Annotated in this window: 54 protein-coding genes (1 of these 54 only partly in view); 32 read left to right on the forward strand and 22 right to left on the reverse strand. The window is 62.9% G+C overall.

The genetic code is table 11. From position 1 onward, the window contains the following. From FS665_RS08495 to FS665_RS08520, 6 genes are all read left to right on the forward strand, one after another. A protein-coding gene (locus tag FS665_RS08495; protein WP_145186202.1) for a phosphoethanolamine transferase crosses the window boundary here: on the forward strand, window positions 1–1,371 show its 3' portion. Its footprint begins 267 nt before the window's first position; only the last 1,371 of its 1,638 coding nucleotides appear in the window; its start codon lies beyond the left edge, outside the window; it ends in the stop codon at window positions 1,369–1,371. Window positions 1,372–1,460: 89 nt separating this feature from the next. Next, the gene (rnd, locus tag FS665_RS08500) at window positions 1,461–2,594 is read left to right on the forward strand and encodes a ribonuclease D (protein ID WP_145186205.1); all 1,134 of its coding nucleotides are present in this window, start codon (window positions 1,461–1,463) and stop codon (window positions 2,592–2,594) included. Beyond that, the gene (locus tag FS665_RS08505; protein WP_145186208.1) at window positions 2,591–2,884 is read left to right on the forward strand and encodes a YcgL domain-containing protein; all 294 of its coding nucleotides are present in this window, start codon (window positions 2,591–2,593) and stop codon (window positions 2,882–2,884) included. Before rnd ends, FS665_RS08505 begins: the two co-directional genes overlap by 4 nt. A 2-nt stretch (window positions 2,885–2,886) precedes the next feature. After that, on the forward strand, window positions 2,887–3,819 hold the full coding sequence (locus tag FS665_RS08510) for a D-2-hydroxyacid dehydrogenase (protein WP_145186211.1): 933 nt from the start codon (window positions 2,887–2,889) through the stop codon (window positions 3,817–3,819). A gap of 106 nt (window positions 3,820–3,925) precedes the next feature. Next, window positions 3,926–4,375: a YcgN family cysteine cluster protein gene (locus FS665_RS08515; RefSeq protein ID WP_145186214.1), complete on the forward strand. Its 450-nt coding sequence runs from the start codon at window positions 3,926–3,928 to the stop codon at window positions 4,373–4,375. A gap of 40 nt (window positions 4,376–4,415) precedes the next feature. Beyond that, window positions 4,416–5,624 (forward strand): hypothetical protein, encoded by a 1,209-nt coding sequence (locus FS665_RS08520; protein ID WP_145186217.1) that lies wholly within the window; start codon window positions 4,416–4,418, stop codon window positions 5,622–5,624. Between the two features lie 20 nt (window positions 5,625–5,644). On the opposite strand, the gene FS665_RS08525 is transcribed toward FS665_RS08520, so the two are convergent. From FS665_RS08525 to FS665_RS08535, 3 genes are all read right to left on the reverse strand, one after another. After that, entirely contained in the window at window positions 5,645–5,986 is a 342-nt protein-coding gene (locus FS665_RS08525; RefSeq protein ID WP_145186220.1) for a YgaP-like transmembrane domain, read from the reverse strand. A gap of 93 nt (window positions 5,987–6,079) precedes the next feature. Continuing rightward, entirely contained in the window at window positions 6,080–6,550 is a 471-nt protein-coding gene (locus tag FS665_RS08530) for an RNA methyltransferase (protein WP_145186223.1), read from the reverse strand. A 71-nt stretch (window positions 6,551–6,621) separates the two neighbouring features. Continuing rightward, the gene (locus FS665_RS08535) at window positions 6,622–6,993 is read right to left on the reverse strand and encodes a YajD family HNH nuclease (RefSeq protein ID WP_145186226.1); all 372 of its coding nucleotides are present in this window, start codon (window positions 6,991–6,993) and stop codon (window positions 6,622–6,624) included. Window positions 6,994–7,125: 132 nt separating this feature from the next. Between FS665_RS08535 and FS665_RS08540 the strand changes: the two genes are divergently transcribed. Beyond that, complete coding sequence (locus tag FS665_RS08540; RefSeq protein WP_145186229.1) at window positions 7,126–7,404, forward strand: hypothetical protein; 279 nt, start codon at window positions 7,126–7,128, stop codon at window positions 7,402–7,404. Here FS665_RS08540 and FS665_RS08545 read toward each other — a convergent pair. Continuing rightward, the gene (locus tag FS665_RS08545) at window positions 7,401–9,440 is read right to left on the reverse strand and encodes a S9 family peptidase (RefSeq protein WP_145186232.1); all 2,040 of its coding nucleotides are present in this window, start codon (window positions 9,438–9,440) and stop codon (window positions 7,401–7,403) included. The genes FS665_RS08540 and FS665_RS08545 overlap by 4 nt on opposite strands. Before the next feature lie 90 nt (window positions 9,441–9,530). Here FS665_RS08545 and FS665_RS08550 point away from each other — a divergent pair, with 90 nt between their 5' ends. From FS665_RS08550 to FS665_RS08575, 6 genes are all read left to right on the forward strand, one after another. Further along, the gene (locus FS665_RS08550) at window positions 9,531–10,016 is read left to right on the forward strand and encodes an MFS transporter (RefSeq protein WP_145186235.1); all 486 of its coding nucleotides are present in this window, start codon (window positions 9,531–9,533) and stop codon (window positions 10,014–10,016) included. A gap of 13 nt (window positions 10,017–10,029) precedes the next feature. Then, entirely contained in the window at window positions 10,030–10,803 is a 774-nt protein-coding gene (locus FS665_RS08555) for a class II glutamine amidotransferase (RefSeq protein WP_145186238.1), read from the forward strand. A 9-nt stretch (window positions 10,804–10,812) separates the two neighbouring features. Continuing rightward, on the forward strand, window positions 10,813–11,334 hold the full coding sequence (locus FS665_RS08560) for a DUF2937 family protein (RefSeq protein WP_145186241.1): 522 nt from the start codon (window positions 10,813–10,815) through the stop codon (window positions 11,332–11,334). A gap of 68 nt (window positions 11,335–11,402) precedes the next feature. Next, on the forward strand, window positions 11,403–12,125 hold the full coding sequence (locus FS665_RS08565; RefSeq protein WP_371921245.1) for a 5-oxoprolinase subunit PxpA: 723 nt from the start codon (window positions 11,403–11,405) through the stop codon (window positions 12,123–12,125). Next, the gene (pxpB, locus tag FS665_RS08570; RefSeq protein WP_145186247.1) at window positions 12,125–12,811 is read left to right on the forward strand and encodes a 5-oxoprolinase subunit PxpB; all 687 of its coding nucleotides are present in this window, start codon (window positions 12,125–12,127) and stop codon (window positions 12,809–12,811) included. Before FS665_RS08565 ends, pxpB begins: the two co-directional genes overlap by 1 nt. Then, a complete protein-coding gene (locus FS665_RS08575; protein WP_145186250.1) occupies window positions 12,808–13,725 on the forward strand; it encodes a biotin-dependent carboxyltransferase family protein in 918 nt (305 codons plus the stop codon). The genes pxpB and FS665_RS08575 overlap by 4 nt, the downstream gene beginning before the upstream one ends. A 49-nt stretch (window positions 13,726–13,774) precedes the next feature. Here FS665_RS08575 and FS665_RS08580 read toward each other — a convergent pair whose 3' ends face one another. The 3 genes from FS665_RS08580 to FS665_RS08590 all read right to left on the reverse strand — a co-directional run bounded on the left by FS665_RS08580 (window position 13,775) and on the right by FS665_RS08590 (window position 17,058). Then, window positions 13,775–14,953 carry a VWA domain-containing protein gene (locus FS665_RS08580; RefSeq protein WP_145186253.1) on the reverse strand — a complete coding sequence of 393 codons (1,179 nt, stop codon included), beginning with the start codon at window positions 14,951–14,953 and terminating at the stop codon, window positions 13,775–13,777. Between the two features lie 13 nt (window positions 14,954–14,966). After that, window positions 14,967–15,812: a MoxR family ATPase gene (locus tag FS665_RS08585; RefSeq protein ID WP_145186256.1), complete on the reverse strand. Its 846-nt coding sequence runs from the start codon at window positions 15,810–15,812 to the stop codon at window positions 14,967–14,969. Between the two features lie 172 nt (window positions 15,813–15,984). Beyond that, window positions 15,985–17,058 (reverse strand): DUF748 domain-containing protein, encoded by a 1,074-nt coding sequence (locus tag FS665_RS08590; protein ID WP_145186258.1) that lies wholly within the window; start codon window positions 17,056–17,058, stop codon window positions 15,985–15,987. A 131-nt stretch (window positions 17,059–17,189) separates the two neighbouring features. Between FS665_RS08590 and cysK the strand changes: the two genes are divergently transcribed. Beyond that, window positions 17,190–18,164 (forward strand): cysteine synthase A, encoded by a 975-nt coding sequence (gene cysK, locus FS665_RS08595; RefSeq protein WP_145186260.1) that lies wholly within the window; start codon window positions 17,190–17,192, stop codon window positions 18,162–18,164. A gap of 171 nt (window positions 18,165–18,335) precedes the next feature. Then, window positions 18,336–19,271 carry an aspartyl/asparaginyl beta-hydroxylase domain-containing protein gene (locus FS665_RS08600; protein WP_145186263.1) on the forward strand — a complete coding sequence of 312 codons (936 nt, stop codon included), beginning with the start codon at window positions 18,336–18,338 and terminating at the stop codon, window positions 19,269–19,271. Between the two features lie 18 nt (window positions 19,272–19,289). Here FS665_RS08600 and FS665_RS08605 read toward each other — a convergent pair whose 3' ends face one another. After that, window positions 19,290–19,751, reverse strand: coding sequence for a DUF4265 domain-containing protein (locus FS665_RS08605; protein WP_145186266.1), 462 nt, complete (start codon window positions 19,749–19,751; stop codon window positions 19,290–19,292). 11 nt (window positions 19,752–19,762) lie between these two features. Then, the gene (locus tag FS665_RS08610; protein WP_145186268.1) at window positions 19,763–20,638 is read right to left on the reverse strand and encodes a DMT family transporter; all 876 of its coding nucleotides are present in this window, start codon (window positions 20,636–20,638) and stop codon (window positions 19,763–19,765) included. A 111-nt stretch (window positions 20,639–20,749) separates the two neighbouring features. On the opposite strand from FS665_RS08610, the gene aceK reads away from it, so the two are divergent. Then, the gene (gene aceK / locus FS665_RS08615) at window positions 20,750–22,465 is read left to right on the forward strand and encodes a bifunctional isocitrate dehydrogenase kinase/phosphatase (protein ID WP_145186271.1); all 1,716 of its coding nucleotides are present in this window, start codon (window positions 20,750–20,752) and stop codon (window positions 22,463–22,465) included. Between the two features lie 25 nt (window positions 22,466–22,490). Here aceK and FS665_RS08620 read toward each other — a convergent pair whose 3' ends face one another. Next, entirely contained in the window at window positions 22,491–23,351 is an 861-nt protein-coding gene (locus tag FS665_RS08620; protein WP_145186274.1) for a DUF6279 family lipoprotein, read from the reverse strand. Between the two features lie 131 nt (window positions 23,352–23,482). On the opposite strand from FS665_RS08620, the gene FS665_RS08625 reads away from it, so the two are divergent. Beyond that, complete coding sequence (locus FS665_RS08625) at window positions 23,483–24,319, forward strand: S1 RNA-binding domain-containing protein (protein WP_145186277.1); 837 nt, start codon at window positions 23,483–23,485, stop codon at window positions 24,317–24,319. Here FS665_RS08625 and FS665_RS08630 read toward each other — a convergent pair whose 3' ends face one another. Then, window positions 24,320–24,700: a hypothetical protein gene (locus tag FS665_RS08630; protein WP_145186280.1), complete on the reverse strand. Its 381-nt coding sequence runs from the start codon at window positions 24,698–24,700 to the stop codon at window positions 24,320–24,322. Window positions 24,701–24,928: 228 nt separating this feature from the next. Between FS665_RS08630 and FS665_RS08635 the strand changes: the two genes are divergently transcribed. The 3 genes from FS665_RS08635 (at window position 24,929) to def (ending at window position 26,733) form a co-directional block, all read left to right on the forward strand. Then, window positions 24,929–25,108 carry a CsbD family protein gene (locus tag FS665_RS08635; protein ID WP_145186283.1) on the forward strand — a complete coding sequence of 60 codons (180 nt, stop codon included), beginning with the start codon at window positions 24,929–24,931 and terminating at the stop codon, window positions 25,106–25,108. Between the two features lie 138 nt (window positions 25,109–25,246). Then, window positions 25,247–26,200, forward strand: coding sequence for a YihY/virulence factor BrkB family protein (locus FS665_RS08640; RefSeq protein WP_145186286.1), 954 nt, complete (start codon window positions 25,247–25,249; stop codon window positions 26,198–26,200). Further along, on the forward strand, window positions 26,197–26,733 hold the full coding sequence (def, locus tag FS665_RS08645; RefSeq protein WP_145186288.1) for a peptide deformylase: 537 nt from the start codon (window positions 26,197–26,199) through the stop codon (window positions 26,731–26,733). Before FS665_RS08640 ends, def begins: the two co-directional genes overlap by 4 nt. Here the strand turns inward: def and FS665_RS08650 are convergent. Next, a complete protein-coding gene (locus FS665_RS08650; RefSeq protein ID WP_145186291.1) occupies window positions 26,688–27,137 on the reverse strand; it encodes a GNAT family N-acetyltransferase in 450 nt (149 codons plus the stop codon). The genes def and FS665_RS08650 overlap by 46 nt on opposite strands. Before the next feature lie 275 nt (window positions 27,138–27,412). Here FS665_RS08650 and FS665_RS08655 point away from each other — a divergent pair, with 275 nt between their 5' ends. Together FS665_RS08655 and FS665_RS08660 are read left to right on the forward strand one after the other, a co-directional pair. Next, window positions 27,413–27,670 carry a DUF2790 domain-containing protein gene (locus FS665_RS08655; protein WP_145186294.1) on the forward strand — a complete coding sequence of 86 codons (258 nt, stop codon included), beginning with the start codon at window positions 27,413–27,415 and terminating at the stop codon, window positions 27,668–27,670. Window positions 27,671–27,780: 110 nt separating this feature from the next. Further along, window positions 27,781–28,737, forward strand: a complete 957-nt coding sequence (locus FS665_RS08660; RefSeq protein WP_145186297.1) for a threonine dehydratase — start codon at window positions 27,781–27,783, stop codon at window positions 28,735–28,737. Between the two features lie 13 nt (window positions 28,738–28,750). Here FS665_RS08660 and FS665_RS08665 read toward each other — a convergent pair whose 3' ends face one another. After that, entirely contained in the window at window positions 28,751–29,221 is a 471-nt protein-coding gene (locus FS665_RS08665) for a MaoC family dehydratase (protein ID WP_145186300.1), read from the reverse strand. Window positions 29,222–29,526: 305 nt separating this feature from the next. Here FS665_RS08665 and fadD2 point away from each other — a divergent pair, with 305 nt between their 5' ends. Beyond that, entirely contained in the window at window positions 29,527–31,215 is a 1,689-nt protein-coding gene (gene fadD2 / locus FS665_RS08670; RefSeq protein WP_145186303.1) for a long-chain-fatty-acid--CoA ligase FadD2, read from the forward strand. A 300-nt stretch (window positions 31,216–31,515) separates the two neighbouring features. After that, window positions 31,516–33,213 (forward strand): long-chain-fatty-acid--CoA ligase FadD1, encoded by a 1,698-nt coding sequence (gene fadD1 / locus FS665_RS08675; RefSeq protein WP_145186306.1) that lies wholly within the window; start codon window positions 31,516–31,518, stop codon window positions 33,211–33,213. Window positions 33,214–33,279: 66 nt separating this feature from the next. Here fadD1 and FS665_RS08680 read toward each other — a convergent pair whose 3' ends face one another. Both FS665_RS08680 and FS665_RS08685 read right to left on the reverse strand, forming a co-directional pair. Next, a complete protein-coding gene (locus FS665_RS08680) occupies window positions 33,280–34,587 on the reverse strand; it encodes an FAD-binding oxidoreductase (protein ID WP_145186309.1) in 1,308 nt (435 codons plus the stop codon). Between the two features lie 29 nt (window positions 34,588–34,616). Next, a complete protein-coding gene (locus FS665_RS08685; RefSeq protein ID WP_145186312.1) occupies window positions 34,617–35,981 on the reverse strand; it encodes a glutamine synthetase family protein in 1,365 nt (454 codons plus the stop codon). 456 nt (window positions 35,982–36,437) lie between these two features. Between FS665_RS08685 and hrpA the strand changes: the two genes are divergently transcribed. Continuing rightward, window positions 36,438–40,343: an ATP-dependent RNA helicase HrpA gene (hrpA, locus tag FS665_RS08690; protein WP_145186315.1), complete on the forward strand. Its 3,906-nt coding sequence runs from the start codon at window positions 36,438–36,440 to the stop codon at window positions 40,341–40,343. A gap of 175 nt (window positions 40,344–40,518) precedes the next feature. Continuing rightward, complete coding sequence (locus tag FS665_RS08695) at window positions 40,519–41,640, forward strand: beta-ketoacyl-ACP synthase III (RefSeq protein WP_145186318.1); 1,122 nt, start codon at window positions 40,519–40,521, stop codon at window positions 41,638–41,640. Between the two features lie 103 nt (window positions 41,641–41,743). Here the strand turns inward: FS665_RS08695 and FS665_RS08700 are convergent, their stop codons facing one another. Further along, entirely contained in the window at window positions 41,744–42,988 is a 1,245-nt protein-coding gene (locus tag FS665_RS08700; protein WP_145186321.1) for a putative porin, read from the reverse strand. Window positions 42,989–43,248: 260 nt separating this feature from the next. Here FS665_RS08700 and FS665_RS08705 point away from each other — a divergent pair, with 260 nt between their 5' ends. Next, on the forward strand, window positions 43,249–44,376 hold the full coding sequence (locus tag FS665_RS08705; RefSeq protein ID WP_145186435.1) for a GNAT family N-acetyltransferase: 1,128 nt from the start codon (window positions 43,249–43,251) through the stop codon (window positions 44,374–44,376). Window positions 44,377–44,427: 51 nt separating this feature from the next. On the opposite strand, the gene FS665_RS08710 is transcribed toward FS665_RS08705, so the two are convergent. The 4 genes from FS665_RS08710 to FS665_RS08725 form a co-directional block, all read right to left on the reverse strand. Then, a complete protein-coding gene (locus FS665_RS08710) occupies window positions 44,428–46,260 on the reverse strand; it encodes an ABC transporter ATP-binding protein (RefSeq protein WP_145186324.1) in 1,833 nt (610 codons plus the stop codon). Between the two features lie 62 nt (window positions 46,261–46,322). Further along, window positions 46,323–46,880, reverse strand: coding sequence for a peptidylprolyl isomerase (locus tag FS665_RS08715; RefSeq protein ID WP_145186327.1), 558 nt, complete (start codon window positions 46,878–46,880; stop codon window positions 46,323–46,325). Beyond that, a complete protein-coding gene (locus FS665_RS08720) occupies window positions 46,874–47,686 on the reverse strand; it encodes an alpha/beta fold hydrolase (protein WP_145186330.1) in 813 nt (270 codons plus the stop codon). The genes FS665_RS08715 and FS665_RS08720 overlap by 7 nt, the downstream gene beginning before the upstream one ends. 13 nt (window positions 47,687–47,699) lie before the next feature. Next, a complete protein-coding gene (locus FS665_RS08725; RefSeq protein ID WP_145186333.1) occupies window positions 47,700–48,623 on the reverse strand; it encodes a LysR family transcriptional regulator in 924 nt (307 codons plus the stop codon). Window positions 48,624–48,671: 48 nt separating this feature from the next. Here FS665_RS08725 and FS665_RS08730 point away from each other — a divergent pair, with 48 nt between their 5' ends. The 3 genes from FS665_RS08730 (at window position 48,672) to FS665_RS08740 (ending at window position 51,961) form a co-directional block, all read left to right on the forward strand. After that, a complete protein-coding gene (locus FS665_RS08730; protein WP_145186336.1) occupies window positions 48,672–48,986 on the forward strand; it encodes a 3-phosphoglycerate kinase in 315 nt (104 codons plus the stop codon). 1,162 nt (window positions 48,987–50,148) lie between these two features. Continuing rightward, window positions 50,149–51,024 (forward strand): carboxylate/amino acid/amine transporter, encoded by an 876-nt coding sequence (locus tag FS665_RS08735; protein WP_145186339.1) that lies wholly within the window; start codon window positions 50,149–50,151, stop codon window positions 51,022–51,024. 1 nt (window position 51,025) lies between these two features. Further along, window positions 51,026–51,961: an AEC family transporter gene (locus tag FS665_RS08740; protein WP_145186342.1), complete on the forward strand. Its 936-nt coding sequence runs from the start codon at window positions 51,026–51,028 to the stop codon at window positions 51,959–51,961. 29 nt (window positions 51,962–51,990) lie between these two features. On the opposite strand, the gene FS665_RS08745 is transcribed toward FS665_RS08740, so the two are convergent. Beyond that, window positions 51,991–53,289, reverse strand: a complete 1,299-nt coding sequence (locus FS665_RS08745; RefSeq protein WP_145186345.1) for a mechanosensitive ion channel family protein — start codon at window positions 53,287–53,289, stop codon at window positions 51,991–51,993. Window positions 53,290–53,394: 105 nt separating this feature from the next. Between FS665_RS08745 and FS665_RS08750 the strand changes: the two genes are divergently transcribed. Then, a complete protein-coding gene (locus FS665_RS08750) occupies window positions 53,395–54,756 on the forward strand; it encodes a DEAD/DEAH box helicase (RefSeq protein WP_145186348.1) in 1,362 nt (453 codons plus the stop codon). A 60-nt stretch (window positions 54,757–54,816) separates the two neighbouring features. Here the strand turns inward: FS665_RS08750 and FS665_RS08755 are convergent, their stop codons facing one another. Beyond that, window positions 54,817–55,089: a hypothetical protein gene (locus FS665_RS08755; RefSeq protein WP_145186351.1), complete on the reverse strand. Its 273-nt coding sequence runs from the start codon at window positions 55,087–55,089 to the stop codon at window positions 54,817–54,819. Window positions 55,090–55,271: 182 nt separating this feature from the next. Here FS665_RS08755 and FS665_RS08760 point away from each other — a divergent pair, with 182 nt between their 5' ends. Continuing rightward, window positions 55,272–55,682, forward strand: a complete 411-nt coding sequence (locus FS665_RS08760; protein WP_145186354.1) for a transcriptional regulator — start codon at window positions 55,272–55,274, stop codon at window positions 55,680–55,682. Window positions 55,683–55,690: the final 8 nt, after the last annotated feature.

The raw sequence follows: 55,690 nt of genomic DNA on the forward strand, positions 1-55,690 counted from the left end.
CAATACGGCGTACTTATCGATGCCGGCATGTTTAGAAACATCGCTGAAACCAATCTGGCGGAAGTACGCGATTTACTCTCATTGAAGTTTGCCGGCTATCTCTTGCTGCTCGGCGTACTGCCTTCGGTGCTGTTATGGCGGGCGCCTATCGCCTACCGATCCTGGCACCGCGAGATCCTCGGCAAGCTGGTGGTCGGCGGCGCCTGTGTGGTTGCCGTGGGTTCGGTGGCCCTGGTCAATTATCAAGGGTTGTCGTCGCTGTTTCGCAATCACCACGAACTGCGCTTGATGCTCACGCCGAGCAATATCGTCGGTGCCTCGTTCAGTTATGTCAGTGAGCGGGTCGGCACGGCAGCGCGGCCGTTCCAGTCCTATGGCGAGGATGCCAAGCGCGATGTGGCCTGGCAGAAACATCAGCGCAAGTCCTTGACCGTACTGGTGGTGGGTGAAAGTGCCCGCGCCGATCATTTCGGCGTGCTGGGTTATACCCGCGATACCACGCCGAATCTGGCCAAGGAACAAGGCCTGTTGAGCTTTACCGATGTGCATTCGTGCGGTACCGAAACCGCAGTATCGGTGCCTTGCATGTTTTCCGGCATGCCGCGCAAGGATTACGACCCTCGAGTGGCCAAGAACCGCGAGGGGCTGCTGGATATCTTGCAGCGCGCAGGGCTTGCCGTGCAGTGGCGTGACAACCAATCAGGCTGCAAAGGCACCTGCGACCGCGTGCAGTTCATCGATGTCGGCAAGCTCAAGGACGCGCAATGGTGCGCCAGCGGCGAATGCCATGATGAGATTCTGCTGCAGGGCCTGGATGCATTGATCGACCACCTCGACCAGGACACCGTGCTGGTGCTGCACCAGATGGGCAGCCACGGCCCTGAGTACTACAAGCGCTACCCGGCCGGCAGCGAGCGCTTCACCCCGGTGTGCCGCAGCAATGCGCTGAACCAGTGCAGCGAGGAGCAGATCATCAATGGCTACGACAACACCCTGGCCTACACCGACCAGGTGCTGGCAGGGCTGATCGACACCTTGCGCAGCAAACAGGCCGAGGTCGATACCGCGCTGATCTACCTGTCCGACCACGGCGAATCGCTGGGCGAGTACAACCTGTTCCTGCACGGCACGCCGTACGCCATCGCCCCTGAGCAGCAAAAGCATGTGCCCTTGCTGCTGTGGTTCTCCGACAGCTACAAGGCCGACTTCGCCGTGGACACCGATTGCCTTGGCAAGCTGCGCGATGCGCCGCTGTCTCAGGACAACCTGTTTCACTCCATGCTCGGCCTGCTGCAAGTGCACAGCGCGGTCTACCAGCCGTCGCTGGACCTGTTCGCCAGCTGCCGGCCGTGGTTGGCTGCCCAGCGCTGAGGCGGTTGATTTCCTACAGACAGGGTGCGGGTTTCACCCGCAAGGCCCGCGCCGTATATACTGCGCGCCAACGTTAGCGGGAGAGCCTTGTGGCCATCGACATTCACTGGATCCTAGACGACCAGACCCTGGCCGAGCATTGCCGCAGCTGGCGAGAATTGCCGTTCGTGGCACTCGACACGGAATTCATGCGGGTCGATACCTTCTACCCCAAGGCCGGCCTGATCCAGGTCGGGGACGGGCAGCGGGCTTTCCTGATCGATCCGTTGCGGGTCGGCAACTGGCAGCCATTGGCTGACTTGCTCGAGGACAAGCGCGTGGTCAAGGTGCTGCATGCCTGCAGCGAAGACCTGGAGGTGCTGCTGCGCCTGACCGGCAAGCTGCCGCAGCCGTTGTTCGACACCCAGTTGGCCGCCGGCTATCTGAACCTGGGCTTCTCCATGGGCTATTCGCGTCTGGTCCAGGAGGTGCTCGGGATCGAGCTGCCCAAAGGTGAAACGCGCTCCGACTGGCTGCAACGACCGTTGTCCGACACCCAGGTCAGCTATGCCGCCGAAGATGCCGTGCACCTGGCAGAGCTGTTCGCCGCTCTGCGCCCGCGGCTATCCGAGGACAAATACGCTTGGGTGCTCGACGATGGCGCCGAGCTGGTGGCCGCGCTGCGCCGCGAAGTGGAGCCGCAGGCACTGTACCGCGACGTCAAGCTCGCCTGGAAGCTCGGCCGCCAGCAACTGGCCGTGTTGCGCGAGCTGTGTGCCTGGCGCGAACGCGAAGCACGCAGCCGCGACGTGCCGCGCAACCGTATCCTCAAGGAACACTCGCTGTGGCCCATGGCCAAGAGCCAACCCGACAACCTCACGGCGCTGGCCAAGATCGATGAAATGCACCCGCGTACCATTCGCCAGGACGGTGCCACGCTGCTCGAATTGATCAAGCGCGCCGCCAGCCTGCCGCCCGAGCAATGGCCAGAGCCGTTGCCCGAACCGCTGCCGATCGAGGCCGCAGGCGTGCTCAAGCGGCTGCGCGCGATCGGCCAGGCCGAAGGCGAGCGCCTGGGGATCGCCCCCGAACTGATGCTGCGCAAGAAAGCCCTGGAAGCACTGCTCAAGAGCGGCTATCCCAATGGCCCCTATAAACTGCCCGATTCGCTGCGCGGCTGGCGCCGTGAGCGCATGGGCCAGGCCCTGCTGGACGATCTGGCAGGCGCCGGAGACAAGCAATGAAACGTATCTGCTCGATCTACAAGAGCCCGCGCAAGAACGAAATGTACCTCTACGTGCTCAAGTCCGAAGGACTGGAGCGGGTGCCCGAAGCGCTGCTGCCGTTTTTCGGCACGCCGATCCACGCCTTCGACCTGGTGCTGACACCCGAGCGCAAGCTGGCCCGCGAGGATATCGTCAAGGTCCTGGACAACCTCGACAAGCAAGGTTACCACCTGCAGATGCCGCCGCCGGATGACGACTACATCGAGCATCTGCCTGAAGAACTGCTCCGCCGCAACGACCCGGCCTGAGCGTGCGCGTCCTGATCGCCGAGCACGACCACGCTCGCTATTGCCAACTCCTGCACGAAGCCCTGCCCGAGCTGTCTGTGCTCACCAGCGACGACTCTGCCGTGCTGGCCCGCCAGGCGCCGCAATGCGATATCTGGCTTGGGCAGCCAGACCTGCTGGCCAGTCTGCTGCGCCAGGGTCACACGCCGCAGTGGATGCAGTCGACCTGGGCCGGCATCACGCCATTGCTGGCAGCGGGCTTGCCACGCGACTACCGCTTGACCCGCGCCGTGGGCATCTTTGGTCAGGTCATGGCCGAGTACATGCTGACCTACATGCTCGGCCATGAGCGCGAGGTACTGCCGCGCCTGGTCAGCCAGGTCGAACGACGCTGGGACGAGCGCCCCGCGCGCAGCCTGCAAGGGCGCAAGGTACTGATCGTCGGCACCGGCGACATCGGCCAGCGGGTGGCCGAGCTGCTCGTGCCGTTCGGCGTGACGCTGTACGGCATCGCCAGCAGCGCCCGTACCCAGGCACCGTTCGTTGAAGTGGCGGGCCTGGCCGAGCTGTCGCGTCTGGTGGCTGAGGTGGATTATGTGCTCAACCTGCTGCCGGACACCCCAGCGACCCATGATCTCTACGACGCTGCGCTGTTTCAGCGCTTTCAGCCGACGGCGCTGTTCATCAACGCCGGTCGCGGCGCTGCGGTGGTCGATGCCGACCTGGTCGAGGCGCTCAAGCTCGGTCATCTGGCCGGGGCGGTGATCGATGTCTGCCGCCAGGAGCCACTGCCACCGCGCCATCCGTTCTGGACCGCCTGGGGCCTGCTGCTGACCGGGCACAGTTCGGCGCCGACCTCGCCGCTGGCGATGGTGCAGTTGTTCGCCGAGAACGTGCGGGCCTACGCGAGCGGGCAAGGCTTGCGCGGCGAAGTGGATTTCCAGCGCGGCTATTGACGGCACCGGCCTGGCCCTGACAAGCGGTCTGGCATTGCCGCAGGCCAGGCTCTAGACTGGCGCCGCCGCGCGCCGTGGCATGAAATTGATAGCAGGAACCTGTGTAATGACCGCTGACAGTGCGCCGTTCTGGCGGCGCAAGACCCTCGAACAACTCAGCCCGCACGAGTGGGAGTCGCTGTGCGACGGCTGCGGCCTGTGCTGCCTGCAGAAACTCGAGGATGAGGACGACAACAGCGTCTATTACACGCGCATCGCCTGCAAACTGCTCGACCTGAACACCTGCCAGTGCAGCGACTATCCCAACCGTTTTGCCCAGGTGCCCGACTGCATTCAGCTCACCCCGGGCAAAGCCGATCAGTTCAAGTGGCTGCCCAGCACCTGCGGCTACCGCCTGGTCAGCGAGGGCAAGGACTTGCCACAGTGGCATCCGCTGGTCTGTGGCGACCGCAAGCAGGTGCATGAACAGCGCATCTCGCAGTCGGGGCGGATGCTCAGCGAGCTCGACGTCGACGAAGACGACTGGGAAGACCACCTGATTTTTCGCGCCAGCTGACCACAGGCTCAGGCGCCTCTGAGGAACAAGGAGTTTCTGTATGCGTTGCCCATTGTGGATGCTCCTCGCTGTTGCCGTGTGCCCGCCGGTGTGGGCGAAGAAGGTCGACCTCGATTACCAGGTCCGCCTGTTGCCCGCCATGGGCCAGGCTGAGGTGCGCTTGACCCTGGCCGAGGGCAGTGCCGTGCGCAGCCTGGACTTCGACCTGGGCAGCGCCGGCCTCTACAGCGGCTTTCACGCCGACGGCCAGTGGCAGCAGCAGGGCGCGCGCGGGGTATGGCGCCCCGCCGCCGGCACGACCCACCTCAGTTACCGGGTCAAGCTGGACCAGCAATTGCGCAGTGGCGCCTACACCTCGCGTATCACGCCCCAGTGGGCCTTGTTTCTGGGTGATCAACTGGTGCCCCCGGCCCGCCTCGACCAGCAGGATGGCACCGAGCTGGTCGCGCGCATGAGCGTCGATCTGCCCGAAGGCTGGAAGAGCGTCGAGACGCGCTGGCCGCGCATCGGTAAAGACACGTTTCGCATCGACAATGTATCGCGCCTGTTCGACCGCCCCACCGGTTGGATACTGGCAGGTGAACTGGGCAGCCGCCGCGCGCGCCTGGGTGAAACCGACGTCACTGTGGCAGCGCCGGTGGGGCAGGGCATGCGGCGCATGGACAACCTGACCTTGTTGACCTTCGTCTGGCCGCATCTGCAGGCGGTATTCCCGAGAAACCCAAGCAAACTGCTGCTGGTCGGCGCCCGTGACGGCATGGCCCGTGGGGTAACGGCTGGCGACGGTTCGATCTACCTGCACAGCAGCCGGCCGCTGGTCAGCGAGAGCGGGAGCAGCCCATTGCTGCGCGAACTGGTGCAACTGTTCGCACAGATTCGCGTGCGTGATGACAGCGACTGGCTGGCGCAGGGCCTTACCGAATATTACGCGACCGAGCTGTTGCGCCGCGCTGGCGGCATCAGCGACGACCGCTACGAGGTATGGCAGGCACGGCTGCAGAAGCAAGGCAGCAAGGTGACGCAATTGCGCGCCGAGCATGCCACTGGGGCGCAGACGGCCCGGGCAGTGTTGCTGCTGCAGGCACTGGACAAGGAAATTCGCATTCACACCCAGTCCAAGCGTTCGCTGGACGATGTCACGCGCGCGCTGATGCGCCTGCCGAGCGTGAACACCGAAGAATTCGTGCAGATCAGTGAAAGCGTACTGGAGCGCAGGTCCGAGGTGCTACAGAGCAAAGTCCTGCGCTGACCAGTACGACGCCTGGTGTCTCAGAGGCCCGTCACCGGATCCTTACCAGTCACGGTCACCCCTTCGGTGGCCGCTTGCGCGCTGGATTTGAGCGCCTTCAGGTCGGCGGCGCTGCGTTGAATATCAGTACGCAGGCGTTGGTATTCCTGACGATGGCGCTCCAGCCAGGCCTTGGTCGCGCAGTGGCCCTTGACCCCGCGCACCACGGCCAGGCCACCGACCGCCATTTGCACCAGCCCGATCAGGCCGCCGCGGTGCAGGCCTTTGGTGAACATCAGCGCACCGCCGGCCAACGAGCCGGCACGTTCCAGACCCTGGACATTGTGTTCCTGCGCCGCAGTGGCGCGATGGTTATCGAGCATGGCAAGCCCTCCTTATGGAATGTAAGCAGCTGACCTGCTTGCCGCGATCAGCGTTCACTCCAGTGCACTGGAAGGTCTTGTCGGGTAGCGCGACTACTTGAATTTTGGCCCTGAGCGGGTATTGAGGCCCTTGGCCATACGGTCGTACAGCACCACATTCACCGTGGCGGCAAGGTTCATGCACCCTTCGGTGGGGATATAGATGGTTTCTTCGCACCATCCACGGACCTCTTCGCTCAGCGAGCCGTCTTCAGGGCCAAAGATGTAGATCGCCCGATCCGGGTGGGTGTAGTCAGGCAGCGGCCTTGCGCCGTCCACCAGTTCCACCGCCACTGGCGTGCAGCCCAGTGGGATGATGCGCTGCAGGTCGTCGATGCCGATCAGCGGGATATCGTAGTGCACGCGCTTGGTGTCGGTGACGAAGTCGCGCGCCCGTTCATAGCGCTTGCCGGTATAGAACACCGAGCTGACGCCATAGCAACCCGCGGCGCGCATCACCGAACCGACATTTTCGGCCGACTTGGGGTTGAACAGGCCGATGCAGCTGTATCGTTTGTTTGCCACGTACCGGGGCCCTTGGCGAAAAAACCGCGATTATACGGGCTTGCCGGCAATGGTGGGTGAGCAATCGCGGCTCAGTCTTTCTTCAGCAGCCCAGCGAGCCCGGCAAACGGGTTGTGGGTGGCCTTGGCGATGCTTGGGGTGCTGGTCGAGCCTTCACTGAAATACTGCTGGTCGGTGTAGCGCGAGTGCTCGTTGTCGTGGCAGTACAGGCACAGCAGCTCCCAATTGGAGCCGTCCTGCGGGTTGTTGTCGTGATTGTGGTCACGGTGGTGCACGGTCAGCTCGCTCAGGCGCTTGCCGGCGAATTCGCGGGCGCAGCGGCCGCAGACGTGCGGGTACATCTTCAGGGCCTTGTCGCGGTAGCCCATCTCTTTGTCGCGCTTGGCGTCGGCGAGGATGCGGTCGAGGCGGGCAGTGGCCGCGGCGGAGGAAGACGAACTCATGGTGTTTCCTTTGTTCTGATCAGGCAGGTGACGGTTATGCCATCGAGTCTAGCGCGCTTGCAGGGGCAGCGGACAGGCGCAAAGACGAATATCGGCGTAGCCTGTACAGAGGTTTTCGACCGGAGGTTGCCGATGTATCACGCGCTCCTCACCGCCGTGCTGTTCGCCGCTGCGCCTGGGGCGCTGGCGGCCGACGCGCCGCCCAGGCTCACTACCCCGGTGCCCGGCGCACCTGGCACTGCCACGCCCACGCCGTATCCGCAGATTACCCCGAGCGCGCCACCCAAGGCCTACGACCGCCATCCGGGCGCGCCGCTGTTGCCGCCGATGCCGCGCCCCGGTCCACCCAGGGACCAGCCGCTGCCCGGGCTGCGCCAGGACGCGCCGAAGGCGGTCGGGCAGGATGACTAGGCGTTCAGCTCGCCCAGTACGAAGGCGTATTCCAGGGCCACGTCCTTGAGCCCCTGATAGCGCCCGCTCATGCCGCCATGCCCGGCGCCCATCTCGGTCTTGAGCAGCAGCAGGTTGTCGTCGGTCTTGAGCGTGCGCAGCCGAGCCACCCACTTGGCCGCTTCCCAGTACTGCACGCGGCTGTCGTTGTAGCCGGCCACTACCAGCATCGCCGGGTAGGCCTGGGCGCTCACGTTCTCGTAGGGCGCATACGCCTTGATACGTTCGTATACTTCAGGCTCTTCAGGGTTGCCCCATTCGTCGTATTCGGTGACGGTCAACGGCAGCTCGGGGTCGAGCATGGTGTTGAGCACATCGACGAACGGCACCTCGGCAATGGCGCAGCGGAACAGCGCCGGGCGCAGGTTGAGGACCGCGCCGATCAACAGCCCGCCCGCGCTGCCACCGCTGATGGCCAGGCGCTCTGGCGTGGTCACGCCTTGCTCGATCAGGTGTTCGGCACAGGCGATGAAGTCGCTGAACGTGTTGGCCTTGTGCACCTGTTTACCGGCTCGGTACCAGGCTTCGCCGAGCTCTCCGCCGCCGCGCACATGGGCGATGGCGAAGGCCACGCCACGCTCGAGCAGGCTCAGGCGTGCATGCGAGAACCACGGGTCGAGGCTCTCGCCGTAGGCGCCGTAACCGTACAGGTACAGCGGCACGCAGCGGCCTTGGTCTTGCCGACGGCGGACCAGGCTGATCGGCACCTGCGTGCCATCGGCCGCGCGCGCCCACAAGCGCTCGCTGATGTAGGCGTCGGCGTCGAAGTCGCCGAGCACCGGCGTCTGCTTGAGCACCTGCTGGGCGCCACTGGCCAGCTCCAGCTGACGCACCTGGGCGGGGCGGTTGAGGGCCTCGTAGCGCAGGCGCACACGGGTGCTGGTGAATTCCAGGCTGTCCTGCACGTACAGGCTGTAGGCTGCATCGGGCAACTCCACGCGGTAGCTCGGCTGGCCCTGCGGACGCACTTCGATGATCGGCAGGCCGCCTTCGCGCAGGCTCAGGGTCAGGGCACTGGCATTGAGGCTCAGGCCTTCGAGCATGCTGTCGTGGCGATGCGGTACCAGCACTTGCCAGTGCTCTCGGCTCGGTACGGGCGTCGCCTGTGCGTGATAGAGGGCGAAGTTGATGCCGTCCTGGTTACTGCGGATGAACCAGCGCCACTCACCGTCGAGCTGACCATGGTCGGGAAAGTACTCATGGTCCTCGACCCGCGGCGCCAGGCAGGTGAACGCTGCCTGGGGCGTGTGCGCATCCAGCACCCAGGCTTCGCTGGTGGTCTTGCTGCTCAGCAGCAGCACTAGCTGGCGCTCGGAGCTGGTGCGGTAGCAATGCAGGAAAAAGCGCCCGTCGGGCTCTTCGAACACCGTGGCGGCGCCTTGCTGGCCCAGGGTGTGGCGGCGCAGGCGCCAGGGGCGATGGGTATCGTCGAGCTCGGCGAAGAACAGCGTCCGGCTGTCGTTGGCCCAGGTCATGCTGCCGTCGCAGTCGTCGAAGGGCAGGGCGGTCACGGCACCGCTGGTCAGGTCCTTGACATAGAGGGTATAGATTTCATCGCCGCTGCTATCGACGCTGTAGGCCAGCAGCTGATGGTCGGGGCTCACGCTGAATGCCCCCAGCGACAGGAAACCGCCGCCTGCCAAGGCGTTGGGGTCGAGCAATAGCTGTTCCTGCTGCGGGTCGACGTCGTTGCTGTCATCGCTCGGGCGCGGGCAGCGATAGTGACGCGGGTACTCATCGCCCGCGGTGGTGCGCGTGTAGTACAGATACGGGCCCCAAGGCGTGGGCAGCGACAGGTCGGTTTCGAGAATGCGGCCCTTGATCTCTTCGAACAGCTGCTCGCGCAGCGGCGCCTGGTCGGCCAGGCAGGCCTGCTGGTAGGCGTTCTCGGCGTGCAGGTACTCGAGCACCTCGGGGCTGTCGCGCTGTTGCAGCCAGGCGTAGGGATCGGCGCCTTGGGCCTGGCGGGCGAGGGGAGGCTGGGGCTTGGTAGGCATCGGGGATCCTTGAGCGGAACAGGGAGACGCTGTCTGCGCCCTGAAAAGTGTTTATCATAGGCATCTCTTCGCCTGGCTTGCACGAACACCATGATCGAGAACGAATACACCTTCGCCTGGGGCCTTTATGTAGTCGCGGCGCTCGGCTGCCTGCTGGTGGGCTTCAAAATCACCGGGTGGATGTGGCGCTGGCTGCGCGAACCGCTGCGAGTGATCATTGCCGTGCTGTTGCTGACGCCGACCATCGTCGACCCGGTCAAGGACAGCTTCGCCCCGGCCATCGCCATCACTGCCCTGGATCTGGCCTTCAAGGTCGGCAGCAATGCCTGGCGGGCGATCTCCGATATTGCCATGTACGGCATGATCGCCTTCGCCCTGTATATCGTCTTCGTGCTGGTTCGCTGGCCGTTGGAAAAGCGCGCCCGCGAGCGTCGCGCCCAGGCCGACGCCGCCGCACAGCGCCGCGCCGCCGAGGACCACGCGGTGGTGGTCGATGCGCCGCTGGCGGCCGAGCGCCAGGATCGCTACCGCAGTGCTCCGGCGCCTGTCGGCGGTCGGGTCGAGCCACGCTTGTAAGCGGAGATAGCGCATGTGTGAACTGCTGGGCATGAGTGCCAACGTCCCCACCGACATCGTCTTCAGTTTCACCGGGCTGATGCAGCGCGGCGGGCGCACTGGCCCGCACCGCGACGGTTGGGGTATCGGTTTCTACGAGGGGCGCGGCCTGCGTCTGTTCCAGGACCCGGCGGCCAGCAGCGAATCGGAAGTGGCCAACCTGGTGCAGCGCTATCCGATCAAGAGCGAGGTGGTGATCGGGCACATTCGCCAGGCCAACGTTGGCCGGGTGTGCCTGTCCAATACCCATCCGTTCGTGCGCGAGATGTGGGGCCGCAACTGGTGCTTCGCGCACAATGGCCAGCTTGGTGCGTTCAGTGGCGAGGCGACGTTCTATCGCCCGGTAGGCGACACTGACAGCGAAGCGGCATTCTGCGACTTGCTCAACCGCATTCGCGCGGCCTTCCCCGAGCCTGTTGAAGTCGAACAGCTGCTGCCGGTGCTGGTCGAAGCCTGTGCCGGCTACCGCAGCAAGGGCGTCTTCAATTGCCTGCTGTCAGACGGCGACTGGCTGTTCTGCTTCTGCTCGACCAAGCTGGTTCACATCACCCGACGCGCCCCGTTCGGCCCGGCACGCCTGAAGGATGTCGACCTGATCGTTGATTTTCATACCCAAACCACACCCAATGATGTGGTGACGGTGATCGCCACCGAGGCCTTGACCGAGAACGAGACCTGGCGGCGCTACGAACCGGGCCAATGGGGCCTGTGGCGCCACGGAGAGTGCGTTTCGCAAGGCCAGAGCTAAGGATGCTGCATGTTCAGAAGTTACCTGCGGTTGCTGCTGTTCACGGTCGGCCTGTTGGCCGGTATCCAGGTGCCCGGGCTGGTCAAGGACTACAGCCAGCGGGTCGAGGCGCACCTGTTCGAGTCGCGCCAGGCGCTCGACGGCTTCAAGCAGACCGCCGAGCGCTTCTTCAACGGCGACCTGCAAGCCCTGGTGCGTCACTACCGCGCCAGCGATGACCCGGTCTTCAACAGCGACGCCAACAGCATCGAGAGCCTGCTGATCCGCAATCAGCTGCTCGAAGACGAATGGCAGGCCCTGCAAGGCGGCTGGTTGAGCCGTACCTGGCATGTCCTGGTACAGCCGGATCGGCAACTGCGTGAAGAAACCCTCAACGCCTACAGCTACCAGATCCTGCTGGTACCCGAAGCCATCGCCTGGGGTATCGGCACAGGGTTCGTGCTGGCCCTTGTGGTCGAGAGCCTGCTGCTGGGGCTGGGTTGGGTGATACTGGGCGGACGCCGCGCGGCGGTCAAAGAGAGCTGGCGCTGATCGCCAAGGTCCTGCCGGCGCAGACACAGGAGCATGTTCAGTTGAAACCCCTGCTACTCAATTGCGACATGGGCGAGAGCTACGGCAGCTGGCGCATGGGCCTGGATGCCGAGGTAATGCCCTACATCGATTGCGCCAACATCGCCTGTGGCTATCACGCCGGCGACCCGAGCATCATGCGTCGCACGGTGGCCCTGGCGCTGGAGCACGGCGTGACCATCGGCGCGCACCCCGCCTACCCGGACCTGGTCGGTTTCGGGCGTCGCGCCATGGCCTGCAGCGCCGACGAAATTCGCGACCTGCTGCATTACCAGATTGGCGCCCTGGATGGCATCAGCAAGGTGCTGGGCGCCCAAGTGGCTTATGTGAAGCCCCATGGCGCGCTGTACAACGACATGATGGCTGACCCGTTGAAACTGCGCACCGTGCTCGAGGCCGTCGCCAGCTACGGCAACGGTCTGCCACTGATGCTCATGGCCACTGCCGACGACAGCGCCGCCCAAGCGCTAGGCGATGAGATCGGGGTGCCGCTGTGGTTCGAGGCCTTCGCCGATCGCGCCTATACCGCCAGCGGTCATCTGCTCTCGCGGCGCCTGCCCGGCGCGGTGCACCATGACTCGGCCCTGGTGGTAGCGCAGGCGCTGTGCCTGGCCCGCGGGGAAGCACTGGTGGCAGTCGATGGCAGTGCGCTGAACCTTTCCGCCAGCACCCTCTGCGTGCACGGCGACAACGACAGCTCGGTGGCGGCCGTGCGGCAGATCCGTCAAGCCCTCGATGCGCTGGAAAGCTGATGGACATGCGTATCGAAGTCGTCGCCATCGACAGCCTGATGGTGCGCTTGTTCGACCGTATCGACGAAGCCAACATGCCTTGGATCCTCGCGGCGAACCAGCGCTTGCGTGCCGCGTTCGGCGCCCATCTGATCGACCTGGTGCCTTCTTACACCACGCTGATGCTGCAGTCTGACCTTGCGCCAAGCCAGGCCAGGGCGTTGATCGGCGCAGCGCTGCAACACCTGCAGCCCGACGCCAGCAGCAGTGGGCGTCGTCACGAAATCCCGGTGTGGTATGACCCGAGCGTGGGGCCAGAACTACCCTTGCTGGCAGCTCGCAGCGGGTTGGACATGGCGCAGGTGGTGCGCCTGCACACTGAACGCGAATACCCGGTGTTCGCCCTGGGCTTCGCGCCCGGGTTTGGCTTCATGGGGCTGGTCGACGAACGCCTGGCCAGCCCGCGCCTGAGCATCCCGCGCAAGCGCGTGGCGGCCGGCAGCGTGGGCATCGCTGAACGGCAGACGGCCGCTTATCCAGCGGCGTCGCCGGGGGGCTGGAACCTGATCGGGCGAACGCCTGCGCGTTTGTTCGACCGCGCCCGCGAGAACTATAGTTTGCTGCAGCCAGGCGATCGGGTGCGGTTCGTGGCTGTGTCGCGTGACGAATTCATGGCGTTGGGTGGGGATGTGGAGGCCCAGGCATGAAGCGATTGCAGGTCGAGGCCAGCACCGCGCTGTGCCAATTGCAGGATGCCGGGCGATTCGGTGTGCGGCACCTGGGGATTACCCAAGGCGGCGCCCTGGATTGGGTCGCCATGCAGTGGGCCAACTGGCTGCTTGGCAATGCGTTGACGGCGCCGGTGATCGAAGTGGCACTGGGTGGTTTCGCGTTGCTGGCCGAGGATGATTGCGTACTGGCACTGGCCGGCGCCGATCTGCAGGCGCATGTCGACGACCAGCCCGTGGGACCTTGGCGCAGTTTCAGGGTGAGCGCCGGTCAGCGCCTGACCTTGAAGCAGCCCAGCCAAGGCGTGCGTGCCTACCTGGCCGCCCCCGGGGGCTGGCTGGCCGAATCAGTGCTGGGCAGTTGTGCGACGGTGATGCGCGAAGCCTTGGGCGGTGTCGATGGTCAGGGTACAGCGTTAGGCAAGGGCCAGCGGCTTGGCTTCGTGGGTGGTACGCCTGCGCTGCGCGAAGTCCCGGCGGCCCTGCGCCCAAGCTGTGAGGCCAAGCCGGTGCTCGACCTGGTGATGGGCGCACAGCTTGGTGATTTCAGCGGGCTCAGCGTGTTCGACGTGTTCAATCGTGACTGGACCTTGGACAGCCGAGCCGACCGCATGGGCATTCGCCTGTTGGGCCCTGAGCTGGTTTACCAAGGCACACCCATGATTTCCGAAGGCATTGCGCTGGGCGCGGTGCAGGTGCCTCCCGACGGGCAGCCCATCGTGCTGCTCAACGATCGACAGACCATCGGCGGGTATCCGCGGCTGGGGGCATTGGCGCCGTTGGCGCTGGCACAGCTGGCGCAGTGCATGCCGGGTTCGAAGGTCCGCTTCAGGCCGGTGGTACAAGAGCAAGCCTGGCAACAGCACCAGGCCTACTTGGGGCGTTGGCGTTGAAGGCGCCGAGCGCCTGACGGGCTACTGAGCAGCGTTGCACCCGGCAGCGTCACTTGGACAGATAGCGCATCCCTTCTTCCAGGCCTTGCAGGGTCAGCGGATACATCCTGTCCTCGATCAGGTCACGCACCAGGTGGGTCGAGGCGGTGTACTCCCAGGCGTGCTTGGGATACGGGTTGATCCAGATGATTTTCTTGAATTTCTCCATGAAGCGCTGCATCCACACATACCCGGCTTCTTCGTTCCAGTGCTCGACGCTACCGCCTGGCTGAGTGATCTCATAGGGCGCCATGGCCGCGTCGCCGACGAAGATCACTTTGTAGTCGTCCCCGTACTTGTGCAGCAGATCGAACGTGGAAAACCGCTCTGAGGTACGGCGCAGGTTGTTCTTCCACACTGACTCGTACACGAAGTTGTGGAAGTAGTAGTACTCCAGGTGCTTGAACTCGGTCTTGCAGGCCGAAAACAGTTCCTCGCAGACCTTGATATGCGCGTCCATGGAGCCGCCAATGTCGAACAGCAACAGCAGTTTGACGGTATTGCGCCGCTCAGGGCGCATCTGGATGTTCAGCAGGCCGGCGTCACGCGCGGTGTGATCGATGGTGCCATCGATATCCAGTTCCTCGGCGGCGCCTTCGCGGGCGAACTTGCGCAGACGACGCAGCGCTAGCTTGATGTTGCGCGTGCCCAGCTCGACCTGGTCATCGAGGTTCTTGTATTCCCGCTGGTCCCAGACCTTGACCGCCTTGCCCTGACGCTTGCCAGCCTCGCCAACGCGAATACCCTCTGGGTTGAAACCGCCCGAGCCGAACGGGCTGGTGCCGCCGGTACCGATCCATTTATTACCGCCGGCGTGGCGCTCTTTCTGCTCTTCGAGGCGCTGCTTGAATGCCTCGATCAGCTTGTCCAGGCCACCCAGAGACTGGATCTGCGCGCGTTCCTCATCGCTCAGCGAGCGCTCGAATTCCTTGCGCAGCCAGTCTTCCGGGATCATCGCCTCAATCTGCTGATCAAGGTTTTCCAGGCCCTTGAAGTAGGCGGCGAAGGCGCGGTCGAACTTGTCGAAATGGCGTTCGTCCTTGACCAGGATGGCCCGGGCCAGGTAATAGAACGCGTCCATGTCGGCGAACACCACGCCCTTTTGCAGGGCATGGTGCAGGTCGAGCAGCTCGCGCACCGACACCGGCACCTTGGCCGCGCGCATTTCGTTGAACAGGTTAAGCAGCATCGCCCGCCTCCTGTCAGCGGTTAGCGCGCCGGCTCATGAAGGCCAGGCGCTCGAGCAACTGCACATCCTGCTCGTTCTTGACCAGGGCGCCTGCCAGCGGCGGTATGGCCTTGGTCGGGTCGCGTTCACGCAGTACCGCCTCGCCGATGTTGTCAGCCATCAGCAGTTTCAGCCAGTCGACTAGCTCGGACGTGGACGGCTTCTTCTTCAGGCCCGGGACCTTGCGCACGTCGAAGAACACGTCCAATGCCTCGCTCACCAGGCTCTGGCTGATAGTGGGGTAGTGCACATCGACGATCTGCTGCAGGGTGTTGCGGTCTGGGAAGGCGATGTAGTGGAAAAAGCAGCGGCGCAGGAAAGCGTCGGGCAGCTCCTTCTCGTTGTTCGAGGTGATGATGATGATCGGGCGCTGCTTGGCCTTGATGGTTTCATCGATTTCGTAAACGTAGAACTCCATCTTGTCGAGTTCCTGCAACAGGTCGTTGGGGAACTCGATATCGGCCTTGTCGATTTCGTCGATCAGCAGAATGACACGCTCCTGCGCCTCGAAAGCCTCCCACAACTTGCCTTTCTTCAAGTAGTTGCGCACGTCGTGAACCTTGTCCACGCCCAGCTGCGAATCGCGCAGGCGGCTTACGGCGTCATACTCGTAGAGACCCTGGTGGGCTTTGGTGGTGGATTTGATGTGCCAGGTGATCAGGCGTGCGCCGAACGAGGCGGCGAGCTGCTCGGCCAGCATGGTCTTGCCAGTGCCGGGCTCACCCTTGACCAGCAACGGACGTTCGAGGGTGATGGCCGCGTTGACCGCCAGTTTCAGGTCGTCTGTGGCGACGTAGTCGCGGGTGCCTTCGAACTTCATGACGCATTCCTCTGCAGGCCTGCCGGGGTCACAGGTCCCGGCCTGCAGGTGCAGGCAGCTCAAGGACCGACGCAAGCGACAGTTGATTGATGTGCACCGGACTATAACGCGCGGCTTCGGCGCTGAAAACGCAGACCGGGTATTCAGTCCCTGAATGGCCCGTCACGTTCATTCAGTCGGAATCAGGCGCCGGCTGCTCGTAGCGTGCGCTGAAGGCCTGCACGAAGCCATTGCGCAGGATCTGCAGAAACGCCTCGAAGCCGCTGATGTTCTGCTGATGGACGCTGCCACTGAGTTCGACGCGGGTTGCGAACTGGTTTTTCGGCTGGTTCTTGAGCACGGTTTCCGTAGCACCGACCACCGCTTCCCAGATCGAGCGGAACAAGCCCTTGTCTTTGTTTTCGACGTCCTGCTGCCAATCGAACACATCGACATCGCGCAGCAAAGGTTTGATGTAGCCATGCAATCGACCATTTTCGGCCTGGGCTTCGATCACCACGTCGCCGTGGCCTGCATTGAAGTCGAACTTGCCGTAGGCACTGGCGAAATCATTGAGTCTGCGCAACTCGATGCCGGTAGCGCGCAAGCGGAATTCAAAATCGTCGAAGTCACTGAAGGGGTCGAAGGTAGCACGACTTTCGACCTTGGCATCCCCGGCAATCAGCGCGGTGCCGTCGAAACTGGCATCGCGCCGGCCTTGCTGATCGCGCACGTTGGTCAAGTTGCGGATGTCGGCGGTCAATTGCGTGGCCTTGAGGTTGACCGGCGGCTTGGAATTGAAGTTGCGAAAGGTCAGCGTGCCGTTGTCGATGTGCAACTCGTTGAGGGTGATGGGCAGCAGTTTGTCCAGCTGCTGGCGCCAGTCGGTGCCTTGGCCGGTCTGCGAAGCCTGTTTGCTGCCGCCATCGACAAAGTTGAGTTCGGGTCGATCGAACACTACCTTGGCTACCACGGCGCGATCATGGATCAAGGCATACCAACTGACCGACAGGTCGATCAATGGCGCATCGAGCAGCGGCACTGGCACTTTGCCGGTAGTCTTGACGATTTTCAGGCCATGTATCTGATAGGCACCGCGCCACCAGGCGAGATCCACGTCGGTCACCTGGCCACGGTATTCGCCCATGTCGGCCAGTTTTTCATTGAGGTAATTGCGCACCAGATGCGGCAAGGCCAGGTGTAGCGCCACTATCAGCAGCACCAGGGTGGCCAGGGCAATCAGCGGCCGGCGATATCGCGCTTTCATCGCAAGGCTCTCCAGGGTCGATTGTGGGTTGACCACGGGCCGCGGCCTGCGGTTCGAATGCTTTACTGGCCAGCGAGGCGGGCTTACCCTTGGGGTCTTTCCTGTTGTTTTCCATGTTCAAGGACCCTGCCATGAGCCGTATCTTTGCAGACAACGCCCACTCCATCGGCAACACGCCGCTGGTGCAGATCAATCGCATCGCGCCACGCGGGGTGACGATTCTGGCCAAGATCGAAGGCCGCAATCCAGGCTATTCGGTCAAGTGCCGGATCGGCGCGAACATGGTCTGGGACGCCGAAAGCAGCGGCAAGCTCAAGCCGGGCATGACCATCGTCGAGCCGACCTCGGGCAACACCGGCATCGGCCTGGCCTTCGTCGCCGCTGCCCGTGGCTACAAGCTGATGCTGACCATGCCAGCTTCGATGAGCCTGGAGCGGCGCAAGGTCCTCAAGGCGCTGGGCGCCGAGCTGGTGCTCACCGATCCTGCCAAGGGCATGAAGGGGGCTATCGAAAAGGCCAACGAAATCGTGGCTGCCGCGCCGGAGCAGTACTTCCTGCCGGGCCAGTTCGAGAACCCGGCCAACCCTGCCATCCACGAAAAGACCACTGGCCCGGAAATCTGGAATGACACCGACGGTGCGGTCGATGTGCTGGTCGCTGGCGTCGGTACCGGCGGCACCATCACGGGTGTGTCGCGCTACATCAAGCATACCCAGGGCAAGTCGATCATTTCCGTGGCAGTGGAGCCGCTGGCATCGCCGCTGATCAGCCAGACCCTGGCGGGCCACGAACTGCAACCCAGCCCGCACAAGATCCAGGGTATCGGCGCAGGCTTCGTGCCGAAAAACCTCGATCTGTCGATCATCGACCAGGTCGAGACCGTCACCGACGAAGAATCGAAGGCGATGGCCATTCGCTTGATGCAGGAGGAGGGCATCCTCTGCGGTATCTCATGCGGTGCAGCGATGGCAGCGGCGGTGCGCTTGGCGGAAAAGCCTGAAATGCAAGGCAAGACCATCGTCGTCATCCTGCCCGACTCGGGCGAACGCTACCTGTCGAGCATGCTCTTCAGCGACTTGTTCAGCGACCTGGAGAACCAGCCCTGAGGCGACAAGCTGCCTGGCGGCAAGCCTCAAGCTTCAAGTAAGAGCAACGGCGTGGCCCATGCGGACGCGCTTTTGCTTGCCGCTAGGCAGCCCGCAGCTTGCGGCTTATGATGGCGGGATGATTTTTTCGGGGCGGGCAGCGCTGGACTGTGCCCCACCTAGGAGTGTTGCATGACCTTTTCCTTTCTCGCCAAGGCGGGTGTCCTGCTGGTGTTTTTCCTCAGCGTGCTCTACGTGCACCTGCGCGGTAAGGCGCGGTTGCCGGTGTTGCGCCAGTTCGTCAATCATTCGGCGCTGTTCGCACCTTATAACAGCCTGATGTACCTGTTCTCCGCGGTGCCGTCCAAGCCTTACCTGGACCGCCAGCGCTTTCCGGAACTCGACGTGCTCAAGGACAACTGGCAGGTGATTCGTGAAGAGGCGATGCGCCTATTCGACGAGGGGTATATCCGCGCCGCCGAAAAGGACAACGACGCAGGCTTCGGTTCATTCTTCAAGAAAGGTTGGAAACGCTTTTACCTGAAGTGGTACGACAAGCCGCTGCCGTCGGCCGAGGCACTGTGCCCCAGGACCGTCGAGCTGGTCAGCCGCATTCCCAACGTCAAGGGCGCGATGTTTGCGTTGCTGCCTGGCGGTAGCCACCTGAATCCGCACCGCGACCCGTTCGCCGGCTCGCTGCGCTATCACCTGGGCCTGTCGACGCCCAACTCCGACGCCTGCCGCATCTATGTCGATGGGCAGGAGTATGCCTGGCGCGACGGTGAGGACGTGATGTTCGACGAGACCTATGTGCATTGGGTCAAGAACGAAACCGACGTGACCCGGGTGATTCTGTTCTGCGATATCGAACGGCCGTTGAGCAGCCGCTTGATGACCCGCCTGAACCGCAGTGTCAGCGCCTTCCTCGGCCGCGCCACGGCGCCGCAGAACACCGACGACGAACGCGTGGGCGGAATCAACCAGGCGTACGCCTGGAGCAAGCGCTTCAGCAACAAGATCAGCACTCACGTCAAACAGTTCAAGCGTGCCAATCCCAAGGCCTACCGTGTTCTGCGGCCGGTCCTGGCGGTCGTGGTGGCCTATCTGCTGGTGCGCTGGCTGTTCTGATTTTTCTGCGCAAAGCGCCTAGCGCAGCTCCGCGGGGATTGGGTGGCGCAGTACACCCTCCTCGAACTCCAATGTTCCCGCCTCGCGTTGGGTCAGCAGGTAGTAGATCAAGGTGTCGGCCGACCGCTCGGCTGGCACTGCGACGGCCAGCAACCTGATGGCTTTCTCCACCTCGCAGATGCAACCGAATTCGACCAGCGCAGCCTGGACCTGCTCGACCGTCTCTGGCGGCTTGACCAGCACGCGAAACACCGATGCCCCCGCGCTGGCTTGCAGCGTGGCGAACCAAGCCTGCTCGCCCTCGTGGCTAACGCTCACCCGATCGCCTGGGGCAATGCCGTAGACGTGAAAGGGGATACTGTCGACGCGATATTCATCACCCTGTACCGAGTGCGCCCAGAGCCCTTCGACCGAAGCGGGCGGATAGCCGCTGGCATCCTGGGCCAGACGGAACAGGATCTTTTTGAACGAGCCGCTCACCCCCTGGCGCCTCACCGCCGCGCTGGCCGCAGCACCAGCCACAGCGCCAGGCCGATCAACACCCCGCCATACAAGTGCGCCAGCGATAGCGGTTCATCCAGCAGCCAGGCGCCCCACAGCACGCCGAACACCGGGATCATGAAGGTCACGGTGCTGGCCTTGATCGGGCCAATCTCGGCCAGCAAACGGAAATAGAGGATGTAGGCGAAGGCTGTGCACAGCAGGCCCAGGCCCAGTAACGACAGCCACACCTGCCAACCACCCCAGCTGACCGGGGGCTGGGTCAGCGCGCTCCAGGCAAACAGCGGGCTGGTCATCAGGGTCGCGCCGAGCATGCTGCCCAACGCCGACAGGCGACTGTCCAGGCCGCTGATCCAGCGCCTTGCCAGGTAGCCGGCAAAGCCGTAGCAGGTGGTCGCCGCCAGGCACGCCAGCGCGCCCTGCACCAGCGCCCGGTCCAGCGCCACGGGGCCTGCGCCGCTCAAGATGCCGACACCGAACAGTCCGAGGAATATACCGGCCAGCTTGGGCAGGGTCATCGGCTCGCGGAAGAACAGCGCGCCGATCAGCACGCCCATCAGCGGGGTCGTGGCATTGAAGATCGCCGAATAGCCAGCGGGCAACAACTGCGCGGCCACCGAATAGAAGGTCGCCGGAATTCCCGAGTTGATCATCCCAAGCACCAGGCAGGCGCCGAGCTTGCCTTGAAAGTCCCAGCGCACACCGCTGGCAGCCAGGATGGCAATCAACCCCAGGCAGGCGATCGAGACCCGAAAGAACGCGGTCGGCACGGTGCCCAACTCTGGCGCGATGATGCGCATGAACAGAAAGCTCGCACCCCAGACAGCAGCAAGGGTCAGCAGGCGGGCAAAAGCGATGGGGCTCACAACGGTCTCCGGGAACAGGGCAGGGCGCGAGTGTACGTGAGTGGTCTGGGCGATTCTTGTGCTTTCTTGCGCTGCTAAGCTCAAGGGCTCAATCCGCTGGAGGTGATTTGCATGTCCAAGCCTTGGCCCGCAACCGACATAGCCCGGCTGATCCTCGACGGATTCGACCGCTATCGCGAGCTGTTTCGCCAGATCACCCAAGGCGCACGCGAGCGTTTCGAGCAGGCGCGCTGGCACGACAGCCAGCACGCTGCCGCCGCGCGCATCCATCTCTACGAAGCCCAGGTTGGCGAGGTCAACAGCAGACTGCGCCAGGCATTCGCCCGTGAACGCCTGCTCGATGTCGAGCAATGGCCCCAGGTCAAGGCTGCCTATATCGAACTGATCGACCTGCGTCTGGACGATGAACTGGCCGAGACCTGGTACAACTCGCTGTTTTGCAGCCTGTTCAGCCACGATCTGATCAGCGACCGCTGCATGTTCATCCACTCCACCCGGCCCGCCGCCACCGCGCGCGAACGGGCTGCCCAGACCCGTAGCTACACGCTGCAGACCGACCTCCAGGCGCTGCTGCGCGCGATCCTTGCCGACTACCCCTTCGCCACGCCCTATGGCGATCTGCAAGGCGACCTGGCGCGGCTCGAAGCGCAGTTGCGCGAATGCCTGCCCGACTGGGTGTGCAAGGATCCGGCCTTGACCGTGGAGCTGTTCGTGCCGGTGCTGTACCGCAACAAAGGCGCTTACCTGGTCGGCCGTCTGTACACCGTGGATGAACAGTGGCCACTGGTGCTCGCCCTGCTGCATCGGGACGGCCACGGCATCGAAGCGGACGCGGCAATCACCGACGAGGCGCAGGTGTCGATCATCTTTTCCTTCACCCGCTCATACTTCATGGCGGACGTCCCGGTGCCCGCGCAATTCGTGCACTTTCTCAAGGCCATCCTGCCGAGTAAGCACATCGCCGAGCTGTACACCTCGATCGGCTTCTACAAGCAGGGTAAATCGGAGTTCTACCGCGCCTTGATCAATCATCTGGCCCGCAGCGACGACCGCTTCGTCATGGCTGCGGGGGTGCGCGGCATGGTCATGAGCGTGTTTACCCTGCCCGGCTTCACCACGGTGTTCAAGATCATCAAGGACCGTTTCTCGCCGGTGAAAACGGTTGACCGGGCCACGGTGATCGACAAATACCGGCTGGTGAAAAGCGTCGATCGGGTCGGGCGCATGGCCGATACCCAGGAATTCGCCGACTTTCGTTTTCCGCGCGACAGATTCGACCCGCAGTGCCTGGCCGAACTGCTCGACGTGGCGCCCTCGACCGTAGAGGTACAGGGTGACACGGTGCTGATCCGCCACTGCTGGACCGAACGACGCATGACGCCGCTGAACCTGTACCTGGAGCAGGCCAGCGACGCGCAGGTGCTCGAAGCACTGGACGACTATGGGCTGGCCATCAAGCAATTGGCCGCGGCCAATATCTTTCCCGGAGACATGCTGCTGAAAAACTTCGGCGTGACCCGTCATGGCCGGGTGGTGTTCTATGACTACGACGAAATCTGTTGGCTCACCGAGGTGAACTTCCGAATCATTCCGCCGCCGCGTTACCCTGAAGACGAAATGTCCGGCGAGCCCTGGTATTCGATTGGGCCGCACGATGTCTTCCCCGAGGAGTTTCCGCCCTTCCTGTTCGCCGATAGCGGGCAGCGGCAGTTATTCAGCCGCTTGCATGGCGAGCTGTTCGATGCCAGGTATTGGCAGGGCCTGCAAACCGCAATCGGCGAGGGCAAGGTTATCGATGTCTTCCCCTACCGGCGCAAGGCGCGCTGAGGGCCAGGCTCAGCGCCTACGCGTATCAGCCATTGAGGCACTTGAGCTGGCTGAACTGGCTGCGCACCTTGGCCAGGCGCTGGAGCAGATAGTCACGCTGTGCCGGGGTGCTCGATTGCACCAGGTCGATCAGCAAGCTGCGGGCCTGCTGCTCGGTGTTGTGAAAGGCCGCGCGGTAGGCAGGGGTCCACAGGCTTTCCTTGTGCTGCAACAAGGTCGCCATGCGGCCGTCGAAGCTTGGGTCGTTGCGCTGCGCCATTGCCAACAGCAACTGTTGCTGCCAGTGTTGGCGATTGGCGATCCATTCGCGGTTCTGCTCACCCAGCGCTTGCGACCACGCCTGCACCCGTTGGCGTTGCGCCGGGCTAAGCTCGCCGAACCAGCTGCTCAGACGTTTTTCCATGCGTTCGGCGCGCCGCTCGATCTGCTTGGGCAGCGGGGTATCGACGTATTTCTTCTGCCGCTCAGCGATGTCTTCGGCAAAGGCTTCGCGCATTTCCGATACTTGCGGATCACTCATGCCGCGCAGCAGCTCGATGGCCGAGGGCGTGATCGCTGCGGCGACCCGGCCGATCGCCTCACGCGCTTCGACGGTGCGCTGCCGCAGGGCCTGGTCGGTCACCTGGTCCTGGGCGACCATGTCGCGGATGCGGTCGAGCCACTCGAGATAACCCGGCAGTTGGGTTTTGCAGTGCCATGCCAGGTGCTGTTTGAGCCGTTCGTCGAGCAGCGTCTTCTGCTCGCGGTTCATGGCCAGGTAGTCGTCGAGCGACCACGGCACCAGTCGGTCAAGGTTGCGATAGGCCAGGTCCATGCGGCTGCAGGCGTTCAGTGCCAGGGCGCAGGCGATGAGGACGAGCAGCGTTTTGGACAGGCGTGCGAGCATGTGCGGGTCCTTGCAATGGCTGGCCAGTCGGTAGACGCGAGAGGGCGCCCAGCGGTTCCACCCAATCAGCGACCGGGCAGTGCGGTGGCTTCAGGTGTAGAATAGTCGCCTTGTCACGAGGAACATCGGAAATGGCTCTGCTTGGGCGTTACAACAGTTTGCAAATCGTTAAACACGTGGAATTCGGCCTGTACCTGGACGGCGGCGCCGATGGCGAGATTCTGCTGCCGGGGCGCTACATCCCAAAGGACGCAGAAACCGAAATCGACGATTGGGTGAACGTGTTCATCTACCTGGACAGCGAAGACCAGCTGATCGCCACCACCGAAAAGCCCAAGCTGCAGGTCGGTGAGTTCGCCAGTCTCAAGGTCAAGGATATCAATGGCGCCGGTATCTTCCTCGACTGGGGCCTGTCCAAGGACTTGCTGATGCCTTATTCCGAAGAAGCGCGGCCGCTGAAGATTGGCGATTACTGCGTGGTGCACGCTTACCTGGACAAACGCACCCGGCGCATCACCGCCACTTCGCGCCTGGACCGCTACCTCGACCTAAGCCCGGCCAACTACCAGGTCGGCCAGCCGGTGCAATTGCTGGTGGCCGGCGAGACACCCATGGGCTTCAAGGCCATCATCAACAACCGCCACTGGGGCTTGATCCACAAGAACGAGGTGTTCAAGTTCCTGCGTTCAGGCATGCACGTCGATGGCTTCATCAAGGAGCTGCGGCACGACGGCAAGATCTCCCTGAGCCTGCAGCCGATCGGCAAGGCCCTGGGTGACGAGCTTCAGGAGCGCATCATGACGCGCCTGGAGGCCGATGGTGGCGTGCTGGCAGTGAGCGACAAAAGCGCGCCAGAGGTGATCAGCCAGCTGTTCAACGTCAGCAAGGGCAACTTCAAGAAAGCCATTGGTGGCTTGTTCAAGCAGGGCCGCATCGTCATCCATGACGATCGCATCGAGAAAGCCTGATCAGCGCTGCACGAAGGTGGTGAAGTCCAGTTGCTCGCCACCTGGGCGCGTATCGCGCAGCAGTGAGTCGCGGTCCGCGCTCAATGCCAGGCTGATGGTCGAGCGGCGCTTGCCGGGGTTACGCACCTCCATCTGTTCCTGATGGGCGCGCAGAAAGTTGACCGGCACCTTCAAATGCTGCAGCTCGTCACCTTCAGGCGTATGCAGCAGCAGGTTGACCCAGTCGGGCTGGCCTTTGCGCAGCAGCGCCACCGGTACGTCGAACCACCACAGGTTGCGCTTGCGGTCGAGAATGGCGAACAGGGTGTTGGCGCTGGTGAGCACTGGATTGGCCAGCGCCTGATTGCGGCGGGCGATGGCAGCGGGTTTATCGAGTTTCATGCAGGTTCCTGCGGGTTGACGCTTGATTAGGCGTGCATTGTGCGGGCTTGCACCAAGGCCGGCAACACATGCCGCCGTCCTGTGCAGCAAGCCCAGCGGATTACCGTAGAAAACCCGTTGGCGAGAACCGTTTGGCTTGTTCGAAAAAAATCGATGAAACTCCTGCATCAAGCGGCGGGTCCACCTACTGTCGACACAGTTACGTGTCCCCTTTGCAGGAGATTTGCCATGAGCGGCACCAAAGACAAGATCAAAGGTATGGCCAATGAAGCAGTCGGCAACGTCAAGCAAGGCGTCGGCAAAGTGACCGACAACGACAAGCTGCGTGCCGAAGGCAAAGCCCAGGAAATCAAGGGTGAAGGCCAGCAGGTCAAAGGTGATGTGAAAGACGCTGTGAAGAAGCCATGATCCATGCTCACCCGCACCGGTGCCGCCGGTGCGGGTGAGTCGATTTCGCTTCAGGCATGGCTGGGATCAGTGCAGCGCCGTCAGGGTCTAGTAGACTTGCTCGTTGTACTCAAGAATCAAGCGGCGAAAGGAGACGCTATGATTTTCCCCGCTCTGCAGGGCCTGCCTCTGCACCGCGTGCTGATACGCACCGTCAAAGAGTTCGTCGACGATGAGATGTCGACCTACGCCTCGGCACTGGCTTACCAGATGCTGTTCTCGTTGTTCCCCTTCCTGTTGTTCCTGATCGCCTTGATCGGTTTCTTGCATCTCCCCGATTTCTTCTCCTGGTTGCGCCTGCAATCGGAGCTGGTATTGCCCCCGCAAGCGCTGGATCTGGTCAACCCGGTGATCGACCAGCTGCAGCAGTCCAAGGGCGGCCTGCTGTCGATTGGTATCGTCATCGCCCTGTGGACGGCGTCGGCGGGCGTGCGCTTGATGATGAGCGCCATGAACGCGGCCTACGACGTCACCGAAGGCCGGCCTGTGTGGAAGCTCTTTCCGTTGTCGATCGTCTATACCATCGGCATTGCCGGCATGCTGTTGGTGTCAGCCGCGCTGATGGTGCTCGGGCCGCAGGTCATGGAATGGATCGCCGCCCAGGTTGGCCTCGAAGAAATGATCGTGGTGGTCTGGACCATCCTGCGCTGGCCGGCGATCATCCTGTTGATGATGGTGGCGGTGGCGCTGATGTACTACGTGATGCCTGACGTCAAACAGAAATTCCGTTTCATCACCCCGGGCTCGGTACTGGCGGTGGTGGTGTGGATCATCGCTTCACTGGGCTTTGCCTATTACGTCAAGACCTTCGCCGACTACAACGCCATGTATGGCAGCATCGGTGCGATCATCGTGCTGCTGCTGTACTTCTACATTTCGGCGGCAGTGCTGCTGCTCGGCGCTGAAATGAACGCGGTGATCGAGCACATGTCGGCCGAAGGCAAGGACCCGGGCGAGAAAGACTTCGAAGACGAACCGGCGAAACAGACCCACACCGTGCTCGGGCATGAGCGTCCGGTCGAGCCGCAGCCCACCGAGCCACAGCCACGATGATCCGCGACATCATCAAAATGGGCGATGAACGCTTGCTGCGCATTGCCCAGGCGGTGCCCGACGCCATGTTCGGTTCTGCCCAGTTGCAGCAGATCATCGACGATATGTTCGAGACCATGCACCACGTGGGCGGGGTGGGGCTTGCAGCTCCACAGGTCGGCATCGATCTGCAGCTGGTGATCTTTGGCTTCGAGCGCAGCGAGCGCTATCCCGACGCCGAGCCGGTGCCCCAGACCATCTTGCTCAACCCCGTGATTACAGCGCTTAACAGCGAAATCGAGGAAGGCTGGGAAGGGTGTCTGTCCGTGCCAGGTTTGCGCGGCGTAGTGCCGCGCTTCAAGCATATCCGCTACGAAGGCGTCGATCCGCAGGGCCAGGCAATCAACCGTTTTGCCGACGGTTTCCATGCCCGGGTAGTGCAGCATGAGTGCGACCATTTGATCGGCCGCTTGTACCCATCGCGCATTCAGGACTTCGCCAAGTTCGGTTATACCGACGTGCTGTTCCCGGGGCTTGAAAGCAGCGACGACTGAGCGCGGACCATGGCGAGCAATGGCTTGCTGCGCAGGTAGCGCTGCAGGCGCGATGCCAGGGCTTCAGGCAGGTGCGGGGTGCTGTTGAACCCCAGCCTTTGGTAGTACGCCAAAAGCTGCGGCTGGCAGAACAGCCAGGTCGGGCCGTGGTGAGCTGCCAGGGCAGCCTCGACCAGCTGCGCGGCGATACCTCCCCTACGCTGCGCTGGCGCCACGAAAAGCCCAGTCAACCAGTGCCCATCGGCGATCGGCGTCAGGCACAGACCAGCAACGATCTGCGGGCTGCGGGCGACCCAGCACTGCCCATCATTGGCAGGGCGCATGCGTGAGCCGTGTTGCTTGTAGAAGTGCTCGAGCAGTCGCCGCTCCGGGCCTGTGAGAAGGGTGCAGCGCAGATTGGTCATGCTCATCGTGCCCTGTGAGTCCAAGCGATCATCGTTCATGAGCGGCAGCCGCTGCGCTTTGTCGCAGACTGTTGCAAATTCTGCAAGGGTGAATATCCCACTTCAGGGTTCAACTATTGCCGGCCAAGCGTAGAATTTTAACCATTCCCCTGGCAGTACGATGAAGCGGGATCGGTACTTCGTGTCATCTCTTTGCGGTTGATGACAACTTCTCCGCGCCAGTGACGGCATTAGAAGTCTTGCGATCAGCTCGATAGATTTGAAGGCTATAACACATGAAATCACTACTGATTCTTGCATTGGTCGGTGTGTCCTCGTTCGCGCTCGCCGACGAGGCCAAGTCAGTACCGGGCGCACCTGCGGCCCAGCAGTACGACTACTCCATGAACCTTGACATCAAGCGGGTGATCAACCTGTCGACCATCCCCAATGTGTGTGAAGTGGTTCCTGCCACGATGACCTATGAAGACCATCAGGGCCAGGTGCACACCATTCAATACCGGGCCATGGGCGAAGGCTGTCAACAGGGCTGATGGGCCAGGGCCCTGGCACCGCGTTGAGGCGCTGACAGGGCCCGCACGTTTACCTGCACCCACCAAGGCGATTAGGATCGGTATGTACCCTACCGACAAGGACAATCGTCATGTTCGACCTCGCCGCCCTGCGCGAAGCCGCCGCTTTCGTACACCAGCACGTCCCGCCAACGCCGCAGCGAATCTGGCCACTGCTTGCCCAGAAGGCTGGCTGCGAGGTCTGGGTCAAGCACGAAAACCACAACCCGACCGGCGCCTTCAAGGTCCGTGGAGGGCTGGTCTACGTGCGCTCGCTGCTGGCCGCAGGCAAGCCGCCGCGCGGCCTGGTCACCGCCACCCGCGGCAATCATGGCCAGAGCATGGCGCTCGCTGCCAGCCAGGCCGGCGTGCCACTGGTGATCGTGGTGCCTGAGGGCAACTCCCGAGAAAAGAACGCCGCCATGCGCGCGCTGGGCGCCGAATTGGTCGAGCACGGTGTCGATTTCGACGTCGCCCGCGAAGAGGCCGCGCGCCTGGCGCAGCAGCTGGGCTATGACATGGTGCCGTCGTTTCACCCGGAGCTGGTGCGCGGCGTGGCTACCTATGCGCTGGAGCTGTTCGATGCGGTGGCTGCACTCGATTGCGTGTACGTGCCCATCGGCATGGGATCGGGCATCTGCGGCTTGATTCAGGCGCGCAACCTGTTGGGGCTGGAGACCGAGATCGTCGGCGTCGTCTCCAGCGCTGCCGACGCCTATGCGCAGAGCTTCGAGCAGGGGCGCATCGTTACCACTGCCAGCGCCGACACCTTCGCCGACGGTATGGCGTGCCGGGTGCCGCACCCTGAGGCGTTCGCCGTGGTGCACGAGCACGCCGCTCGCATCGTGCGGGTCAGCGACAGTGAGATTGCCCAGGCCATGCGCCTGTATCACGAAACCACTCACAATACTGCCGAAGGCGCCGGCGCCGCAGCGCTGGCGGCCTTGTTGCAGGAGCGCGAACGCCAGGCTGGCAAGCGCGTGGCGGTGATCCTGAGTGGTGCCAACGTGGACCGCGAGCGCTACGCGCAGGTGCTGGCCGGCGAATGAGCCGGCAACGCCATCAGCTGGCGATGAAGTTCGGTGGTGATACCAGCTCGACCGTCTGCTGTTTGCGTGGCGCAAGGATCTCGGCCTCGCCTTCGACCACCAGTTCGTCGTTCTGGTTGTAGACGTTGGTGGCGATGCGGACTTTGAATTTCGGCAGTTTTTCGAGAATTTCCAGGCGCACGGTCAGGGTGTCACCGATCTTCACCGGCTTCTGGAAGCTCATCTTCTGGCCCAGGTAGATGGTCCCGGGGCCGGGCAGGGTGCAGGCCACCGCAGCGCTGATCAAGGCACCGCTGAACATGCCGTGGGCAATCCGCTCGCGGAACATGCTCTTGGCAGCGAACTCGGCGTCCAGGTGCACTGGGTTATGGTCACCGGACATGGCGGCGAACAGCTGGATGTCGCGTTCTGCGACGGATTTTTCGTAAGTGGCCTTCTGGCCGACTTGCAGAGCTTCGTAAGGCGTGTTGCTGACCTGGGTCATCTAGGCTTCCTTGAACGGGCGGCGGGGCGCCCGGTAACGGTTCGATTCGGGTGCCGTGCGCGCGGGGCGCCGGCCTGATGGGTGAGACGCTTGCCCAGTGGCGGCGCATCACATTGCTCGTCGGACAGTGTATGGGCAGCCGGTGAAATTGCGCCAAGGGCAGAAATAAGATTCACAATGTTAATGGCAGCGCTTGGCGTATAGGCCACCTCGGGCTTACCTGCTAACGTCGGTTCAACGCCTGTTTGCCGTCAGGCAACCAGGACAAGGACTCAGTGCAGGCGCAGGCAGAGGAACAATAATAAATGCAAGCCGACTTCTGGAACGACAAACGCCCCGCGGGCGTGCCTTCCACCATCGATATTCACGCATACGCTTCGGTCGTCGAGGTCTTCGAGCGCTCCTGCAAGCGCTTTGCCGACCGTCCGGCGTTCAGCAACCTTGGCGTCACCCTGACCTACGCCGAACTCGAGCGCCACTCGGCGGCCTTTGCCGCCTGGCTGCAGCAGCACACCGACCTCAAGCCGGGTGATCGCATCGCGGTGCAGATGCCCAATGTGCTGCAGTACCCCATCGCGGTGTTCGGCGCCCTGCGTGCCGGGCTGATCGTGGTCAATACCAACCCGCTGTACACCGAGCGCGAGATGCGCCACCAGTTCAAGGACTCCGGAGCGCGTGCGCTGGTGTACCTGAACATGTTCGGCAAGCGGGTGCAGGAGGTGTTGCCCGACACCGGCATCGAGTACCTGATCGAAGCGAAGATGGGCGACCTGCTGCCCGCGGCAAAGGGCTGGTTGGTCAACACCGTGGTCGACAAGCTCAAGAAGATGGTCCCGGCCTACCATCTACCCCAGGCCCATGCCTTCAAGCACGTGCTGCGCGCAGGTAGCAGCCTCACCGCGCAATCCGTTGCGCTAACGCTGGATGACATCGCAGTGCTGCAGTACACCGGCGGCACCACGGGCCTGGCCAAGGGCGCCATGCTCACCCACGCCAACCTGGTGGCCAACATGCTGCAGGTGCTGGCCTGCTTTTCCCAGCATGGCCCTGATGGCCAGCAACTGATCAAGGAAGGTCAGGAGGTCATGATTGCGCCGTTGCCGCTGTACCACATCTATGCCTTCACCGCGAACTGCATGTGCATGATGGTCACCGGCAATCACAACGTGCTGATCACCAATCCGCGTGACATACCAGGCTTCATCAAAGAGCTGGGCAAGTGGCGGTTTTCCGCGCTGCTGGGCTTGAACACCCTGTTTGTCGCGCTGATGGACCATCCAGGTTTTCGCCAGCTCGACTTCTCGGCGCTGAAAGTGACCAACTCCGGCGGCACCGCGCTGGTCAAGGCCACCGCCGAACGCTGGGAGCAGTTGACGGGCTGCCGCATCGTCGAGGGCTATGGCCTGACCGAGACGTCCCCGGTCGCCAGCACCAACCCCTACGGCTCACTGGCGCGGCTGGGCACGGTGGGTATCCCGGTGGCTGGCACGGCATTCAAGGTCATCGACGATGACGGCAACGCGCTGCCGCTGGGCGAGCGCGGTGAACTGTGCATCAAGGGGCCGCAGGTCATGAAAGGCTACTGGCAGCAACCTGAAGCCACTGCGCAGGCGCTGGATGCCGAGGGCTGGTTCAAGACGGGCGATATCGCGGTGATCGACCCGGACGGCTTCACCCGAATCGTCGACCGTAAAAAGGACATGATCATCGTCTCGGGCTTCAATGTGTACCCCAACGAGATCGAAGAGGTCGTCATGGCCCATCCCCAGGTCGCCAGCTGCGCCGCCATCGGTGTCCCGGACGAGCGTTCGGGCGAGGCGGTGAAACTGTTCGTGGTCGCCCGCGAAGGCGGGGTGAGTGTGGAGGACCTGAAAACCTACTGCAAAGCCAACTTCACCGGTTACAAGGTGCCCAAGCACATCGTCGTGCGTGAGTCCCTGCCCATGACCCCGGTTGGCAAGATCCTGCGCCGAGAACTGCGCGACATCGCCTGAAGCGCGCCGCAAAAATCCGGCCGCAAGCTGCAGGAATCAGCGGCACAGCCGCTCTAACGTGCAGCTTGCGGCTGGAAACTCGGAACTTTAAGTTAAATACTCTAAATATGACTTAAAGCGTTCATTGAGTCATTATTGTGACCGCAAAGCCCGCTTTAGGCTCTAGGCGACCCCAATCAAAGCTGTTACTCTCGGCCCGCTTTCAGATGATTCGGTTTGCAACGAGCCGGCATCTCATATCAATAATAAACGCATCGACGCGTAAATCGAACTTCGCTGTTGCTGAAGGAGTGGGCTTCCATGATCGAACATTTTTGGAAGGATAAGTACCCAGCCGGGATTACGGCGGAGATCAATCCTGACGAATTCCCCAACATCCAGGCGGTACTCAAGCAATCCTGCCAACGCTTTGCCGACAAACCGGCCTTTAGCAACCTGGGCAAGACCCTGACCTACGGTGAGCTCTATGCGCTTTCCGGTGCGTTCGCCGCATGGCTGCAACAGCACACCGACCTCAAACCCGGTGATCGGATTGCCGTCCAGCTGCCCAACGTCCTGCAGTACCCGGTAGCAGTCTTCGGTGCCATGCGCGCCGGCCTGATCGTGGTCAACACCAACCCGCTGTACACCGTGCGGGAGATGGAGCACCAATTCAACGACTCTGGTGCCAAGGCCTTGGTATGCCTGGCCAACATGGCGCACCTGGCTGAAAAAGTCGTGCCCAAGACCCAGGTCAAGCACGTCATCGTCACCGAGGTGGCCGACCTGCTGCCGCCGCTCAAGCGCCTGTTGATCAACAGCGTGATCAAGTACGTGAAGAAGATGGTCCCGGCCTACCACCTGCCGCAGGCCGTACGCTTCAACGATACCCTGGCCCTGGGCAAGGGCCAGCCGGTCACCGAAGCCAATCCCCAGGCCAACGATGTCGCCGTGCTGCAATATACCGGCGGCACCACCGGCGTGGCCAAGGGCGCCATGCTGACCCACCGTAACCTGGTCGCCAACATGCTGCAGTGCCGCGCCTTGATGGGCTCGAACTTGCAGGAAGGCTGCGAAATCCTCATCACGCCGCTGCCGCTGTACCACATCTACGCCTTTACCTTCCATTGCATGGCGATGATGCTGATCGGCAACCACAACGTGCTGATCAGCAACCCGCGCGATCTGCCGGCGATGGTCAAGGAACTGGGCAAGTGGAAATTCAGTGGCTTCGTCGGCCTCAACACCTTGTTCGTCGCCTTGTGCAATAACGAGGCGTTCCGCGCCCTGGATTTCTCGGCCTTGAAAATCACCCTGTCAGGCGGCATGGCCTTGCAGCTCAGCGTCGCTGAGCGCTGGAAGAGCGTCACCGGCTGCGCGATCTGCGAAGGCTACGGCATGACCGAAACCAGCCCGGTGGCGGCGGTCAACCCGTCGGAAGCCAACCAGGTCGGAACCATCGGCATCCCCGTGCCCTCGACCTTGTGCAAGGTGATCGACGATGCTGGCAACGAGTTGCCGTTGGGCGAGGTGGGCGAGTTGTGCGTCAAAGGCCCACAAGTGATGAAGGGCTACTGGCAACGCGAGGATGCTACCACTGAGATCCTCGACAGCGAAGGCTGGTTGAAGACTGGTGACATTGCGCTGATTCAGGCCGACGGCTACATGCGGATCGTCGATCGCAAGAAGGACATGATTCTGGTTTCCGGCTTCAACGTGTACCCCAACGAGCTGGAGGATGTACTGGCAGGCTTGCCTGGGGTCCTGCAGTGTGCAGCCATCGGCGTACCGGACGAGAAGTCCGGGGAAGTGATCAAGGTGTTCATCGTGGTCAAGCCAGGCATGACCGTGACCAAAGAGCAGGTGATGGAGCATATGCGCGCCAATGTCACTGGCTACAAGGTGCCACGCTTCATCGAGTTTCGTGATGGCTTGCCGACCACCAACGTCGGCAAGATCCTGCGCCGCGAGCTGCGCGACGAAGAGCTGAAGAAGCAAGGGCTGAAGAAGATCGCCTGATCCACAGGCCTGTACGGTCTGAGTGGGAGCGGCCTCGCCCGGGCGCTCCCACAGCAGCCAATCCGATCAGCGCAGTTTTTCCAGCATCTGGTAGTACCACATTCCCGCGGCCAGCAACGGATTGCCCAGCCAATCCCCCATCGGTACCTGCACATGCTTGCATTGGGCGAAGGTATCGAATTTCTCCAGCGTCCCCGTCAGCGCTTCGGCCATGATTTCGCCCATGATGTGGCTGGTGGCGATGCCATGCCCGGAGTAGCCCTGGCAATACCAGACATTGTCCGAGAGCTTGCCCAATTGCGGGATGCGGTTGACCACGATGCCCATGGCGCAGCTCCATTGAAAGTCGATTGGCACTCCCTTGAGCGCCGGGAAGGTGCGTTCGATGCATGGACGCAGCTCGGCTTCGATGTCGCGTGAATCCTTGCCTGAATAATTGGCGCCGCCGCCGAACAGCAGGCGTTTGTCAGCCGTTAGCCGATAATAGTCGAGCACGAAGCGGCAGTCGTACACCGCCAGGTCCTGCGGGTTGATCTGCGCAGCCAGTTCGCCCAGTGGGGCGGTGGTGACGATACCGCCCATGGCCGGGAATATCTTGCCCTTGAGTTGTTTCTGCTCAAGCTTGTGGTACACATCGCCCGCCAGCATGACCTGACGCGCCTCGACCCGACCGTGGGCGGTGATCACCGCAGGGCGTGGGCCATGGACGATGTCCAGCACCTCGGAGTTCTCGAACAGGAGTGCTCCCAGGGCGTGGGCTGCGCGTGCTTCACCCAGGCACAAGTTCAGCGGGTGCAGGTGCAGGTTGCGCAGGTTCTTCAAGGCGCCCAGGTACAGCGGGCTCTGCAGGTGCTCGGCAACCCCGTTGCGGTCGAGCAATTGCACCTGCTCGCCCATGCCGCGGCGTTCGGCCTCCGCCTGGAATCCGCGTAGCTCGTTCATGTGCGAGGGTTTCATCGCCGCGTGCAAATGGCCGTGCTTGAGGTCGCAGGCAATGCCATAGCGTTGCACGCGCTGCTCGATGATCTGGTGACCGCGCCAGCGCAACTGCCAGATGAAGTCGTCCACCTCACTGCCCAGGCGGCTGCGCATTTGCCCGCGCATGGCCTCGTCGCCGGACAGGCTGCCGGTCACCTGGCCGCCATTGCGGCCGCTGGCGCCCCAGCCGATGCGGTGGGTTTCGATGAGCGCGACCTTCAGGCCCCGCTCGGCCAGCTCCACCGCCGTGGCGATACCGGTGAAGCCGCCACCGATGATGGCCACGTCAGCCTGTACGGTGCCGCGCAGTTGCGGATAGCTGCTGTGGTCGTTCACGGTGGCGCTGTAGTAGGACGATACGCGCTGGGCCGTGGGGTTTTTCGCTGCTGCGTTCATGGGTGTTCCTTGTTCTGAAAAGAGACGGCTCAGGCCTGGTGCAGGTACCAACGCCAGTCCTGTTCGCTGACTTCGGCCATGAACTGGCGGTACTCGGCGCGTTTGACCTTGAGGTAGACGCCCAGAAACGCCTCGCCCAGGGTTTCGCGCGCCCATTCGGAACGCTCGAGGGCCTCGAGCGCGGTCAGCCAGTCGGTCGGCAGGTGCTCGCAGGCTTGGGCGTAGCCATTGCCCTGTACCGCAGGGCCTGGATCGAGTTGCCCGCGAATGCCGCTGTGGCTGGCAGCGAGAATGGCGGCAGCGGCCAGGTAAGGGTTGGCATCGGCGCCGCAGATCCGATGTTCGACATGGCGGCTGCTGGCCGGTCCACCGGGTACGCGCAGGCTGACGGTGCGGTTGTCGACACCCCAGGTCGGCGCCAGCGGTGCATAACTGTTGGCCTGGAAGCGGCGGAAGGAGTTGGCGTTGGGGCAGAACAGCAACAGCGACTCGCGCAGGTGACGCAACATACCGGCCACTGCCTGGCGCAGCAGTGCGGTACCGGCTGGGTCGTCGCTGGCGAACAGGTTGTGGCCGGCGCTATCGGCCAGGCTCAAATGCATGTGCATGCCGGTGCCGGCCAGCTGCGCGAACGGCTTGGCCATGAAGCAGGCCTGCATGCCATGGGCATGGGCCACGCCTTTGACCAGGCGTTTGTAGCGCACCGCCTGGTCCATGGCGGCCAGCGCAGGGCCGTGCTCCAAGGTGATTTCCACCTGGCCGGGCGCGTATTCGGAGATCGCCGTGCGCGCTGGAATGCCCTGGGCCTTGCACGCGGCATACACGTCAGCGAGAAACGGCTCGATCTGCTCCAATTCGCGCAGGCCGTAGACCTGGGTGCTGCGCGGTCGTCCGCCGTCGTTGTCCAGTGCCGGTTGCGGGCGGCCTTGGGCGTCACGCTGCTGGTCGAGCAGGAAGAACTCCAGCTCGCAGGCCATCACCGGGTGGTAACCGTCGGCCTCGAGCGCCGCGATGGTGCGCAGCAACACATGGCGCGGATCGGCGACACTGGCCGGCATGCCTTCACTGGGGTGCATGCTGACCTGCACGGCAGCGGTCGGCACACGCCGCCATGGCAGGCGCACCAGGCTGCCGTGAAGCGGGTAGGCGCGGCAGTCGATATCGCCGACATCCCAGACCAGTCCTGAGTTTTCCACGTCATCGCCATTGAGGGTCAGGCCGAGGATGGTGCTGGGCAGCGGTCGTCCGCTCTCATACACCGCGAGCAGCTCATCGCGGTGCAGCAGCTTGCCACGTGGCACGCCATTGGCGTCGAGGATGAACAGCTCGAACAGTTCGATATCCGGGTGGTGTTCGAGAAAACGGCGGGCGTGTTCCATGGGTGCAAAATGCATGATCTATTCGCTCACAAACGCTCGGAACCTGCGCGTGCGCGCGGTTCACTCGAGACAGGCGGCCAGATGGCGGCCGGAGAATGTCACAGGGGCGGGAGCGAGGCATCCGGCGGGCGTGCATGGCGGCAATGCCACAGGGCCCAGAAGGCGATGATGCGATTGACCAACGGATTTTCACCGGCACGCGACCGAGCCTTCGCCGGCGAAGGGCGTGACACCGGTGGAACGAGGGTCGGGGCGCAAGTCATGCCGTCGATACTCACATGCGGCGTAATGTTGATTAAAGCAGTGAATGGCAACCTTCACGTTGCGCCTGGCTAAACATTCAGCCTGACATGTCGCCGCTCGCCGCGCCCGCCAGCAGCTCCAGCAGAAACCCGGCAAATCTGCGACAATCGCGCATCATTCGAATGCCGATCAGGACATAGCAGGCTCACCTGCACCCTCAAAAGCCCCATGACCGACCAAGCCATCGACAAATTGCTGCAAAACCTCGACCACGCCATGATCGCCGAGCGCCACCGTTTGCGCCGGCAATTGCACGAGCTGCGCAAGCGCCCCGACGAGGCGAAGCTGGCGCAGTGGGTGCAAAAGGTCGAGGCTTCCTTCGCCCAGGTCAGCGCACGACAGAACAGCGTGCCGCCGATCCGCTACGACGACAGCCTGCCGATCGCGGCCAAGCGTGACGAGATCAAAAAGGCGCTGGCCGAGCACCAGGTGCTGGTCATCGCCGGCGAGACCGGTTCCGGCAAGACCACGCAGTTGCCCAAGATCTGCCTGGAAATGGGCCGTGGCAGCCATGGCCTGATCGCCCACACCCAGCCCCGGCGGATCGCCGCGCGCAGCGTGGCCGCGCGGGTTGCCGAAGAACTCGGCACGCCATTGGGGGCGTTGGTCGGTTACCAGGTACGCTTTGAAGACCAAAGCGATGCCAACACCTTGGTCAAGCTGATGACCGACGGTATTCTGCTCGCCGAAACCCAGCATGATCGCTTTCTCGAGCGTTACGACACGATCATCGTCGACGAAGCCCACGAGCGCAGCCTGAACATCGATTTTTTGCTCGGTTACCTGAAGACGCTGCTGCACCGTCGCCCCGAGCTCAAGCTGATCATCACCTCGGCGACCATCGACCTCGAGCGCTTCTCCAAGCACTTCGACAATGCGCCGATCATCGAGGTGTCCGGGCGGACCTTCCCGGTGGAAACCTGGTACCGCCCGCTGACCAGCGAGCAGGACGAGGAGGGCAACCAGGTCGAGGACGATCTCACCATCGACCAGGCCATCCTTGCCACGCTCGACGAAATTGCCCAGCACGAACGCAGCGTTGGCAAAGGGCCGGGCGATGTGCTGGTGTTCCTGCCGGGCGAACGGGAAATTCGCGATGCCGCCGAAATCCTGCGCAAGGCGCAGCTGCGCCATACCGAAATCCTGCCGTTGTATGCACGCCTGTCGCCGGCCGAACAGCAGCGGATTTTCCAGCCTCATCCGGGGCGTCGCGTGGTGCTCGCGACCAACGTTGCGGAAACCTCGCTGACCGTACCGGGCATCCGTTACGTGATCGACAGCGGCACGGCGCGCATCAGCCGCTACAGCTACCGCGCCAAGGTCCAGCGTCTGCCGATCGAGGCGGTGTCCCAGGCCAGTGCCAACCAGCGCAAAGGCCGCTGCGGGCGGGTCGAGCCTGGCATCTGCGTGCGCCTGTACAGTGAAGAGGACTTCAATAGCCGACCAGCCTTCACCGACCCCGAAATCCTGCGGACCAACCTGGCGGCAGTGATCCTGCAGATGCTGCACCTGCGCCTGGGGGCGATCGATGCGTTCCCGTTCATCGAGCCACCAGATGGCAAGGCCATCAGCGACGGCTTCAACCTGCTGCAGGAACTGTCGGCGGTCAATCGGGAAAACCAGCTGACGCCCATTGGTCGCCAGCTCGCGCGCCTGCCGATCGACCCACGCCTGGGGCGCATGCTGCTCGAGGGGGCACGCCTGGGCAGCCTGCAGGAAGTGCTGATCGTCACCAGTGCGCTGTCGGTGCAGGATCCACGCGAACGACCGCCCGAGCGTCAGCAGGCCGCTGACCAGGCGCACGCACAGTGGAAGGACGTGGACTCCGACTTCGCTGCCTTGGTCAACCTGTGGCGCGGTTTCGAGGAGCAGCGCCAAGCGTTGACCGCCAACCCATTGCGCAACTGGTGCCGCAAGCAGTTCCTCAATTACCTGCGCCTGCGCGAGTGGCGCGATGCCCATCGCCAACTGGCGTTGATCTGCCGCGACCTGCAGTTGGCGGTGAACAAGGACGCCTGCGACTACCAGAAAATGCACAAGGCCATCCTCAGTGGCCTGCTCAGCCAGATCGGCCACAAGACCGAGGACGGCGATTATCAAGGTGCCCGCCAGCGCCGCTTCTGGGTCCATCCCTCGTCAGGCTTGGGCCGCAAGCGCCCGCAGTGGGTCATGGCCGCCGAACTGGTCGAGACCACCAAGCTCTACGCGCGCATGGTGGCCAAGATCGAACCGGACTGGATCGAGCCGCTGGCCGGGCATCTGGTCAAGAAGAACCACTTCGAGCCGCACTGGGAGAAAAAACGCGGGCAAGTGGTGGCGTACGAGCAGATCACCTTGTACGGCTTGATCCTGGTCGGTCGCCGGCCGGTGCATTTCGGGCCGATCGATCCGGTCACCTCGCGTGAGCTGTTCATTCGCGAAGGCCTGGTCGGCGGTGAAATACAATCGCGCGCCAAGTGCCTGGCAGCCAACAAGCGCCTGCTCGAAGAGCTCGACGAGCTCGAAGCCAAGGCCCGGCGTCGCGACATCCTGGCCGATGAAGAGACGCTCTACGCCTTCTACGAAGCGCGCCTGCCTGCTGAAATCCACCAGACCGCGACCTTCGATAGCTGGTACCGCATGGGCAGCCAGAAGGACGCCAACCTGCTGATCATGCGCGAAGAGGACGTGCTGGCCCGTGAAGCCAGCGAGGTCACCGCCGCGCAGTACCCCGACAGCCTGCAGGTCGGCGACCTGCGGCTGCCGCTGACCTATCACTTCGAGCCGGGGCATGCCCGCGACGGCGTCACCGTGCGCGTGCCGGCGCCGCTGTTGCCCAGCCTGCCGGGCGAACGCCTGGAATGGCTGGTGCCGGGTTTGCTCGAGGCCAAGTGCATCGCCCTGGTGCGTAACCTGCCCAAGGCCTTGCGCAAGAACTTCGTGCCGGTGCCGGACTTCGTCAAGGCTTCGTTGTCGCGCCTGAGCTTCGGCCAGGGCGCATTGCCTCAGGCGCTGGGCCAGCAATTGCTGCGCATGACCGGCGCGCGCGTGCCCGATGAAGCCTGGGCCGAGGCAGTGGCCCTGTTGGAGGGCCACCTGCGCATGAACATCGAGGTGGTCGACGGTCAGGGCAAGTTCCTCGGCGAAGGGCGCGATCTTGACGCACTCACCGCCCGCTTTGCCGCAGCCAGCCAGGCCGCCCTGGCGGTGCCGCGCGACCAACACAGCGAACAGCCGGTGCAAGCCAAGGCGTTCAGCGAGGTCAAGCAGACCGCTCAGCAGAAGATCGCCGGGCTGTCGATGACCGTCTACCCAGCATTGGTGGAAGAGGGTGGCACCGTGCGTGAGGGGCGTTTCTCGACCCCGGCCGAAGCGCAGTTCCAGCACCGTCGGGCGTTGCAGCGCCTGCTGCTGCAACAGTTGGCCGAGCCTGCCAAGTTCCTGCGCAGCAAACTCCCTGGGCTGACCGAAATGGGCTTGTTGTATCGAGAGCTGGGCCGCGTCGAGGCGTTGGTCGAAGACATTCTGCTGGCCAGCCTTGACAGTTGCATCCTCGATGGCGAAGCCGCCTTGCCGCGCGACGGTGCGGCGCTGGCCGCGCTGGCCGAACGCAAGCGCGGCAGCTGGGCCGAGCATGCCGAGCGCCTGGCGCGCCAGACGCTGGAGGTGCTCAAGCTCTGGCATGGTTTGCAAAAACGCTTCAAGGGCAAGATCGACCTGAGCCAGGCGGTGGCGCTCAATGATATCAAGCAGCAGCTGGCCAACCTGGTGTACCCGGGCTTTGTTCGGGAAACGCCGGCGTCGTGGTTCAAGGAGCTGCCGCGCTACCTCAAGGCCGTGGAGTTGCGCCTCGAGAAGCTCGGCGCCCAGGTGCAGAAAGACCGGGTCTGGAGCGCTGAGCTGAGCACGCTGTGGGCGCAGTACAAGGCGCGCGCCGACAAGCATGCCCAGGAGGGCAAGCGCGATGAGCAACTGACCCTCTACCGCTGGTTGCTGGAAGAATACCGGGTGTCGTTGTTCGCCCAGCAGCTGGGTACCAAGCTGCCGATTTCCGACAAGCGATTGAGCAAACAGTGGAGCCAGGTGGAAGGTTAAACTTCCCCAGTTGTGGCACTATTGGGGCAATTTGGGCCGCATCGCGGCCCATGTGGGCAGGGGCAGCCCACACGCGAGGGATGCCCTCGCGGTCAATCTGGTACTAAAGTGCCATTAGCCTGACCTATTCCCAGCCAGCGCCCTGTGGCGGTGGCCTTTGAACAGAGGATCGATCGTGCACAACGTCGTGATCAGCGGCACCGGCCTGTATACCCCGGCCCAGAGCATTACCAACGAAGAATTGGTGGCCTCCTTCAATGCGTGGTCCGAGCAGTACAACCACGACAACGCCGCCGCCATCGAGCGCGGCGAACTCGAAGCGGCGCCGCTGTCGGATGCCGCCTTCATCGAAAAGGCCTCGGGAATCAAGAGCCGCTTCGTCATGGACAAGGCCGGCATCCTCGACCCGCAGCGCATGAAGCCACGTTTGCCAGAGCGCTCCAACGACGAACCTTCGATTCTCTGTGAAATGGCCGTGGCGGCCGCTCGCCAGGCGCTGGAGCGTGCCGGTCGCAGCGCGGCCGATGTGGACGGGGTGATCGTCGCCTGTTCCAACCTGCAGCGGCCATACCCGGCCATTGCCATCGAGGTCCAGCAGGCGCTGGGTATCCAAGGGTTTGCCTTCGACATGAACGTGGCCTGTTCTTCAGCCACCTTCGGCATCCAGACGGCGGCCAACAGCGTCCAGCTCGGGCAGGCGCGGGCAGTGTTGATGGTCAACCCGGAGGTGTGTACCGGGCACTTGAACTTCCGTGATCGCGATAGCCATTTCATCTTCGGCGACGCCGCTACCGCGGTGTTGCTCGAACGGGCCGACAAGGCCAGCTCCGCGCATCAGTTCGAAATTGTCAGCAGCAAACTGTGGACCGAGTTCTCCAACAACATCCGCAACAACTTCGGCTTCCTCAACCGCGCTGCGGAGGAGGCGATGAGCGCCGCCGACAAGCTGTTCATCCAGGAAGGCCGCAAGGTGTTCCGCGAGGTGTGCCCGAAAGTGGCCGAACTGGTCGGCCAGCACCTGCAAGAAAACGGCCTGCAACCGTCTGACGTCCAACGCTTCTGGCTGCACCAGGCCAACCTCAGCATGAACCACCTGATCGTCAAGAAGCTGTTGGGGCGTGAGGTCAGCGAACAGGAAGCTCCGGTCATCCTCGACCGCTATGCCAATACCAGCTCGGCAGGTTCGGTGATTGCCTTCCACTTGTATCAGGACGATCTGCCCAAAGGCGCCCTGGGCGTGTTGAGCTCGTTCGGTGCCGGCTATTCGATCGGCAGCGTGATCCTGCGCAAGCGCTGATCGCCAGGGCGGCCTGGCGCCTCGTTGCTGAGTGGTAAAAAAAACGGGAACTGCCGGATGGGGTCGGCAGTTCCCGTTTTGCGTGAAGCAGGGTGCAGATCGCTTAGAATTTGGCTTCCAGATCCACTTGCAGGGTGTCTACGTCGGCATTGCTGTTGGGCAGGTTGGAGTAGTCGGTCTTGGCCATCATGTAGGCTGCACCCAGGGCGAAGTTCTTGTCGATCTCGTAGCCGACCTTGAACTTGTGCCCGCGCGAGCCGGTGAAGCCGTTGCCGAAGTCCGAGTCGGTGAACAGGCTGACCACGCCGTTGCGTTGCACGTCGCGGTAGTTGTAGTCCAGGCTCCAGGCGCCGATCTTGCTCTTCAGGCCAGCCAGCCAGGCCTTGTCCTTGCCGTCGGTGCTCTCGGTGTTCTTGACGAACTGGCCATAGGCCGACAGCGGGATGGCGAAGCCGGTGAAATCGACCTGACCGAAGCCTTCGACCAGGTTGAACTCGTCGGTGGTGTTGCCCAGCGAGCGCAGCGCTGCCGAGGCCTTGTCATTGTCGTAGCCGTAGAGGCTGCCGCCGACGGTGACCTTGACGGTATCGGCAGCGTTGAACCTGGTGCCCAATTGCGCCGCGTACAGCTGCGCATCGTGCTTGAACTGCACGCCGTCGCCGTCGACGTTGTCCTTGAGGTTGTAGTGGCCGATGCTGCCGAATACCTCGGCGGGGCCTGCGTTGGTCTTGTAGGTGAGGGCAACGCCTTCAGGGTTGATGTCGCTGTCCCAGATGATGTCGCCCATGCTCACCCAAGGCTGCATCATCTTGCCGCCGATGATGTGCAGGTTCGGCACCGCTGTCGGGTGCCAGTCCAGGTAGGCCAGGTCAACCCACAGCGATTTCTTCTCGAAGTAGTTGTCCAGGCTCTGGTTGGTCGAGCGCGCATCGGCGCTGCTGCCGGTGGCCACGCGCACGCCGGCATCGACCTGCGGGTTGATCTCGCTGTAGAAGCCAACGCGGGCCCGCACCCGCTCACGGTCCTGGTTGCCGCTGCGGGAAATCGGGTTGTCGACGTTGACGTCTTCGTAACGCAGGCGCACATCGCCTTTGATCTGGGTCTTGGCGGCCCAGGCGACTTTCTGTTCGAACGAACTCATGCGCTCGGACTGGGCTTTCTGATCGGCCTTTTCCTTGGTCTCTTTTGCCAGATCGCCCTGCAGTTCGTTGTACTGCGCCTGGTTGATCGAGCCATTGGCGCGGAGCATTTCGAGCAGCTTGGCGTCGACAGCAGCACTGGCCGGAGTACTCAGAGCCAACATCATGCCGGTGAGGCTCACTCCGGTAAGTGTGGAAACAAGACGCATAAGGTTCTCCCTACTTGAAAGATTCGGGGAGGCTCGGCGCCTACCCCCATGTTGGCATGTCTTCGGAAAGGGCCTGGCTAGACAGGTTCTGAGCTTCCGGAAAACAGGCGCAAGTATTGCGGGGGCGAATGACAGATTAATGTCTAATTAGTGGCACTGCTGTGAAGTCGTCACCCTGCGCCGGTATGCCGGTGCAATGTCATTTGAGTGACGGGGCCGTGTTCGCCGATACTGGCAGCCTTGCTCAGTGGGATGAAAACGTGACCAGTCTCTACAGCCTTGCCCACCTGCGTGATCTGCCAGCGGCGACCTGGGACGCCCTGGTGCCGCCGGGCCAACCGTTCCTGCGCCATGGCTTTCTCAGTGCCCTGGAAGACAGCGGCAGCGTCGCGCCGGCCACCGGCTGGGCCGCCGAACACCTGGTGCTGGAACATGAAGGACAGGTGCGCGCCTTGCTGCCGGCCTACCGCAAATGGCATTCCTATGGCGAGTATGTGTTCGACCATGGCTGGGCGGATGCTTGCGAACGCGCCGGCATCGCCTACTACCCCAAGCTGCTCGGCGGCGTGCCATTCAGTCCGGTGACAGGGCCGCGGCTATTGGCGCTCGACCCTGCCGATGCATCCTTGGTCCTGCAGGCGCTGCCGGAGTACCTGGGCAAAGCCGGGCTGTCCGGGGCGCACATCAATTTCACCGAGCCGCACTTCGATGCGCAGATCGCTGGGCAGCCCGGCTGGATGGAGCGTCTGGGCTGCCAGTTTCACTGGCGCAATCACGGCTACCGCGACTTCCAGGATTTTCTCGACAGCCTGAGCTCACGCAAGCGCAAGCAGATGCGCAAGGAGCGCGAGCAGGTGGCAGGGCAGGGCATCGATTTTCGCTGGTGCCGAGGCGATGAACTCGATGAAGCGCAATGGGACTTCGTCTACCTCTGCTACGCCAATACCTACGCCGTGCGGGGCCGCTCGCCATACCTTACGCGGGCATTCTTCAGCCTGCTGGCCGAACGCATGCCCGAGGCCGTGCGCGTGGTCATGGCGCGCCAAAGTGACCGTGATGTGGCCATGGCGCTGAGCCTGGTCGGCGGCGACAGTTTGTTTGGGCGCTACTGGGGCTGTCTGGCCGAATTCGACCGGCTGCATTTCGAAACCTGTTTCTACCAGGGCATGGATTTCGCCATCGCCGAGGGTCTGCAGCGGTTCGATGCCGGGGCGCAGGGCGAGCACAAGCTGATTCGCGGCTTCGAGCCCGTGCTCACCCGGTCCTGGCATTACCTGCTGCATCCGGGTTTGCGCCGGGCCGTGGACGAGTTTCTGCAACAGGAGCGCGACGGAGTACGGGCGTATGCCGAGCAGGCGCGGGAGATGCTGCCTTATCGCAAGGACTGATCGCGACGATTGTCCGTTCGGGCCTCCTGGGCAAAGAGGCCCGAACAGGTCTCAATCGACGCCGACGAACCCACCGGTCTGGTGATGCCATAAGCGAGCATACAGCCCCTGCTGCTCGAGCAATTGGCTGTGGCTACCACTTTCGACGATGCGCCCCTGGTCCAGCACCACCAGGCGATCCATGCGCGCGATGGTGGACAGGCGGTGGGCGATGGCGATCACGGTCTTGCCCTGCATCAGGGTCTCCAGGCTCTCCTGAATCGCCGCTTCCACTTCCGAATCCAGTGCCGAGGTCGCCTCGTCCATGATCAGGATCGGCGCGTTCTTGAGCAGTACCCGGGCGATCGCGATGCGCTGGCGCTGCCCACCCGACAGCTTGACCCCGCGCTCGCCGACATGGGCGTCGAAACCGGTACGCCCTTGGGCGTCGGACAACTGCGGGATGAACTCATCGGCCCGCGCCCGGCGCACGGCTTCGTGCAGTTGCGCTTCAGTGGCGTCGGGGCGGCCATACAGCAGGTTGTCGCGGATCGAGCGGTGCAGCAGCGAGGTGTCCTGGGTGATCATGCCGATCTGCGCGCGCAGGCTGGCCTGGCTGACCTCGGCGATGTCCTGGCCGTCGATCAGAATGCGCCCGCCCTGCACGTCGTACAGGCGCAGCAGCAGGTTGACCAAGGTCGACTTGCCGGCACCCGAGGGCCCGATCAGACCGATCTTCTCGCCGGGGCGGATGTCCAGCTCGAGCCCTTCGATGACGTTGCTGGCCTTGCCGTAATGGAAGTCCACGTCAGCGAAATGTACGGCGCCGCGGCTGACCTTGAGCGCTGGCGCGTTCGGCTTGTCGGTGACCGTGACCGGTTGGGCGATGGTCTGCAGGCCATCCTGGACCATGCCGATGTTTTCGAAAATGCCGTTGACCACCCACATGATCCACCCGGACATGTTGACGATGCGGATCACCAGGCCCGTGGCCAGGGCAATCGCGCCCACGCTGATCAGCGACTGGCTCCACAGCCACAGCGCAAGGCCGGTGGTGGTGACCACCAGCAGGCCGTTGAGGGTGGTGATGACCACGTCCATGCTGGTGACCACACGGGACGCCAGTTGGGTTTTCTCGGTCTGCTCACGGATCGCCTCACGGGCGTATTGCTGTTCGTGCTCGGTATGGGCGAACAGCTTGAGCGTGGCAATGTTGGTGTAGCCGTCGACGATGCGCCCCATCAGCTTGGAGCGCGCATCGGAAGAAATCACCGAGCGTTGCTTGACCCTTGGCACGAAATAATAGAGCGCGGCGATGTAGCCGAGGATCCATACCAGCAGCGGCAACATCAGCCGCCAGTCGGCCTCGGCGAACAGCACCAGCGAGGTGACCGCGTAGATCAACACATGCCACAGCGCATCGACTGCCTGCACGGCCGAATCGCGCAGCGAGTTGCCGGTTTGCATGATGCGCTGGGCGATGCGCCCGGCGAAATCGCTCTGGAAGAAATTCAGGCTCTGCTTGAGTACGTAGGTATGGTTTTGCCAGCGAATCAGGCTGGTCATGCCCGGGTTGATGGTCTGGTGCACCAGCAAGTCGTGCAGGCCGAAGAACACCGGGCGCAGCAGCAGGACCACCACCAGCATCCAGATCAGTTCGCCGCCGTGGTCGCTGAAGAAGTTGGGGTTCGGCGCACCCTGGGCCAGGTCGATGATGCGGCTCAGGTAGCTGAACATCGCCACTTCGATCAACGAGGCAAACAGCCCCACCACCAGCAGCGCGACGAAGCTCGGCCAGACTTGGCGCAGGTAATACAGGTAGAACGGCCAGACCTGGCCCGGAGGCGACTCGCTGGGCGCGTCGCGAAAGATATCGATCAGTTGCTCGAAACGGCGATACAGCATGGGTGACAAGACTCCTGTGCTACCCGAACCCGGAAGGCTTCACGTCCCTGTGAGACCTGCCATCAGTCGATGCGTTTGGCCGACTTGATGAATACCGGGTCCGTGGGCACGTCGCGCATGCCTTTTTTGACGGTGGTCGGCGAATTGACGATCTGATCGACCACCTCCATGCCCTTGGTGACCTTGCCGAACACGGCGTAGCCGGCGTCACGGCCTGGGTTGAGGAAGTCGTTGTCAGCCACATTGATGAAGAACTGGCTGGTGGCCGAGTTCGGGTTGGAGGTGCGCGCCATGGCCAGGGTGCCACGGGTATTCTGCAGGCCGTTGCTGGCTTCGTTGCGGATTGGGTCCTTGGTGTCTTTCTGCACCATCTGCTCGGTGAAGCCGCCGCCCTGCACCATGAAGCCCGGGATCACCCGATGGAAGATGGTGTTGTTGTAGAAGCCGCTGTCGACGTAGGCCAGGAAGTTCTTGGTGCTGACCGGCGCCTTTTCGGCATTGAGTTCGATTTCGACTGGGCCGAAGCTGGTGTCCAGCAGAACGTGCGGGGTCTTGTCAGAGGCCATGACGCTGGCGGCGAAGGCAACCGAGCAGGCGGTGAGCAGAAGTTTTTTCAGCATGGGCTCAATGATCCTTGAGAGGTGGAAGCGGCTGCCAGGAACTGCAGCAGGGTCTGATTGAAGACCTCGGGTTGGTCCAGGGGCGTAGCGTGACGCGAATCGGCGATGACCACCAGCCTGGCGTTGGGCATCAGGGCGACATAGTGCTCTTTGAGTTGTATCGGGGTGTAATCCTGGTCAGCGGCGATTACCAGCGTGGGACAGCGAATGTCGTTGATGCGTTCCTGTACGCCCCAGTCGACGATGGCGTCGAAGCTCTTGAGGTAGGCGCGCTTGTCGTTGCGCGCCCAGCGTTCGGCCATCTTCTGCCGAAGTTCGGTTTGCCCAGGCTTGGGAAACAACCGTGCAGCCAGGCCCCTGCCGACGGTCTCGACGCTGAGCAGGCGCGCCAGGCTCCAGCGCTTGAACCACCATGACCAGTCGCGCAGAGTCCGCCGCTTGACCTGCGGGGCGCTGTTGACGATGCACAGGCTGCGCAGCCATTGCCGATGGTCGACGGCGAACTGAAAACCGACCATGCCGCCCATGGATAAACCGACGAAGTGCACAGGGCCGGTCTGCAGATGCTCAAGCAGGGCCAGCAGGTCTTCGCTGAACGTGGCGATGCTGTACCCGCCGCGGGGTTTCGCCGAGCGGCCATGGCCACGGATGTCCATGACTATGACCCGGTAGTGAAGGCTCAGCTCCGGCACTTGCAGCTCCCAGTCCTGGCTACTCGAGCCCAGGCCATGGAGCAGCACCAGCGGCTCGCCTTGACCATACTGTTGGTAGTGCAGCGAGCATCCTCGATGGTCGAAACTGGCCATGCACGCGGTCCTTTCAGGCTTGTGGGGGGGCTGCGAAGGGCACGTCCAATGGCGCGGTGTCGAAATTGCGCAGCAGGTCGATGAGAATCTGCGTGGCTGGGCCCAGGGTCTTCTCTTTGCTTGAGTAAAGGTAGAACAGGGGATGGCGACTGCCACCCTGATCCAGCGGCAGCGCCTTGAGCACGCCGTCACGCAGTTCGCGTTCGATCATGTGCCGGGGCAGCCAGGCAAAGCCCAGGCCGCTGCCCACGAAGGTGGCGGCAGTGCCCAGGCTACCGACCGTCCAGCGCTGCTCGGCGCCGAGCCAGCCGACATCGCGAGGCTGCGCCCGGCCTGAATCGCGAATCACCACCTGCAACTGGCTTTCCAGGTCCTGGAAAGTGATCTCCCGACCCAGGCGGTGCAGTGAGTGCTCGGGATGGGCGACGGCAATGAATTCCACCGAGCTCAATTCCGTGCCCAGGTAACCGCCAATGCTGTAGCTGCTGATGGCAAGATCGGCGATGCCTTCATGCATCACTTCCTCGACACCGGACAACACCTCTTCGCGCAAACGCACCCGGCACCCGCGGCTCTGCGGCATGAAGGCGGCCAGGGCGCGCACCAGGCGTGCGCTGGGGTAGGCGGCATCGACCACCAAGCGGACTTCGGCTTCCCAGCCCTGCTCCATGTGGTGGGCCAGGTCTTCGAGCTGGCTGGCCTGCTTGACCAGGTGACGAGAGCGGCGCAGCAGCACATTGCCGGCCTCGGTCAGTACCGCCTTGCGTCCATCGATGCGCAGCAATGGTACGCCCAGTTGTTCCTGCATCCGCGCCACGGTGTAGCTGACCGAAGACTGCGATCGGTGCAAGGCTTCGGCTGCCTGGGCAAACCCGCCGTGATCGACCACTGCCTGCAGGGTCCGCCACTGATCCAGGGTTACGCGCGGCGCTTTCATGTTGGGCTCCTGTTGTCCTAAGCTGCGCTCTTTCAAGGAGAGCGCCCCATGAAGAAATGTTGTGCGGCATTGCTGTTGTGCCTGCCCCTTGGGGCCATGGCTTATCCCATCGATGTGCAGAAGGACCTCGACGGGGTCAAGCTCGACTACACCGCCTATGACACCGCCTACGACATCGGTGCCATCACCCTCAACAACTACGGCCAGGTGCCGGCAGCCTGCAGGGTGACCTTCCGCAATGGCCCTGAGGCGCCACGGGTACGCCGAATCAATGTGCCGGCTGGTAAAAGCGTCGATGTGACGGCCAAGTTCAATCGGCAGATCATCAAGCTGCGGATCGCGCTGGATTGCAAGGCGCAATAAACAGATTAATCGATAGATTTATCCCACTTTCTACGCTTTTTTATCGATAGGTCAAGGGTTAATCTCGCCTTGATCCAGGATGTTTACTCCATCCAGGCCGAGGCCAAGTTGGCAGCGGTGGCTTGAGGCGCAACGAATCCTATCCCTGATACCTGGTCTGCTCCTTGGGTGTGTCTGCCCGGCCTGATGGCCGGGTTTTTCGCTCGCCACGGCATTTTTTGCGCCTGTGGGATCGAGCGCCGCCCGCGCGGCGCATCGTGAGCTGCGCTCACTCCTACGGTTGTTTCGGGCCAATCATTTCTGGGATCTTTGCGCGCGACGCCTTGGTGCATCGGGCCTAGAATCCCCGTAGGAGTGAGCGCAGCTCACGATGCGCCGCGCAGGCGGCGCTCGATCTGCGTATCCCTTCATTACGCCAGCCAAACACCTGAATGAACCTTGGCAACGAATTCCCATCTCTGACCCCTGTTCTGCGCCTTGGGTATGTCCGCCCGGCGTGATGGCCAGTTTTTCGCTCGCCTTGGCATTTTCTGCGCCTGTGGGATCGAGCGCCGCCCGCGCGGCGCATCGTGAGCTGCGCTCACTCCTACGGTTGTTTCGGGCCAATTATTTCTGGGATCTTTGTGCGCGACGCTTTGGCGCATCGCGCCTAAAATCCCCGTAGGAGTGAGCGCAGCTCACGATGCGCCGCGCAGGCGGCGCTCGATCTGCGCATCCCTTCATTACGCCAGCCAAACACCTGAATGAACCTTCGCAACGAATTCCCATCTCTGACCCCTGTTCTGCGCCTTGGGTATGTCCGCCCGGCCTGATGGCCAGTTTTTCGCTCGCCACGGCATTTTCTGCGCCTGTGGGATCGAGCGCCGCCCGCGCGGCGCATCGTGAGCTGCGCTCACTCCTACGGTTGTTTCGGGCCAATAATTTCTGGGATCTTTGTGCGCGACGCTTTGGCGCATCGGGCCTAGAATCCCCGTAGGAGTGAGCGCAGCTCACGATGCGCCGCGCAGGCGGCGCTCGATCTGCGCATCACCTCAATGCGCCAGCCAAACACCTGAATGAACCTTCGCTATGGAAAACCCATACCGAGCCCGCACATTCCTCATGGTTGAACACTCAGGCCGCAACCCGCTAAGGTCGCGCCCTTGATTCACGAGAGACAACCATGGGCTACCTGATAATCGTCGCGCTGATCCAGGCGTTCTCCTTCAGCCTGATCGGCGAGTACCTGGCTGGGCACGTCGACAGCTATTTCGCTGTGCTCGCCCGCGTGCTGCTGGCCGGGCTGGTATTCCTGCCGCTGACGCGCTGGCGGCAGGTCGAGCCGGGCTTCCTGCGCTCGATGCTGCTGATCGGTGCTTTGCAATACGGCATCACTTACGTCTGCCTGTACCTGAGCTTTCGTGTACTCAGCGTGCCGGAAGTGCTGCTGTTCACCATCCTCACGCCGCTGCACGTAACCTTGATCGAAGATGCCTTGAACCGGCGCTTCAACCCCTGGGCGCTGGTCGCAGCCCTGGTGGCGGTGGCAGGCGCCGGGGTGATCCGCTTCGACAGCATCAGCGGCGACTTCTTCGTCGGCTTCCTGCTGCTGCAATTGGCCAACTTCACCTACGCTGCCGGCCAGGTGCTGTACCGCCATCTAGTGGCGCGCAACCCCAGTGACCTGCCGCACTACAAGCGCTTCGGCTACTTCTACCTGGGCGCATTGCTGATCGTGCTGCCGGCCTTCCTGCTGTTCGGCAATGCCCAGCACCTGCCGAGCAGCGCGCAGCAGTGGTGGGTGCTGCTGTTCCTTGGCCTGTGCCCGACCGCGTTGGGGCTGTACTGGTGGAACAAAGGCGCCTGCCTGGTTTCGGGCGCTACATTGGCGGTGATGAACAACCTGCACGTGCCGGTAGGCTTGCTGCTCAACCTGCTGATCTGGAACCGCGACGAGCCGCTGGGCCGCCTGCTGCTGGGCGGCGCGATCATCCTGGCCTCGGTGTGGCTGAGCCGCCTGGGCAACCGCAGCCAGACGGCCGCGCTCGGCAAGGCCTGACATGCACACCGTGCTGGTGATCGTTGCCCCGATCTTCGCCCTGATACTGGTCGGTTTTGCCTGCCGCAAGACCGATAAGCTCGGGGACAGGGCCGCTGCCGAAATCAACAAGATGGTGGTCTGGCTGTGCCTGCCGGCGCTGCTGTTCAAGGTCACCGCGACGGCGACCTGGAGCGAAATCTGGCACCCAGGCTTCATCGTCGCGTTTGGCGCAGGGGCGCTGGCGATGTTCGTCGTCACCTTGGCCTGGCGTCTCTGCTCCGGCCATGGCCTGGTGGCCGCCAGCATCGATGGGCTCAGCGCGGGCTACGCCAACACCGGCTATATCGGCATACCCCTGTGCCTGCTGCTGTTCGGCCAGCCAGGGCTGCAACCTGCGCTGATCTCATCGTTGATCGTCGTCTGCCTGGTGTTCGCGATCTCCCTGACCTTGATCGAAATCGGCCTGCAGCAGGAGCGGCACATCGGCCGTGCGGTCTGGCAGGTGGGCAAGGCGCTGGCCAAGAATCCGCTGGTCATCGCGCCGTTGGCAGGGGCGGGCTGGGCCATGGGCGGCCTGGGCCTGGCAGAGCCGGTGCTGCATTTTCTCGACATGCTGGCGCTTGCTACCACGCCGTGCGCGTTGATTTCGCTCGGCGCCTTTTTGGCGGAGAAACGGCCCGGTTCGCAGGCAAGTCCCTGGCCCTTGGTGGGCCTGAAATTGATCGGCCAGCCGGCGCTGACCTGGGTACTGGCATTCAAGGTGTTCAGCCTGCCGCCGATGTGGGCGGCCTCGGCAGTACTGCTGGCAGCGCTGCCGACGGGGACCGGGCCGTTCATGTTGGCGGAGTACTACAACCGCGAGGCAGGGTTGATCTCGCGGACCATCCTGCTGTCGACCGTGGCATCGCTGGGGACCCTGACCGGGCTGCTGTACCTGCTGGGGTATGCAGGTTGACCTGGGACCGCCAGGCGGTCCCGGCGACTTCAAACCTCGCTGAGCTCTTCCAGGCGCCGCGGCTCAGTCGCTAAAAAGCGCCCCGTCAGCCCGACTCGCATGTCATTGCCACTCGGCTGCTGGTACAGGCTCAAGCCGAACTCTGGCAGCACCGCCAGCAGGTAATCGAAGATATCCCCCTGGATCCGCTCGTACTCCGCCCACACCGTCGTGGTAGTGAAGCAGTACACCTCCAGCGGTACGCCTTCGGCCGTGGTCTGCATCTGCCGGACCATGCAGGTCATGTTCGGGTGCACGTTGGGGTGGTTACGCAAGTACGCCAAGGCAAACGCGCGGAAGGTACCGATATTGGTCAGCTTGCGTCGGTTGGCCGAAAGCTCCGCCACCGGCCCCAGTGCCTCGTTCCAGGCCAGCAATTCCTGGCGCTTGCCGGCCAGGTAGTCGCCGAGCAGGCTCACCTGGCTCAGGCGTTGTTCTTCTTCGCGAGTCAGAAAACGTACCCCTGCGGCGTCGATGAACAGGCTGCGCTTGATGCGCCGCCCGCCCGACTGCTGCATGCCGCGGTAGTTGCGAAACGACTCGCTCATCAGGCGCCAGGTGGGGATCGAGACGATGGTCTTGTCGAAGTTCTGTACCTTGACCGTGTGCAGGGTGATATCGACCACGTCGCCATCGGCGCCCACCTGCGGCATTTCGATCCAGTCGCCGACGTGCAGCATGTCGTTACTGGTCAGCTGTACGCTGGCGACGAACGACAGCAGGGTGTCCTTGTAGACCAACAGCAGCACCGCCGACATGGCGCCCAGGCCCGACAGCAGCAACAGCGGCGAGCGGTCGATCAGGGTCGCGACGATGACGATCGAGGCGAAGATCCACAGCATCATCTTGGCCAGTTGCACATAACCCTTGATCGAGCGGGTGCGTGCATGTTCGGTACGCGCATAGATGTCCAGCAGGGCATCGAGCAGGCACGACAAGGCCATGGTCATGAACAGCAGGGTGAAGGCCAATGCCAGGTTGCCGAGGAAATGCTGGGCGGTATCGGACAGCTCCGGCACCAGTTTCAGCCCGAACTGGATCACCAGCGACGGAATGGTCTGCGCCAGGCGGTGAAAGACTTTGTTGTGGCGCAGGTCGTCCAGCCACTTCAGTGCCCCTTGCCGCGCCAGCAGGCGGGCGCCGTGCAGGACCAGAAACCGCGCCAGGCGGCCGAGCACCAGTGAAATCACCAGCAAAACCGCCAGGCCAATGGCGGCATGCAGCAGCGGATGTTGATCGAGGGTGCCCCACAGGTCGAGGCTGTCACGCCAGATGCGTTGAATGTCCATAGCTTGTAAACCGGTCTATTGCAGTGAAACGAGGCGCTATTAGAGCGCGGATGGCGAGAAAGTTGCCAAAAGAAATTCGGCTCCGGCGGCAGAAAACGTTACCCTATGCAACTGAATGTCCCGCACTTGCCTGAGGTTACCTCCGTGTTCTCCCAATTCGCCCTGCATGAACGCCTGCTTAAAGCCGTGGCCGAGCTTAAATTCGTCGAGCCGACGCCGGTGCAGGCCGCGGCCATCCCCTTGGCCCTGCAAGGGCGCGACCTGCGAGTGACGGCGCAGACCGGCAGCGGCAAGACCGCAGCGTTCGTCCTGCCACTGCTCAACCGCCTGGTCGACCTCAAGGGTGGGCGGGTCGAGATCCGCTCGTTGATCCTGCTGCCGACCCGCGAGCTGGCGCAGCAGACTCTCAAGCAGGTGCAATTGTTCGCGCAGTTCACCTACATCAAGGCAGGCCTGGTCACCGGCGGTGAAGACTTCAAGGAACAGGCTGCGATGCTGCGCAAGGTGCCGGACGTGCTGATCGGCACGCCAGGCCGCCTGCTCGAGCACCTCAACGCCGGCAACCTCGACCTGTCGCACGTGCAGGTGATGATCCTCGACGAAGCCGACCGCATGCTCGACATGGGCTTCGCCGAAGACATGGAGCGCCTGTGCAAGGAGTGCGAGAACCGCGAGCAGACCCTGTTGTTCTCCGCCACCACCGGCGGTGCGGCGTTGCGCGACATCATCGGCAAGGTCTTGAAAGACCCTGAGCACCTGATGCTCAACAGCGTCTCGCAATTGGCCGAGGGCACCCGGCAGCAGATCATCACTGCCGATCATGATCAGCACAAAGAGCAGATCGTGCAGTGGCTGCTGGCCAACGAGACCTTCGACAAGGCGATCATCTTCACCAACACCCGTGCCCTGGCCGACCGCATCTACGGGCACCTGGTGGCCAAGGACGTGAAGGCCTTCGTCCTGCATGGCGAGAAAGATCAAAAGGACCGCAAGCTGGCCATCGAGCGCTTCAAGCAAGGCAGCTCCAAGGTACTGGTGGCCACCGATGTGGCAGCCCGTGGCCTGGACATCGACGGCCTCGATCTGGTGATCAACTTCGACATGCCGCGCAGCGGCGACGAGTACGTGCACCGGGTAGGGCGTACCGGGCGGGCTGGCGGTGAAGGCCTGGCGATCTCGTTGATCACCCATAACGACTGGAACCTGATGTCCAGCATCGAACGTTACCTCAAGCAACAGTTCGAGCGCCGGGTGATCAAGGAAGTGAAGGGCACCTACAACGGACCGAAGAAGGTCAAGGCCTCGGGCAAAGCGGCCGGGGCCAAGAAGAAGAAAGTCGACAAGAAGACTGGCGAGAAAAAAGCTGCGGCCAAGCGCAAGCCAACCGCCAAGCCACGCCCCAACGCGCCACTGGCCAGCGCCGATGGCCTGGCGCCGCTGAAAAAGCGCAAGCCAGCTGCTGAATAAGTCGCGACATATCAAAGGCGCCTTCGCAATCGGGCATGACGTGCGAAGGCGCCTGTTGGCTTAGTCTGCCTTCTTCTCTGCCTGCTTCAGCTCGGCGATGCGCTTGTCGATCAGCTGGCACTTGTCGGGCAGATCCTTGCTCGCCGTCCCGAGTTCCATGCCTTGGAGCTCGGCATTGATGTCCTTGGCTTTTTGCGGGTTCTGCTCGGTCAGTTGGGTGACCAAGCCGGCCAGCTCCTCGCGTTTCTGCGTAGCTTGCTCTGGTGTGCACGCCCAGGTGGGCAGGGCGCTGAACAGGGCGATGGCGCCCATGATAGGCAGCAGCGGTTTCATCCTTTATACCTCCGGCAGTTGTCGTACCAATGGAGGGATGCATCCGAGGCTTGGTTCAGTGGCTGCGACCGGTGGCCATCGTAGCAAGCACCCCTCGCGCTGAGCGGGCGTGGAACACTCCCGGTCATCGCAGGTCCCAAGCTGTGTATTGCCCCTCAAGACCACAGCAAGAGGCTATCGCCATGAGTAGCACTTACGACTGGGACCTGATCGAACGCCTGCTGCACGAAGTGCAGAACAGCGCCGGTCACAGCTTCACGCCACGCCCCTATGCCGAGCAGCATGCCGCAGCGCAGGCCGCGGATGGCCAGCCGGTGCCGGATCTGGACCATCTCAAGGCCCGTGCCTGCGACTACGAAAAGTTGCTGCTCGAGCGCGGCTACATCAAAAGCCGATCTGAAGAAGAGGGCGGAAACGGAGAGAACTTCGTGCTGACTGAGCATGGCTCGCGCCTGCTGAGCTTGATCGACAGCAGCATTCCCGGGTTCGAGCATCCACGCCAGGTGCTGGACGAGCAAGCTGATGCGCTCGACCCAGACACTTTCGACGAGGTGGCCTCGACCACGCAGATTGCCGGGGGCGCTGTTCAGTAAAGGCTGGT

Source organism: Pseudomonas sp. URMO17WK12:I11 (assembly GCF_007677725.1).
Classification (GTDB): domain Bacteria; phylum Pseudomonadota; class Gammaproteobacteria; order Pseudomonadales; family Pseudomonadaceae; genus Aquipseudomonas.

Bases quoted from the DNA above. Each gene is read 5' to 3' on its own strand.
- FS665_RS08505 (WP_145186208.1), top strand. From the start codon at position 2,591: ATGAAACGTATCTGCTCGATCTACAAGAGCCCGCGCAAGAACGAAATG.
- FS665_RS08515 (WP_145186214.1), top strand. From the start codon at position 3,926: ATGACCGCTGACAGTGCGCCGTTCTGGCGGCGCAAGACCCTCGAACAA.
- FS665_RS08520 (WP_145186217.1), top strand. From the start codon at position 4,416: ATGCGTTGCCCATTGTGGATGCTCCTCGCTGTTGCCGTGTGCCCGCCG.
- FS665_RS08525 (WP_145186220.1), bottom strand. From the start codon at position 5,986: ATGCTCGATAACCATCGCGCCACTGCGGCGCAGGAACACAATGTCCAG.
- FS665_RS08535 (WP_145186226.1), bottom strand. From the start codon at position 6,993: ATGAGTTCGTCTTCCTCCGCCGCGGCCACTGCCCGCCTCGACCGCATC.
- FS665_RS08540 (WP_145186229.1), top strand. From the start codon at position 7,126: ATGTATCACGCGCTCCTCACCGCCGTGCTGTTCGCCGCTGCGCCTGGG.
- FS665_RS08545 (WP_145186232.1), bottom strand. From the start codon at position 9,440: ATGCCTACCAAGCCCCAGCCTCCCCTCGCCCGCCAGGCCCAAGGCGCC.
- FS665_RS08550 (WP_145186235.1), top strand. From the start codon at position 9,531: ATGATCGAGAACGAATACACCTTCGCCTGGGGCCTTTATGTAGTCGCG.
- FS665_RS08555 (WP_145186238.1), top strand. From the start codon at position 10,030: ATGTGTGAACTGCTGGGCATGAGTGCCAACGTCCCCACCGACATCGTC.
- FS665_RS08560 (WP_145186241.1), top strand. From the start codon at position 10,813: ATGTTCAGAAGTTACCTGCGGTTGCTGCTGTTCACGGTCGGCCTGTTG.
- FS665_RS08565 (WP_371921245.1), top strand. From the start codon at position 11,403: ATGGGCGAGAGCTACGGCAGCTGGCGCATGGGCCTGGATGCCGAGGTA.
- pxpB (WP_145186247.1), top strand. From the start codon at position 12,125: ATGGACATGCGTATCGAAGTCGTCGCCATCGACAGCCTGATGGTGCGC.
- FS665_RS08575 (WP_145186250.1), top strand. From the start codon at position 12,808: ATGAAGCGATTGCAGGTCGAGGCCAGCACCGCGCTGTGCCAATTGCAG.
- FS665_RS08580 (WP_145186253.1), bottom strand. From the start codon at position 14,953: ATGCTGCTTAACCTGTTCAACGAAATGCGCGCGGCCAAGGTGCCGGTG.
- FS665_RS08585 (WP_145186256.1), bottom strand. From the start codon at position 15,812: ATGAAGTTCGAAGGCACCCGCGACTACGTCGCCACAGACGACCTGAAA.
- FS665_RS08590 (WP_145186258.1), bottom strand. From the start codon at position 17,058: ATGAAAGCGCGATATCGCCGGCCGCTGATTGCCCTGGCCACCCTGGTG.
- cysK (WP_145186260.1), top strand. From the start codon at position 17,190: ATGAGCCGTATCTTTGCAGACAACGCCCACTCCATCGGCAACACGCCG.
- FS665_RS08600 (WP_145186263.1), top strand. From the start codon at position 18,336: ATGACCTTTTCCTTTCTCGCCAAGGCGGGTGTCCTGCTGGTGTTTTTC.
- aceK (WP_145186271.1), top strand. From the start codon at position 20,750: ATGTCCAAGCCTTGGCCCGCAACCGACATAGCCCGGCTGATCCTCGAC.
- FS665_RS08620 (WP_145186274.1), bottom strand. From the start codon at position 23,351: ATGCTCGCACGCCTGTCCAAAACGCTGCTCGTCCTCATCGCCTGCGCC.
- FS665_RS08625 (WP_145186277.1), top strand. From the start codon at position 23,483: ATGGCTCTGCTTGGGCGTTACAACAGTTTGCAAATCGTTAAACACGTG.
- FS665_RS08630 (WP_145186280.1), bottom strand. From the start codon at position 24,700: ATGAAACTCGATAAACCCGCTGCCATCGCCCGCCGCAATCAGGCGCTG.
- FS665_RS08635 (WP_145186283.1), top strand. From the start codon at position 24,929: ATGAGCGGCACCAAAGACAAGATCAAAGGTATGGCCAATGAAGCAGTC.
- FS665_RS08640 (WP_145186286.1), top strand. From the start codon at position 25,247: ATGATTTTCCCCGCTCTGCAGGGCCTGCCTCTGCACCGCGTGCTGATA.
- def (WP_145186288.1), top strand. From the start codon at position 26,197: ATGATCCGCGACATCATCAAAATGGGCGATGAACGCTTGCTGCGCATT.
- FS665_RS08650 (WP_145186291.1), bottom strand. From the start codon at position 27,137: ATGACCAATCTGCGCTGCACCCTTCTCACAGGCCCGGAGCGGCGACTG.
- FS665_RS08655 (WP_145186294.1), top strand. From the start codon at position 27,413: ATGAAATCACTACTGATTCTTGCATTGGTCGGTGTGTCCTCGTTCGCG.
- FS665_RS08660 (WP_145186297.1), top strand. From the start codon at position 27,781: ATGTTCGACCTCGCCGCCCTGCGCGAAGCCGCCGCTTTCGTACACCAG.
- FS665_RS08665 (WP_145186300.1), bottom strand. From the start codon at position 29,221: ATGACCCAGGTCAGCAACACGCCTTACGAAGCTCTGCAAGTCGGCCAG.
- fadD2 (WP_145186303.1), top strand. From the start codon at position 29,527: ATGCAAGCCGACTTCTGGAACGACAAACGCCCCGCGGGCGTGCCTTCC.
- fadD1 (WP_145186306.1), top strand. From the start codon at position 31,516: ATGATCGAACATTTTTGGAAGGATAAGTACCCAGCCGGGATTACGGCG.
- FS665_RS08680 (WP_145186309.1), bottom strand. From the start codon at position 34,587: ATGAACGCAGCAGCGAAAAACCCCACGGCCCAGCGCGTATCGTCCTAC.
- FS665_RS08685 (WP_145186312.1), bottom strand. From the start codon at position 35,981: ATGCATTTTGCACCCATGGAACACGCCCGCCGTTTTCTCGAACACCAC.
- hrpA (WP_145186315.1), top strand. From the start codon at position 36,438: ATGACCGACCAAGCCATCGACAAATTGCTGCAAAACCTCGACCACGCC.
- FS665_RS08700 (WP_145186321.1), bottom strand. From the start codon at position 42,988: ATGCGTCTTGTTTCCACACTTACCGGAGTGAGCCTCACCGGCATGATG.
- FS665_RS08710 (WP_145186324.1), bottom strand. From the start codon at position 46,260: ATGCTGTATCGCCGTTTCGAGCAACTGATCGATATCTTTCGCGACGCG.
- FS665_RS08715 (WP_145186327.1), bottom strand. From the start codon at position 46,880: ATGCTGAAAAAACTTCTGCTCACCGCCTGCTCGGTTGCCTTCGCCGCC.
- FS665_RS08720 (WP_145186330.1), bottom strand. From the start codon at position 47,686: ATGGCCAGTTTCGACCATCGAGGATGCTCGCTGCACTACCAACAGTAT.
- FS665_RS08725 (WP_145186333.1), bottom strand. From the start codon at position 48,623: ATGAAAGCGCCGCGCGTAACCCTGGATCAGTGGCGGACCCTGCAGGCA.
- FS665_RS08730 (WP_145186336.1), top strand. From the start codon at position 48,672: ATGAAGAAATGTTGTGCGGCATTGCTGTTGTGCCTGCCCCTTGGGGCC.
- FS665_RS08735 (WP_145186339.1), top strand. From the start codon at position 50,149: ATGGGCTACCTGATAATCGTCGCGCTGATCCAGGCGTTCTCCTTCAGC.
- FS665_RS08740 (WP_145186342.1), top strand. From the start codon at position 51,026: ATGCACACCGTGCTGGTGATCGTTGCCCCGATCTTCGCCCTGATACTG.
- FS665_RS08745 (WP_145186345.1), bottom strand. From the start codon at position 53,289: ATGGACATTCAACGCATCTGGCGTGACAGCCTCGACCTGTGGGGCACC.
- FS665_RS08750 (WP_145186348.1), top strand. From the start codon at position 53,395: ATGCAACTGAATGTCCCGCACTTGCCTGAGGTTACCTCCGTGTTCTCC.
- FS665_RS08755 (WP_145186351.1), bottom strand. From the start codon at position 55,089: ATGAAACCGCTGCTGCCTATCATGGGCGCCATCGCCCTGTTCAGCGCC.
- FS665_RS08760 (WP_145186354.1), top strand. From the start codon at position 55,272: ATGAGTAGCACTTACGACTGGGACCTGATCGAACGCCTGCTGCACGAA.